Source organism: Prevotella sp. P3-122 (genome assembly GCF_002251365.1).
In the GTDB taxonomy this organism is placed as follows: domain Bacteria; phylum Bacteroidota; class Bacteroidia; order Bacteroidales; family Bacteroidaceae; genus Prevotella.
The window spans coordinates 115,344-173,014 of sequence record NZ_NPJH01000030.1 but is presented as its reverse complement, the minus strand read 5'-3'; the positions used below and the strand labels follow the sequence as shown (position 1 = coordinate 173,014).

The window sequence follows — 57,671 nt, the reverse complement described above, 5'->3', positions numbered from 1 at the left end:
TGGCAAGTGTGTATGGAATGGCCGTGAGTTCTCGGTCGTCGATACCGGTGGCTGGGTAGTAAAATCAGATGATATCTTTGAGGATGCCATCCGTCAGCAAGTGCTCGTAGCAACGGAGGAGGCCGATTTGGTATTGTTTCTTGTAGACAATGATACCGGCGTGACAGACTGGGACGAGGATGTCGCCCTGATACTCCGCCGTGCCAAGTTGCCTGTGATACTTGTAGCCAACAAGGTTGACAATCCAGGCAATGCCTACGAGGCTGCAGAGTTCTACAAGTTGGGCCTTGGTGACCCACAGTGTATTAGTGCCGCCACAGGTGGTGGTACTGGCGACTTGCTGGATCTTCTCGTATCTCGGTTGCCTGAGAACAGCGAAGACGTGACAGAGGACGATATTCCCCGCTTTGCCGTAGTAGGGCGTCCGAATGCAGGCAAGAGCAGCATCATCAATGCCTTTATCGGTGAGGAACGCAATATCGTGACCGAGATTGCCGGAACCACCCGCGACTCCATCTATACCCGTTTCAATAAGTTCGGTTTCGACTTCTACCTTGTTGATACAGCTGGTATCCGACGCAAGAACAAGGTGACTGAGGACTTGGAGTTCTATAGCGTCATGCGTTCCATCCGTGCCATAGAGAACAGCGATGTGTGCATACTCATGATTGATGCCACCCGTGGTATCGAGGCTCAGGATATGAACATTTTCCAGCTTATACAGAAGAACAACAAGTCGCTTGTTGTAGTAGTCAACAAGTGGGATCTGGTAGAGGATAAGACGCAGGCCGTGATAAGCACCTTCGAGAATGCCATCCGCAGCCGCATGGCTCCCTTTGTGGACTTCCCGATTATCTTTGCCTCAGCCCTGACCAAACAGCGTATCTTCAAGGTGTTGGAATTGGCTCAGCAGGTATATGCCAACCGCATGGCACGCATTGGAACGTCCAAGCTCAACGAGGTGCTGTTGCCGCTCATCGAGGCTTATCCACCACCATCAGTGAAGGGTAAGTATATCAAGATAAAGTATGTGTCTCAGCTTCCCAACACTCAGATACCATCGTTCGTGTTCTACGCAAATTTACCCCAGTATGTCAAGGAGCCTTACAAGCGTTTCCTTGAGAACAAGATACGCGAGAACTGGTCTCTCCATGGTTGTCCGATAAACATCTTCATCCGTCAGAAGTAGTATGCGGTGTCTGTTGGCAGTAATATTCTCTGCGTTGCTGCTCCTTGTAGTGGCATGTGGTAGCGAACCAAAACCAGATGAAGTTGCCGGCAAGGCAGCGAAGCTATATTACGACTACCTTGTAGATGGCAAATATGAGATGTTTGTCGATGGCTATTATCAGCCCGACAGCATACCTGCTTCCTATCGCGAGCAGCTTGTCACTAATGCCAAGATGTTTGCTGGGCAACAGAAGGATATTCATGGCGGCATCCTTCGGGTCAGCGTAGTCCGCGTAGTGGCTGATACGGCTTGCCATGTTGCTGAAGCCTTCCTTTCTTTGGCTTATGGGGACAGTACGAACGAGGAAGTGGTTGTTCCGATGGTGGAGCGGGATAATGTATGGTATATGAAATAATTCTAAATATACAGGCCAGCGCTTTGATGGTGCTGGCCTGTATATTGTTGAATAATAGATGAGATAGAGAAGATAGAGAAGATAGATGAGATAGAGGAGATAGATGAGATAGAGCAGATAGATGGGGTAGAGAAGATAGATGTGATAGAGAAGATAGGGGGCTTATTACTCGTTTGATGCCTCCCTGTTTTCTACGGCTTTCACCTTCTTGAACAGCTCTGAGGCGAATACCAGGTCGTTGAGTTTCTCGTTAGTCGACCCCATCACGTCGTCCTTTGTGCCGTGCCATTCATTGCAACCCTTGTAGATGAAGAGGATGTTCTCTCCTATTCCCATAACAGAGTTCATGTCGTGAGTATTGATGATGGTTGTGATGTCATACTCTTTTGTGATACTGCTCAGCAGCTCGTCTATGACAAGCGAGGTCTTTGGATCGAGTCCGGAGTTTGGCTCGTCACAGAACAGATATTTCGGATTTAGCACAATGGCCCTTGCTATTGCCACACGCTTCTGCATGCCGCCGGATATCTCGCCTGGGAATTTGTGGTCGGCATCTACGAGGTTCACCCTTGCAAGACATTCCTGTGCTCTTTTCACCTTTTCCCTGTAGTTCATGTTAGAGAACATGTCGAGCGGGAACATTACGTTTTCCAGAACAGACAGCGAGTCGAAGAGAGCCGCACTCTGGAATATCATTCCCATCTCGCGTCTCATGGCCACCTTCTCCTTCTTGTTCATCTTCACGAAGTCGCGTCCGTCGTAGAGTACTTCTCCTGCGGTAGGGTCAAGTAGCCCGACGAGATTTTTCATCAGCACGGTTTTGCCCGAGCCGCTTTGTCCTATTATTAGGTTAGTCTTACCGTCCTCAAACTGGAAGTTTATGTTCTTGAGGACCTCTTTGTCGCCAAACGACTTATATAGATTTCTGACTTCAATCATGACAATATCTGTGTTAGGAAGACATCAGAGAATAGAATCAGTACGCTTGAGCACACCACGGCATCAGTAGATGCCTTGCCGACTTCCACGGAACCGCCCTCTACGGAATAGCCGTAGAACGACGACACGCTTGAGATGATGAATGCGAAGAAGAGGCTCTTGATGATACTCATGTACATAAACCATGGGTTGAAAGAGTGCTGCAGTCCGAGCGTCAGGTCTTCGGGAGTAAGTATGTGGCCTATATATGCCGTGCCGTATGCGCCCAAAATACCTGTTGCCGAGGAGAATATTACGAGGAACGGCATGATGGTCATCAGTCCCAGTATTTTCGGCAGAATGAGGTAGTTGGCAGAGTTGACGCCCATAATCTCCAAAGCGTCAATCTGTTGTGTTACCCTCATCGTTCCCAGCTCTGAGGCTATGTTCGAGCCGACCTTTCCCGACAATATCAGACACATTATTGAGCTTGAGAACTCCAGCAGCATAATCTCCCTGGTGGTATATCCCGATACCCATCTTGGCATCCATGGGCTCTGGATGTTGATTTTCATCTGTATGCATATTACTGCACCGATGAAGAACGAGATGAGCAGTACGATGAGTATTGAGTCAACACCCAGCTGCGACATCTCCTTGATATATCTTTTCATGAACATCCTCATACGCTCAGGGATACTGAAAGTTCTACCCATCAGCATGAAATAGCGTCCGAATGTTACCAGCGATTTGTATATGAACATACTGTTTTGATATTAGTCGACTGCAAAAGTAACCAAAATCATTTAAAAAACTGCAATAATAGTAAGAGTTTTTGCTTTTGTCAACGTTATTAGAGACATTTTTGCTAATTTTGCCGCATCAATCAGCAAACCATCACAGTAAATGGACGAAACGAGCAATATTTCATCTACATCTTCCCATCCCGTTATGGCACTCCGTGCCGAGGGCTTAGTAAAACGCTACGGCAAGCGTACTGTTGCCAATCAGGTGTCCTTCAACGTCCGCCAAGGAGAGATAGTAGGTCTTCTCGGTCCTAACGGAGCGGGTAAGACAACATCTTTCTACATGACGACGGGACTTGTCGTTCCGAATGAGGGACATGTGTTCATCAACGACCAGGAAATAACCGATTACCCCGTGTACAAGCGTGCCCGTGCCGGTATTGGCTATTTGCCTCAGGAGGCGAGCGTGTTCCGCAAGATGACTGTAGAGGACAATGTCATGTCTGTACTTGAAATGACCGACCTCAACAAGGAGCAGCGCCAGGAGCGGCTTGAGAGCCTGCTTGCCGAGTTCCGTCTGAACAAGGTTCGCAAGAACAAGGGTGACCAGCTCTCTGGTGGCGAGCGCCGCCGTACAGAGATTGCGCGTTGCCTGGCCATAGACCCGAAGTTCATAATGCTCGACGAGCCTTTCGCTGGTGTTGACCCTATTGCTGTAGAGGATATCCAGCATATTGTATGGCGGCTCAAGTACCGCAACATCGGCATATTGATAACCGACCACAACGTGCAGGAGACCCTCACCATCACTGACCGTGCCTACCTGCTCTTCGAGGGAAAGATACTGTTCCAGGGCAATCCTGAGCAGCTGGCCGAGAATCAGATAGTAAAAGAGAAGTATCTTGGAACGTCGTTCGTGCTGAGGAAAAAGGATTTCCAGCTCATCGACGAGCAAAAGCGCGCAAGGGAGACAGCTGAGAATATGTGAAGGCCAAAGGGTGAAAACGGTTAAAAAATCAAATTTTTCACATATATATTAGGTGGAACCAATAATATTGAGTAATTTTGCAACTCATTTGGAGAAATACAGAAAAATAATAATAAATTAAGAAACAAAAGATGAATATTTTATTTGAGAACCCCGATAAGGTTAATGGCAAGCTGACATTGACAATCGAGGAAGCTGACTACACGCAGGAGGTTGAGAAAACCCTCAAGGATTACCGCAAGAAGGCAAACATTCCCGGTTTCCGTCCGGGACAGGCTCCTATGGGAATGATAAAGCGCCAGTTTGGCCCATCCGTAAAGGTAGACGTTATCAACCGCGTCCTTGGCGAGCAGTTGCAGAAGTACATCACAGACAATAATATCCATATGCTCGGCGAGCCTCTGGCCAACGAGGGACAGGAACCTGTCGATCTTGACAAGGAAGCTCCATATACATTCGTGTTCGACATCGCCGTTGCACCGGAATTCAACGCTCAGCTGGGTGCTGATGATGCCGTAGACTATTACAACATTACTGTTGACGATGCCCTCATCGACCGTCAGGTAGACATGTTCGCATCACGCTCCGGCAGCTACGAGAAGGCTGAGGAGTATCAGGACAACGACATGCTAAAGGGCGACCTTCGTGAGCTTGACGAGAATGGCAATACTAAGGAGGGTGGTCTTGTTGTCGAGTCTGCCGTCCTGATGCCAAACTACATCAAGGTTGACGAGCAGAAGAAACTTTTCGATGGTGCCAAGCTTGGTGACATCATCACCTTCAATCCTCGCAAGGCTTATCCCGAGAGCGATGTAGAGCTGTCTTCTTTCCTGAAGATTGGCAAGGAGGATGTTGCTAACCATACAGGCGACTTCAGCTATCAGATAACCGAAATCAGCCGTTACCAGAAGGCTGCAGTAGACCAGCAGCTCTTCGACAGCGTATTCGGTGAGGGCGCAGTAAGCAGCGAGGAGGAGTTCCGCAACAAGATTGCTGACGGCCTTGCAGCACAGCTTACCGTTGATGCAGACTACAAGTTCCTGCTCGATGTGCGTGCCTACGTTGAGAACAAGGTCGGCGAGCTTACCTTCCCCGACGCCCTTCTGAAGCGTATCATGCTCAAGAACAACGAGGACAAGGGCGAGGAGTTCGTAGAGAAGAACTATGCTGCCAGCATCAAGGAACTTGCCTGGAGCCTTATCAAGAACCAGCTCGTAGAGGCTGCCGGCATCAAGCTTGAGCAGGATGACGTGCTTCAGGCCGCAAAGGAGACCGCACGCATACAGTTCGCACAGTATGGTATGAACAATGTGCCAGATGAGTACGTCGAGAACTACGCCAAGGAAATCCTCAAGAAGCAGGAGAACGTGCAGGGTTGCGTAGACCGTGCTCTCGACATCAAGCTCGTAGCAGCTCTGAAGAGCGTTGTGAAGCTCAACGAGAAGTCTATCTCTCTCGACGACTTCAACGCTATGATGTCAAAGAAGGAGGCTTAATGGCCTGCTTGGGTTGAAACTCTATAACAACCAATAACTAATCCCTTCATCAGAGATGTCTGGTTACGGCCAGACATCTTTTTTTTGTCCTCCCCGCATGCAGACTTGTTTTGTTTTGAGCAGACACTGGCCCAACAGAAATTACCTTGGGGCAACAGTGCCCCGTATGGTGAGTCTACCCTCCCTTTTCTCTTATCCAGAATAGGACTGACGATTTCTGTGCCAGTCTTGCCCATCTCAGACGCAAAGCTTTGCATCTGCCAACGCAAAGCATTGCATCTGCCAACGCAAAGCTTTGCAATCGCCCACGCAAAGCATTGCATCTGCCAACGCAAAGCTTTGCATTGACCCTCCCTCAAATTCGCTTGGAAAAGGTGTCTTCATTTTGAAATCCCTTTCCCATGTTTTCCAGACACTTGGTTCAGCTTGGTGTGCTTTGCTTTCCCTTTCAGCTGGCGACCAGTGCTGCAGATGAATGGCAGAATATATGCGCAACATATATTATCTCTGAAATCTTCAAACATTACATATGTGCTTAGCCATGTCAAGGAATCCGCCAGAAAAACTTTTTTTCAAAAAAAAACTCATAATTCTTATCGTTATCGAGTTTTTTTATTAACTTTGTCATAGAAACAAGATAACGAGAGGTTACAACAAAGCTTTTACTAACAAAATGGTGGTGCCCCTGTATAGGCTCCGCCCTTTATAAATGACGAAACATGAATAGCGATTTTAGAAAATTTGCCACAAAGCACCTTGGTATCAACGGTATGGTGTTAGATGATGTAGTAAGTTGCCAGAACCAGTACCTCAACCCATATATTCTGGAGGAGCGCCAGCTCAACGTTACACAGATGGATGTGTTCTCCCGACTCATGATGGACCGCATCATTTTCCTGGGAACAGAAATCAATGACTACACCGCTAACACCCTTCAGGCTCAGTTGCTCTATCTGGACTCCGTCGACAACGGCAAGGACATATCCATATACATCAACAGCCCTGGCGGTAGTGTCACGGCTGGACTTGGTATCTACGACACCATGCAGTTCATCTCCAGCGATGTAGCCACCATCTGTACAGGCATGGCAGCCTCCATGGGAGCAGTCCTGCTGGTGGCAGGTACTGAGGGAAAACGTTCCGCTCTCACCCACAGCCGCGTCATGATACACCAGCCACTTGGCGGCGTGCAGGGTCAGGCTTCCGACATAGAGATTGAGGCTAAGGAGATACAAAAATTCAAGAAGGAGCTTTACAATATTATCTCCGAGCACTCCCATACTCCGTTTGAGAAAGTATGGCAGGACTCTGACCGCAACTACTGGATGACTGCCGAGGAGGCAAGAGAGTATGGAATGATTGATACAGTATTAAAACGTAAGAAATAATAATGCCAAGAAAAGTTTGTAATTTTTGTGGTAGAGGTGAGCGTGAGGTAGAACTGCTTATCACCGGCATTAACGGTTTCATCTGCGAGACATGCGCCCGGCAGGCTTATGAGATAGCCGTTATGCAGGGTGCCGGCAAAGAAAGCTCGAACAAGCAGAAGGAAAGCACGTTCAAGCTAAAGAAGGTGCCAAAGCCGCGCGAGATAAAAGCCTACCTCGACGAGTACATCATCGGGCAGGATGAGGCCAAGCGCCATCTGGCAGTATCGGTGTACAATCATTACAAGCGTCTGCAGCAGCCCGATAGCGAGGATGGTGTGGAGATAGAGAAGAGCAATATCATAATGGTTGGCTCTACAGGAACAGGCAAGACACTTCTTGCACGCACCATAGCCAAGCTTCTTGACGTTCCCTTCACCATCGTTGACGCCACCGTGTTCACGGAGGCCGGCTATGTTGGCGAGGATGTCGAGAGCATCCTCAGCCGTCTGTTGCAGGTCGCTGACTTCGATGTGCCGGCTGCCGAGAGGGGAATAGTGTTCATCGATGAGATTGACAAGATTGCCCGTAAGAGCGACAATCCCTCCATAACGCGCGACGTCAGCGGAGAGGGTGTGCAGCAGGGACTGCTCAAGCTGCTCGAGGGAACAATGGTCAACGTGCCACCAAAAGGCGGACGTAAGCATCCCGATCAGGACTACATACATGTAGATACCAAGAACATACTTTTTATCTGCGGAGGTGCCTTCGACGGAATAGAGCGCAAGATAGCCCAGAGGCTCAATACACATACCGTTGGCTACAACTCAGTACAGAACGTACGCAATATCGACAAGGAAGACCTTATGCAGTATGTCCTTCCGCAAGACCTCAAGTCGTTCGGGCTTATACCCGAGATTATTGGCCGTCTGCCTGGACTCACCTATCTCAAGCCACTCGACCGCGAGGCACTGAGACGCATCCTTGTGGAGCCCAAGAACTCCATTGTCAAGCAGTATGTCAAGCTCTTCGAGATGGATGGCATAAAGCTTACGTTCACTGACGAGACTCTAGACTTCATCGTTGACAAGGCCGTAGAGTACAAGCTTGGCGCACGTGGCCTCCGCTCTATCGTGGAGTCTGTGATGATGGATGCCATGTTCGAGATTCCGTCGCGCAGGATAAAGAAGTTCGATGTTACCATCGACTATGCCAAGGAGCAGCTTGACAAGGCTCACCTGCATAAGTTGGAAACTGCATAACAAAACAACACTACCTGACCTATGACTAAAAACGATAGCCTGACAAAACAGCTGAAACATTTTTTCGGCTTCGACAACTTCAAGGGTGACCAGGAGGCAATCATACGCAACCTCCTTGCTGGCAACGACACATTTGTACTCATGCCTACGGGCGGAGGCAAGAGCCTATGCTATCAGCTGCCCTCACTAATCATGGATGGCACGGCCATTGTGGTGTCGCCGCTCATCGCCCTTATGAAGAACCAGGTTGACGTAATCAACGGAATGTCAGAGGAGGGTGGTGTGGCCCACTATTTGAACTCCTCGCTCAACAAGGCTGCCATAACACAGGTTATGGATGACATCCGTAGCGGCAAGACCAAACTGCTATACGTAGCACCGGAGTCGCTCAACAAAGAGGAGAACGTGGAGTTCTTCAAGTCTGTCAAGATATCGTTCTATGCCATAGACGAGGCTCATTGCATCTCGGAGTGGGGACATGATTTCCGTCCGGAATACCGCAACATCAGACCCACTATCAACAAGATTGGTGAGGCTCCTGTAATAGCACTCACGGCAACGGCCACCGACAAGGTGCGCACCGATATCAAGAAATGCCTCGGCATCGTAGATGCCAAGGAGTTCAAAAGCTCGTTCAACCGTCCCAACCTCTATTACGAGGTAAGGTCAAAGCGCAACGACGACGATACCAACAAGCAGATTATAATGTTCATCCGCCAGAATCCAGGTAAGAGTGGCATTATATATTGTCTGTCGCGCAAGAAGGTAGAGGAGCTGGCAGAGATTTTGCGTGCAAACGAGATTAAGGCCGCCCCATATCATGCCGGACTCGACTCGGCGACACGCTCGCAGACGCAGGATGACTTCCTGATGGAGCGCATCGATGTCATAGTGGCTACCATTGCTTTCGGTATGGGCATCGACAAGCCCGATGTCCGCTTCGTCATACACTACGACATCCCCAAGAGCCTTGAGGGATATTATCAGGAGACGGGCCGTGCAGGAAGGGACGGTGGCGAGGGACAGTGCATAGTGTTCTACTCGCCCAAGGATCTGCAGAAACTTGAGAAATTCATGGAGGGCAAGCCTATTGCCGAACAGGACATTGGCAAGCAACTGCTGCAGGAGACTGAGGCATATGCTGAAAGCTCCGTGTGCCGTCGCAAGCTGCTGCTCCACTATTTTGGCGAGACCTATACCGAGGACAACTGCAACAACTGCGACAATTGCCTGCATCCCAAGCAGAAGCGTGAGGCCAAGGATGCGCTTGTCGTTATACTGAAGGCTATCAAGGCCCTTAAGGAGAACTTTATGCAGGACTATGTCATAGACTTTGTGAAGGGACGTGGAACAGACGATATCGTCTCTCATCACCACGACGAGCTTGAGGAGTTTGGCGAGGGCGAGGATATAGAGCCACGTATTTGGAATCCCGTCATCCGTCAGGCTATGATTATGGGGTATATCAAGAAAGATGTAGAGAACTACGGCCTCCTCAAGCTAACTGCAGCGGGAAAGAGATTTATTAAGTCACCATCCTCGTTCATGATTGTAGAAGACCGTGACTTTAAGGACGAATTCGAGGCAGACGAACATGAGATGACAGGCTCTGCCCTCGATCCACAGCTGTTCTCACTGCTAAGCAATCTCCGCAAGAAAGTCGCCAAGACCAACAATCTCCCAGGATATGTCATCTTCCAGGACGTGTCGCTTGAACAGATGGCAACTATGTATCCTGTCACCATGTCCGAACTTCAGAATATCCAGGGTGTTGGAGCAGGCAAGGCCAAACGCTACGGGCAACCGTTCATTGAACTTATAAGCCAATACTGCAAGGAGAACAGCATAGAGCGTCCAGAAGAACTGCGGGTCAGGACTGTGGCAAAGAAGAGCATGCTGAAGGTGAAGATTATACAGAGCATCGACAGGCAGATAGCTCTCGACGACCTCGCACAGGCACAGGGACTCGACTTCGAAGAGCTGCTCGACGAGGTTGAGGCAATCGTATATAGCGGAACAAAGATAAATATCGACTACTTCCTGGAGGAGGTCATGGACGATGACCATGTCGATGACATCTACGACTACTTCATGGATAGCGAGACAGACAGCATTGATGCCGCTCTTGATGAGCTTGGCTCCGACTACAGCGAGGACGAAATCAGGCTTGTGCGTATAAAATTCCTGTCTGAGCAGGCCAACTGACAGCTATGCTACATTATGACTTCTCTGGCTATGATGGCTGTTATCGGGACCTTACCCGTCTTGGGCTTCCCATCATAATCGGCCAGTTGGGAACTATCGTGATGTCTTTTGCCGACACGCTTATGATAGGTCACCATTCCACTCCAGAGCTTGCAGCCGCATCTTTCGTCAACAACATGTTTGTCCTCGTCATCATCGTGGCGTTGGGCTATTCCTATTCCATCACTCCCACTGTTGGCAACCTCTTTGGCCGTGGCTTGCATACACGCATAGGCAAGGTGCTCCTCGATGGTGTTGCCTCCAACTTGCTCGTGGCTGCCATCCTTGTTGCAGCCATGCTGTTGCTCTATGCCAACATCGGCAGGCTCGGACAGCCTGAAGAACTGTTGCCGCTCATGCGTCCCTACTTCATTGTACAGCTCGTATCCCTGCCTTTTGTCTGTGTTGCAAACGCCTTCAAGCAGTTCTACGACGGTATCACAGATACCCGCACCCCTATGTGGATACTTCTCTCTGGTAATCTGCTAAACATCCTTGGCAACTGGCTGCTCATATATGGTCATCTTGGACTGCCTGAGATGGGACTTCTTGGAGCAGGCCTGTCCACAGCCTTTTCGCGTCTGTTCGTAGCCGTAGCATTCGTGGGGCTGTTCTGCATGTCCCGTTCCACTTCAGTCTATCGTGCCGGATTGCGCTCCAGTCGTGTGTCTTGGTCGGGCATAGTCGCTCTAAGCGCCCTTGGCATACCGCTTGCCATGCAGATGGGCATGGAGACGGCAGCCTTCTCGCTATCCAGCATTATGGTAGGCTGGCTGGGAGCCGATGCCCTTGCTGCCCATCAGATAATGCTTACCGTGTCGCAGCTTGGCTTCATGGTATACTATGGTTTCGGAGCCGCTGTCGCCATCAAGGTCAGTCTTCAGTCCGGGCTGCGTGACTATGTGGCAGCAGGACGCACGGCCCATGCAGGCTTCCATCTGTCCCTGATGGTGGCGGCATTGGTGTCGGTACCAATCTTTGTGTTCCGTCATAGCCTCGGCTTCCTTTTCACAGACGCAGCCTCTGTAGCCCATCTCGTTGCACTAACGGTCGTGCCCTTTATGCTCTATCAGATTGGCGACTGCCTGCAATGCGCATACGCCAACGCCCTTCGTGGCATAGCCGTTGTGCGTCCGTTAGTGAGTGTGGCCTTCCTTGCCTATTTCGTGATATCCCTTCCGCTTGGCTATCTTCTCGGCATCGTTCTCGGTATGGGTATCGAGGGAGTGTGGCTTGCTTTTCCTGCTGGACTCACCACGGCAGGCCTGCTTTATTTTCTCCTTTTCGTCCGAAATCTGCGCCGTTTAGACAAGGGTTTGAAGGGAATAGAGTGATTTTGTATCCGCTTTGCTGGCTGTAAGCTCATCCTGCCTGTTACACCTTATTATATATACACGCAAGTTAGCTTACGTTGCATAGGGGTAATATTCGCAGTTAAGTAACATATGGCATCCTGCCTGTTAAATTGATTTAAAGATTTGAGAAAAAACATGTTTGCGGTCGATATGTGGGAAATAATTGCTAAATTTGCACGCAACAAATTTTTAGGTAATATATGTCATCATTTGTTGCAGATAAAATTGTAATGGACGGTCTGACGTTTGACGATGTCCTGTTAATCCCTGCTTATTCAGAGGTGTTACCGAAAACGGTAGAGTTGAAAACCAAGTTCTCACGCCACATTGACTTGAATGTGCCCTTCGTGACAGCTGCTATGGACACCGTGACGGAGTCGTCAATGGCCATAGCCATTGCCCGTGAGGGAGGTATCGGCGTGATTCATAAGAACATGACCATTGAGGAACAGGCGCGCAATGTTGCCATTGTCAAGAGGGCCGAGAACGGAATGATTTACGACCCTGTGACAATAAGGCTCGGACGTACTGTGCAGGATGCTTTGGACATGATGCACGACTATCACATTGGTGGTATTCCAGTTGTTGATGACGACAATCACCTCGTAGGTATTGTCACCAACCGCGACCTGCGTTTCGAGCGCAGGCTGGACAAAAAGATTGATGAGGTTATGACATCGGAGAACCTTGTCACAACTCATCAGCAGACAGACTTGGTAGCGGCTGCGCAGATACTGCAGGAGAACAAGATTGAGAAACTTCCTGTGGTTGATGCCTCCAATCGCCTTGTCGGACTCATCACCTACAAGGACATAACAAAGGCCAAGGATAAGCCAATGGCCTGCAAGGACAGCAAGGGCAGACTGCGTGTTGCTGCCGGTGTAGGCGTAACCGTAGACACTCTTGACAGGGCACAGGCGCTTGTTGATGCTGGCGCTGACGCTATCGTTATAGATACTGCTCACGGACATTCGCTTGGCGTTATCCAGAAGTTGCGCGACGTGAAGGCTGCTTTCCCCAATATTGATGTCGTAGTAGGTAATGTCGCAACAGGCGAGGCCGCAAAGATGCTCGTAGACAATGGTGCGGATGCTGTAAAGGTTGGTATCGGCCCTGGCTCTATCTGTACGACACGTGTCGTGGCTGGCGTTGGCGTTCCGCAGCTTAGCGCTGTCTATGACGTGTTCTCTGCCCTGAGGGGTACGGGCGTACCATTGATAGCCGATGGTGGTCTGCGTTATTCAGGCGACATCGTTAAGGCTTTGGCTGCAGGTGGCAGCTGTGTCATGATAGGCTCGCTGGTAGCAGGTACTGAGGAAAGTCCTGGTGAGACGATAATCTTCAACGGACGTAAGTTCAAGAGCTACCGTGGCATGGGATCGCTTGAGGCCATGGAGCAGAAGAACGGATCTAAGGACCGCTATTTCCAGGGAGATACCGTGGATGCAAAGAAGCTGGTTCCGGAAGGAATAGCAGGACGTGTTCCTTATAAGGGAACTGTTCAGGAGGTTATCTACCAGCTTATTGGCGGCCTGCGCTCAGGAATGGGATATTGTGGAGCTCCAACCATAGAGGCCCTGCATAATGCCAAGTTCACACGCATAACCAACGCGGGAGTGCAGGAGAGCCATCCGCATGACATCACTATCACCAGCGAGGCTCCAAACTATTCAAGACACGATTAGGAACTACGTTCCAAACTCCTAATAACATATATTTATATATAGAAAAAATGAAATCAAAACTCCTCATCGGTGCCATGCTGCTGTGTGGCAATATCGTTTTCGCACAAGTTGACGACCCTGTCGTCATGAAAATTAACGGTCAGCCTGTAAGCCGCTCTGAATTTGAGTATTCTTTCAATAAGAACAACTCTGAGGGCGTCATTGACAAGAAGTCTGTAGATGAGTATGTGGACCTTTTCGTAAACTACAAGTTGAAGGTAGAGGCGGCCAAGGAGGCACGCCTCGACACTCTGAAGTCGTTCCTTAATGAGTTTGCCGGATATCGTGACCAGCAGATTCGCCCGGCAATGATTACAGATGCAGACATAGAAGCAGAGGCACGAAGGATATACGAGGAGACACGCTCGCGCATCGATGGCAATGGAGGCATGACAAAGCCTGCACACATTCTCGTAATGGTAAAACAGAAGGCTGACGAGGCGCAGCAGAAAGCTGCCAAGGAGCGTATAGACTCTATATATAATGCCCTGCAGAATGGAGCCGACTTTGCTGAGCTGGCTAAGAAGTGCTCTGACGACAAGGGTACGGCCGCCAATGGCGGAGAACTGCAGTGGATTGCAAAGGGTATGACACTGAAGGAGTTTGAGGATGCTGCATGGGCACTGGAGAAAGGCCAGATGAGCAAGCCTGTACTCTCGCCGGCAGGATGGCATATCATACTGCTTAAGGACAAGGGCAATTTCTTCGACTATGACAGCCAGAGAGCTGATATCGTAAGGTATATCGAGCAGAGAGGCCTGAGAGAGAAGATTATTGACAACAAGCTCGACTCCATAGGCAAGGCTCAGAACACTACCGCCGAGAAGGTGCTTGAGGCTAAACGCCTGGAACTTGAGGCTAATGACTCTGATCTGAGGAACCTCATAAAGGAGTATTACGACGGACTGTTGCTTTACGAGATAAGTAACCGCACGGTATGGGAGAAGGCTGCGGCCGACGAGGCAGGACTGGTAGCATACTTCAAGAAAAACAAGAAGAACTACAAGTGGGACGCTCCCCGTTTCAAGGGCATTGCATACCACGTTAAGGACCAGGCCGACGTGAAGGCTGTCAAGGACGCTGTCAAGGGCTTGCCCTTCGACCAGTGGGCAGACAAACTTCGTAAGACATTCAACAATGACAGCATCCTTCGCATCAGGGTAGAGAAGGGCATCTTCAAGCAGGGCGACAACGCACTTGTTGACCGCGAGGTGTTTGGCGTTGATACCATTGCCAAGGGGCTGAAGGACTATCCTATCGACGCTGTATACGGACAGAAGTTGAAAGCTCCAAAGGAAATGACCGATGTCAAGGCTCAGGTGCTGGCAGACTATCAGGACACTCTTGAGAAGGAGTGGGTAGAAGGCCTGCGACGCAAGTATGCCGTAGAAATTGATGAGGAGGTTTTGAAGACTGTGAACAAGCACTAATGAAAACGTCGTAGGAACAAGACGGTGGGAATGGCTGGCACAGTAGCTATATACAGAAACATTATATGAGAAGGAATACAAATAGATTTGGAGGGTGTGTCCTGTTGGGACTGTTCTGTCTCACGGCAGCTGTTGCCGGGTGGGCAGGCGGAATGTCTCCTCAGCCATTTGCCGCAGCCAATGACAGCACGGCAAAAAAGGAGGCTCCTATACCAGAGGAGTGCATCGTAGACGAGGTTATATGGGTAGTAGGTAACGAACCCATATTGAAATCGGATGTAGAGATGATGAGGCTGCAGGGACAGAGTGAGGGCATGACATGGAATGGTGACCCGGACTGCCTGATACCAGAGCAGCTGGCCGTTCAGAAACTGTTCCTCCATCAGGCCGCCCTTGACAGTATAGAGGTGTCGGAAAGCGAGATTGCTGCAGGAGTCGAGAAGCAGATTGACTACTGGGTGCAGCTGATGGGCTCGCGTGAGAAACTGGAGGAGTACCGCAACCAGACCATCACGGAGATGAGGCAGAGCATGCACGATGAGTACAAGAATACCCTGTTGATACAGAAGATGAGGGAAAAGCTTGTCGAGGACATCAAGGTGACTCCGGCTGATGTGAGAAACTACTTCCGTTCTTTGCCCGAGGACAGCCTGCCGTTTGTGCCAACAGAGGTGGAGGTGGAGATTATTGAGCGTGCTCCACGCATCAAGCCCGAGGAGGTGAACCGGGTAAAAGACCAGTTGCGTAACTTCACCGAGAGGGTTACCAATGGAGAGACTACGTTCGCTACATTGGCCCGACTATACTCCGACGACCCGGGCACAGCGCGCAATGGCGGTGAGTTAGACTATGTTGGTAGAGGAATGCTGGACCCGGCGTTTGCAGCTGTAGCCTTCAACCTTACAGACCCTAAGAAGATTTCGAAAATCGTAGAGAGTGAGTTTGGCTACCATATCATACAGCTTGTCGACAAACGTGGAGACAAGGTGAAGGTTAGGCACATTCTGATAAAGCCAAAGGTGGCACAGGATGAGATAGACCTGTCACTGGCGCAGCTCGACTCCATCGCCGACGATATCCGTAGTGGTAAGTTCTCGTTTGAGGAGGGTGCCACGTTTATCAGCGATGACAAGGATACACGCAACAACCATGGTCTGATGTCCAATCTCACCGAGGATGGTATGACGTCAAGGTTCCAAATGAAGGACCTCCCTACAGAGGTGGCGCGCGTTGTCGATACGCTGAAGGTCGGCGAGATATCAGCTCCTTTCACTCTGACAAAGAACAACGGCAAGACTTCCTGTGCCATAATAAAGCTCAAGAGCCGCATCGACGGGCATAGGGCCACCATCACGGAGGATTTCCAAGTTATGAAGAACGTCGTGCTGAGAAAACAGAGGCAGAAGGTTGTGCATGACTGGGTGACTGAGAAGATAAAGCATACCTACGTTAGAATGAATGAGAGGTATAGGAATTGCCAATACGAATATGAAGGATGGGTTAAATGACAAATAATACCTTGCAACGGAATATCAATGGGCATAGAATCGGCTTCCTGACGGTTCTATGCCTCTTTGGACTTGTACTGTTTGCCGCGTCTCGACCTGCAAGGAAGACGAGACCGAAGGTCGACGAGAGGGTGTATCTGATACATGCCGACGTTCTGAAGTATGACCTGTATGGCCCGGAGCCCGGTGCGCAGATTGTGACAGGAAAGGTGCAGTTCAGCCACAAAGGGTCTAAGCTCTGGTGTGACAGTGCGTATTTCTATGAGGCCTCGAATTCTGTCAAGGCATTTGGACATGTGAGGTTCAAGCAGGGTGATACGCTCTCGCTGACTTGCGACCGTGCCGACTACGACGGACAGGAACTTGTCATGCATGCGCGAATGAACGTGGTGCTCAAGCATAATAAGCAGACTCTCTATACCGACAGCCTCGACTACGACAGACTGTATGAGTTTGCATACTTCTTCGATGGGGGAAGGCTCGTTGACGGTGATGACAAGCTGTCGTCTGACTGGGGTGAGTATAGCACCAAGACACGTGAGGCTGTATTCTATTATGACGTGCGTATGAGGAGTCCGGACAGACTCATTGAGACCGACACCTTGCACTATGACACCAGAACATCGGTGGCGCATATCACGGGAAAGTCGAAAATCACATCAAATCAGGGAATTATATATACTGATGATGGCTTTTTTGACTCCAAGCAGGACAAGGCGAGGCTGTACAACCGCTCTACCGTCATCAACGAGGGAAAAACCATTGTTGGTGACAGCCTGTACTTTGACGACAATACCGGGGTGGCGGAGGGCTTTGGAAATGTCGTGTATATAGATACCCAGAACAAGAACGAACTTCGGTGTGGGCATCTTAACTATAACAAGATTACCGGTTATGGCTATGCTACGATAGATGCTCTCCTGAAGGACTTCTCGCAAGAGGACACCCTGTATCTGCATGGCGACTCCATAAAACTGTATACGTATGATATCAACACCGACAGCGTGTACAGGGTAGTGCATTGTTTCGACAAGGTGCGGGCATATCGTACGGACATGCAGGCTGTTTGCGACTCGTTGGTGTTCAGTTCTAAGGACTCCTGCTTGACGATGTATCGTGACCCGATAGTGTGGAATGCCGGAAGGCAGATGCTCGGAGAGAAAATCATGGTGTTCATGAACGACTCAACGGTACGTGAGGCTCACGTGCTCGGGCAGGCTTTCTCCATTGAGCAGCTACCGGACAGCATACACTACAACCAAGTGTCGTCAACAAATATGTTCTCTTATTTCGTTGATGGAAATCCCCGCAGGAGCGATGCCGTCGGCAATGTCAGGGCAATCTATTATCCTGTAGACGATAAGGACACTACTCTCATAGGACTCAACTATACAGAGACCGATACCATGCGCATGTTTATGAACGGGCAGAGGAAGATGGAGCGTATATGGATGCCAAGGGCTACGGGAACGCTATACCCTATGACACAGATACCACCATCGAAGTTGAAGCTGACTGGCTTTGCCTGGTTTGACTATATACGTCCTACAGGCCCGGACGATGTGTTTGTATGGAAGGGTAAGCCAGCTGGCACAGAACTGAAAAATGTTGAGAGAGTGGCGATGCCGCTTCAGAGGCTTGATGATGACAAGAAGGACGGTACGCCTGCTGATGACGAGAAGAAACAAGAACCTGCTGCTGAGGATAATAATGCAGAACCGCCAGCAAGCGATGAAAACAGCTGATGGTGAGAGGTATTTATAAAGAATAATAGAGAATCCATTCTTATGAGTGATATTATACAACTTTTGCCCGACTCTGTGGCTAACCAGATAGCGGCAGGTGAGGTCATACAACGGCCTGCCTCTGTCATCAAGGAGCTTGTCGAGAATGCCATTGATGCTGGAGCTACCCGCATAGATGTGCTTGTCGTTGATGCTGGACGAACGTCAATACAGGTCATTGACAATGGAAAGGGCATGTCGGAGACTGATGCCCGCCTGTCGTTTGAAAGGCACGCTACGTCAAAGATCAGGCAGGCTGGCGACCTGTTTGAGTTGCGCACAATGGGATTCCGTGGCGAGGCCCTGGCTTCCATTGCAGCCGTTGCCCAGGTCGACTTGAAGACCCGTATGGAAACAGACGATATAGGAACATCGCTGTCTATTTCGGGAAGCAGGTTTTCCGGTCAGGAGCCATGTTCCTGTCCTGTGGGCAGCAATTTCCTTGTGAGCAACCTGTTCTATAATGTTCCTGCAAGACGTAAGTTCCTGAAGTCCAATTCTACGGAACTCAACAACATCGTGACGGCATTTGAGCGCATAGTACTTGTCTATCCCGACATACATTTCACCTTGTACAGTAATGGAGTGGAGATATTGAACCTCCGTGCCTGCGGCATGAAGCAGAGGATAGTCGATGTCTTCGGAAAGAAAATCAATCAGGATTTGCTTCCCGTGAATGTTGAGACAACGGTGTGCAAGATATCAGGTTTTGTAGGCAAGCCCCAGTCTTCACGCAAAAAAATGCCCAACCAGTATTTCTTCGTCAACGGACGCTACATGCGGCATCCATATTTCAACAAGGCTGTTGCTGCTGCATTTGAGAGGCTCGTTCCTCAGGGCGAGCAGGTGCCTTACTTCCTGTTCTTTACCGTCGATCCGCACGATATTGATGTCAACATCCATCCCACCAAGACCGAGATAAAATTTGAGAATGAGCAGGCTATATGGCAGATATTGTCGGCAGCTGTAAAGGAGAGCGTCGGGTACTATAATGACGTGCCAACGATTGATTTCGACACTCAGGGCAAGCCTGATATACCGGTATTCTCATCTGGGTTATCTGCAGAGATGCCAGACGTAGACTACAACCCTCAGTACAATCCTTTTGCCTCTACACCTTCTTCGCCAAAGAGACCTGCCGCAGGGATGACCATTGAGTCGAAGGCAAATAGCCGCGCCTCAATACCTGACCAGTGGGAAATGCTCTATCAGGGACTTGAAAAGGAAGAAACACCCACTCAGGGCAAGCTGTTCGGAGACACGATATCCGACGAGCCGGTAGCAGTCAACTCTCTGGTGGAAGATAAGTCGCCGTCTCATTATCAGTATAAAGGTAAATATATAATGACGGCCGTAAAGTCGGGGCTAATGATAATCGATCAGCATCGGGCACACGTCCGCATCCTTTACGAGCAGTATCTGCAGCAGGTCTCTGCGCGTACTGCAACAGTACAGAAAGTCCTGTTCCCAGAAACTGTCCAGCTTAGTCAGTCGCAACGTGTTGTCTATGAGAAGGTGGCTCCCGAGCTGCAGGCCATAGGCTTTGACTTGTCTGATCTTGGAAATGGGAATTTTGCCATCAACGGCATACCTGCCGGACTCGACGGCATCAACCCCGTCAATCTTATCCTCGACATGGTGGATGCTGCTGCCGAGGGCACATTGTCTGCTAAGGCCGACATCGACGCCTCTCTCGCCTTGGCTATGGCAAGGGCTTCTGCCATTACGCATGGTGAAGTGTTGGGCAATGACGAGATGGAGAATATCGTCAACTCGCTATTCATGTGCAGCAATGCTAATACCACTCCTGATGGCAAGACTGTGCTCTGCATATTGAAACAGTTGGAAATAGAGCGACTTTTTGCGTGAATAAGCAAAATAATGCCCTAAAGAAATGAAAAATAAGGCTCAATAGTATAAAAAAGGATATTTTTTTTAAAATAATGGGGCGAATTATAAAAAAAAATGCTAACTTTGCCCCCAAATAGCTACACGATAGTGTATCTTTGATGGATTTTTTTAAATTTAATTTTATAAGAGTATGAAAAAGTTATTGATTGCATTGGCTTTTGCCGGTGTTTCGCTTGGTGCTTCCGCACAAGACTCAGACCCTGTACTGAAGTACAGCGTAGCTACAAACTCTTTCTGGAGTAACTGGTTCGTTCAGGTCGGTGGTGATTTCAATTCTTGGATTTCTGACCAGGAGCATGGCCGTGGCCTTGATGGTGGTGACCACTATGGTCTCTTTGCTGGCGACCGTACCTCTTGGGGTGGCGCAATTGCTCTCGGTAAGTGGTTTACTCCTGGTATCGGTCTCCGTACCAAGCTGCAGGCTTGGAATGCCAAGCAGGTAGGTCCACAGAACCCAACATCTAAGTTCAACTATTGGACATTGAACGAGCAGGTAATGCTTAACCTCAGCAACTTGCTTTGCGGTTACAATCCAACCCGCGTATGGAATGTAATTCCTTTCTTCGGTGGTGGTATCTCTCGTAACTGCGATGATAATTTTTACGCAATGCAGCTGAGCGTTGGTCTCCAGTCTTCTTGGCGTCTTTGCAAGTATGCCAATATCTATGTTGAGGCTGGCTGGAACCGTCTTGAGGAGGACTTCGACGGCGCTTATGGCAACACTCTGAAGGACAGCCACGTTAACCGTGGATGGGAGGATAAGGACAACAACCTCTATGCAGAAGTTGGTCTGACCTTCAACCTTGGCAAGTCTACATGGGAGAAGACTCCAGATGTTGACGCTATCAAGGCTCTCGCACAGTCTCAGATCGATGCCCTCAACGCACAGCTCAACGATGCTAACGCTGAGAACGCACGCCTGAAGAACATGCTGGCTAACCAGAAGCCTGTTGAGACCCCGAAGGCTGTTAAGGAGTTTATCACTACTCCGGTATCTGTATTCTTCAACATCAACAGAACAAACATCGCTTCTCAGAAGGATCTCGTAAACGTACAGGCTCTTGCTAAGTACGCTAAGGAGAACAACTGCAAGCTCTCTGTTACTGGTTATGCTGATAGCGCTACTGGTACTCCTGCAATCAACCAGAAGCTCTCTGAGGGTCGTGCTGCTACCGTTACAGAGGAACTTGTTAAGATGGGCGTAGGCCGCGACAAGATCACATCTGTTGGTAAGGGTGGTGTTGATGAGCTTTCTCCAATCTCATTCAACCGTCGTGCAACTGTTCAGATTACAGACTAATATCTGCTAATACTGATAAGCATATTTGGGTGCGCAGAGATGCGCACCCTTTTTGTTTGCATATTCTTCTGTCGCCATGTGTAAAATATCTGCTCAGTGGAAAAATATTGGGAAGGGGATTCATAAATGAAGTCACCTGTTCCAGCAGATCTTTTTGCGGGAGCGATTGCAAAGCTTTGCGTTGGCGGATGCAAAGCTTTGCGTGGAGGGTTGCAAAGCTTTGCGTTGGCAGTTGCAAAGCTTTGCGTTGGCACTTGCAAAGCTTTGCGTCTGAGATGGGCAAAACAGGTACTGTAATTTTCAGTCATATTCTGGATAAGAGAAAAGGGAGGACAGACTCTTCATACGGATCACTGTAGCCCTCAGCAAATTTCTACTGAACCGTAAAATTAACTAAGCCAGTCGGGAAGTATGGCTCTCTTGCCTGTAAGGTTATTTATGTTCGTCAATCAATAACCAGTTGTCAACTGCACGATTTTTCCACAAAGGCGTTTTTTTTGCTACAAATGTGAAAAAAGTCTTTGGAAAATTTGGAGGAACAGAATAATATGCGTACCTTTGCACACGCAATACGGAACAAAGGGCGTTTAGCTCAGCTGGTTTAGAGCATCTGCCTTACAAGCAGAGGGTCGGCGGTTCGAATCCGTCAACGCCCACAGGGGTGTTCCCCCGTGATTCTTCGGAGTCCGGGGGATTTTTTTATGCCTCCGTTTTTCTGCAAAATTCAGCATTCCTAAGAATTCTTTTATTCCTTCAGACAATATCCTTATCCGTTATGGCTTTGATAAAACCTATAAGAGGTCTTACTCCGAAATGGGGTAGGGACTGTTATTTCAGCGAGAATGCCACTATAGTTGGCGATGTGACAATGGGTGAAGAGTGCTCAGTTTGGTTCAATGCCGTTGTCCGTGGTGACGTAGCTCCAATTACGATTGGCAACAGGACAAATATTCAGGATGGTGCCTGCGTACATGTTACCAATACCACAGGCCCAACCATCATTGGCAGCGATGTGACCATTGGACATAATGCCACCGTCCATGCCTGTACCATACGCGATGGAGCGCTGGTAGGCATGGGGGCAACGTTGCTCGACAATTGTGAGGTTGGCGAGGGAGCCATTGTGGCGGCAGGAGCACTGGTGTTGCAGAATACAAGAATTGGTTCCCACGAGTTGTGGGGAGGCGTTCCGGCCAGGTATATCAAGCATGCCAAGCCCAATCAGGCAGAGAATTTCGCCCGCCATTACGTGGAGTATTCCAAGTGGTATATGGAAGAGGATCAGTCCTCCCTTAGCCTGTAGATGAGCGTGTGCTCAAGGACCAGCGGGCTGTTTGTGACGAAGAATATCGTACCGTCAACGGGTGCTTTTACTTCCTCTTTCACTCCGCAGTCGAAAGGATCGATAATTCTTGCCAGTATTTCTCCGGCTTTTATCTTCGCCTTTTTGAGAAAATCGACTTCTGGCTTCAATTATCATCTTGGGGCAGGAACTACAAGCTAAAATTTTACAGTCTCTATACCCCTTTATTAATTCAGTGAACACTATTTAAATCACTTACTAAAATATATGAAAATAGATAAGAAATATAGAAATTTGTTAGGTGATATTGCGATCATTCTTAGTTTGGTCTCTTCATGCATCCCTATATGTGATTCAAGGACTATCGCCATTTTCACGAATCGTACGAATGACACCTTATTTATAGGTGCCTCCCACTACGATACGATTGATAGTGTGGATTGTCTATTGCAACCTGCATATTTGCCTATTGATAGTGACCTCTATCCTTCTAAGGTGACGTTGTGGAATGGTATTGATGTCCAAGGTGACATCGTATATCCAGACTCGTTGTTTACCATAGATGGCAATTATCTATTCAACAATACCGATACCTGCTATTTCTTCTTAATCAAATGGAAAGATGCTAAAAATCATTTATGGGATGAAATCCGCATGAAGAAGTTATATCGTCGAAAAATAGTTGTTCGAGATTGTAACGGTAAGTTTGATCAGACGATTCAATAGAAAGACCCTAACCATGTTCCCATACTCGTCGAAGGATACGCTATAGCATAAGGTCATAGATGATTTACAAGATGTGTTAACCCGCTGATAACTGTAGATATATAGACAGAACTTTCCCCTAAGGTATTTCTATGGAGAGTTTTTAAATGCCATCAAAATACAAATTTGGGTCACCCTGACAGCAAATTTCCTTCTCATGGTCATACAAAAGCGCATCAAACGCACATGGAGTTTCTCGGGATTGGCTACAATGATAAGAATAATGCTCATGTATTACGTAAACTGCTACACTTTCCTTGAAGAACCCGAAAAAGACTGGACGAAAATGGTTCAGGAGGCTAAGGAAAGACCTCCTGAACCGAGTCTGTTTGATAAGAGGGGCTTACTTTTTGGGTTCAAAACCGTTGACTCCCAAAATTGCTCGTAAAAGACGGTAATTCAATTATTTCAAAGACCGATTAGTCCACTTTAACGGGACAGTAGTGTTTTTTTCCCAATATTGTTGTTGAATTTGGAAAATTTGTTTAATTTTGCAGGGCAAATAATAACATTGCGAATTATTTAACGAAAAAACATTAAACAAACGTTTCTGAAATGAAAAACAAACATTATTGGCTTTTAGGACTTTCCACTGCTGTTCTTTTGGCAACATCATCATGTGTAGACAATGCCTATGACCTTAGCGACATCGACACAAATGTAAGGCTACAGGTGAAGGATCTTGTGATTCCAATGAACATTGAAGCTGCCAATCTTGACCAAGTGCTTGACCTCGACGATGACAGCGAGGTGAAAAAGATCCGGCTGCAAGACGGCTCTTTCATCTATGCTGTAGAGAAGGGAGGCTCATTCGACTCAAACCCTATCCACATCACTAAGTTTACTGCTATCGGGCCAGACGTTTCTCCTGTCACCAGCACGCTTGACCTCACAGACCTCAGAGAGATTGTGGGATATTTGCCAGAAGACGGAGGCGTTATAGCTTACTACAGCATCTCCAGCAAGCCTACGACAGTAACATCAGAGGCTTCCGGTATCGATGAGTCCATCGTTTCCATTGACAGGCTCGATGTGTCAACACGCATTGTCACCAAGCTTAAGGTGACAGGTTTGAATGCCGACGCTCTCGGTGGTATGAAGATAGAGGGACTGAAGATAAAGTACCCTGCCGGGCTTGTGGCTACTACAGACAAGGGAAAATATGACAGTGCCTCGGGAGTACTGGAATTCAGCGAGCCACTTGTGCCTAACAGTAACGGCGAGTTAACTGTGACAATGAATGTGACAGCCCTTGACGCAAGCTCTCCGAACATCGAATTCAACGGAACACAACACACGTTGAAGTTTGAGGATGAGATTTTTGTTAAGGAAGGACGTGTCAACATCTACGTCGACAAAAATCTGCCAAGTCAGGTGACTTTCAAGGTTACTCCATCCATGGATGACATCAAGGTAACCAAGTTCACGGGCTCAATAGTTTACAATGTGGGTGATATCAAGATCGACCCAATTGACATCAGCAACCTCCCTGACTTCATCAATCAGGAGGGTACATCCATCAGTATTGCTGACCCAAGACTCTACCTCACTCTGAGCAATCCTCTTGAAAAGTACATCCCACAGGGCCAGGTGATGAACCTTGGAGCAGGCATAAGCCTCAAGTCCGAGAGGGAGGGCGACTCAAAAGAGTTTGTACTTGATGGCGGCAGATTTGGCACAGAGGACACTAATACTGGTTATACCTACGTGCTCTCGCCGGAAAAGCCTTCTGACTCTTACGAGGGTTATGACAATCCACAATGGGTGAAGTTCTCCGCTCTCTCAGATGTTCTCGACGTAAATGGCAAGGGTCTGCCATCAAAGATCTATGTCAATGTCTCTGAGCCGCGAATTGACAAGACCGACATAGATGGTATCGAGCTTGGCACCGACCTTCCGCGTGTCGTTGGCAACTACACTTTCTACGCCCCTCTCCAGCTTAATGATGGCTCAGCCATCAAATATGTTGATACTATAGATGGTTGGGGCGATGAGGAACTCGACAAGATGACTGTCAGCAAACTTGACCTGAGTTTCCTGGGCTCTACAGAGGTTCCATTTGAGGTCGAGCTCAAGGTGTTGCCAATCAACAAGACTGGCAAGCCAATAGCTGGCGTGACATCAAACACAGTGAAGATTCCCGCAAAGGCTCAAAACGCTCCCGTCAGCCTAACGGTCGAGGGTGAGATAAAGGAGCTTGATGGCATACAGATTGAAGCGCGCCTCGTCAACAAGGGAAGTGACACTATACTTGCTCCGTCTATGAAGCTAATCATCAATGACCTCAAGGCCAAAGTCAGCGGATACTACGATGACGAATTGTAAGCTACCACCAAGTCAGTCAATTAAAAACAAGGAAACATTATGAAAAACTATAGAATATTTCTTGCGGTGGCAGCACTCGGCATGGCATCTGCCGCAACAGCCCAGAACCTCAAGTCAGGTTATTTCACTGATGGATATCAATACCGTCACGACCTTAACCCTGCATTTGCCAACGAGCAAAACTACGTGGCAGTGCCGGCATTGGGTAACCTCAACGTTGGACTCAATTCCAACATCGGTGTTGACAACATCCTTTTCAACGTGGATGGCCGTACGGCTCTGTTCCTCAATCCCAATGTGAGTGCGGATGAGTTTCTGAGCGGCATCAATGACAAGAACAAGATAAGCGAGGACCTCAAGGTTCAGATATTAGGAGCTGGTTTTAAGGGTTTCGGAGGCTATAACACCATTGAGATCAATGCGCGCCAGTCACTTGGAATCCAGTTGCCTGGTTCCATACTGCGCCTTGCCAAGGAGGGTGTGCAAAATCAGACATACGACATCAGTGACCTCAATGCCTCTGCTGTTGGCTATGCGGAAATAGCCTTGGGCCACAGCCGTCAGATAACTGATAAGCTGCGTGTGGGTGCCAAGCTGAAGGTCTTGCTTGGTATAGCCAACATTGACGCCGAGGTGACAAAGGGACAGATTACTCTTGGTGAGAACTCATGGACTGGTGTCACTAACGCCAATCTCCAGGCAAGCATCAAGGACCTAACGTTTGAGATGGAAAAGAAAATGCGTGGTCCAGAGGGTGAGGAGACAGAGCACGAATATGTTAGTGGTATAGACGACAGCTCATGGGGTGTCAATGGTTTTGGTTTCGCCGTAGACCTCGGTGCTGAGTACGAATATGATAACAACTGGAAATTCTCAGCTGCGCTCCTCGATCTTGGATTCATCGGGTGGAAGACCAATTTCATGGCGTCTACAAATGGTGACCGCACCATTGATACAGACACTTACATCTTCAACATTGATGACGATGAGGCTCACTCTTTTGAAAATGAGATGGACCGTTTCACGGAAGGACTCGCAGCCCTCTACGAGCTCCAGGATAATGGAGACCAGGGCGGCCGCACAAAGGCTCTCGCCGCTACAATGAATCTCGGCGTAGAGTACACACCGGACTTCTACAATAAGATGTCGTTCGGCTTGCTGAACAGTACTCGCTTCGCCGGAAAGTATTCTTGGACAGACTTCCGCCTGTCGGCCAATGTGGCTCCATGCAAGATTTTCTCTGCATCAGCCAACTTCTCTGTCAACACCTATGGTACGAGCATGGGATGGCTGCTCAACTTCCATCCTAATGGATGCAGCCTCTTCCTCGGCATGGACCATACGCTTGGCAAACTGGCTAAACAGGGCTTGCCGCTCTCTGGCAAGGCTAACATCAGCATGGGTATAAACATCCCGTTCAAATGATAATAAAAAAAGGATGATTAGGACATAACCTGATCATCCTTTTTTCTTTAAACTGATTTTCATGTATCTCAAGTAGTTGCTTCTTTTTCCACTGAGCCGTCATAAGCGGTATGAGGATATTTACTATTGTCCTGTATTCTGGTAAACCTTCAAACTGACATTTTTATTGTCCCCTGTATTGCGTATTTATGTTATGGGAAACGTATTTATTGTTAGTATGAAGCATTTGTTACTGAGACTACGATTTAGCAAATATACACTTTTTGAACGATGAGAATTCCGTTTTCTTTCATCCTTATGTGGATGTTCATGCCACTTTTCTCTGTGGCGCAAGAGGTAACGTCGCCCGACGGACGCTATGTTGTCAAAGTCGAGGGTATGACCTATTCCGTGACCTACAACAGTAAAGTTATTATTCAGAAGAGCCGTTTGGGAGTCGACATCGACAACCGCCTGTTCGAGTCTGCGCTGGGCGTGCCGCGTGGAGAACACAAGGACTGGAGTGGGGCGTTAAAGCTGAGTGGGGTCGACAGCATGAGGGTAGACACCATTTGGACACCCCTCTATGGCGAGAACAGCCAGATACGTGACCGCTACCACCAGATTGTGCTGCACTACGAGAATGGCCATGGCGGGCAGGGCAGCGTCAGCAGCGGCTACGACAAGCGCAAGTACTACGCCATGGATATAGTAGTACGTGCCTACAATGAGGGCATAGCCTTCCGCTATCATTTCCCAGAGACTGCCAACAGCCTCTTCCTGCATGTCACGGGCGAACAGACAAGTTTCACCATGCCCGAGGGAACAGTGGCATGGTACGAGGAGTGGGCGCAGGGACACTACGAGAAACGCCCGCTCAAGGGAGATTGGTTCGAGAGTGAGCGTCCGCTGCTCCTCCAGCAGCCCGATGGCACATACGTTGCCCTGCTTGAGGCTGCCATGAGGGACTATACGCGAGGGAAATTCCGGCTGAAGAAGGACAACGAGCTGCAGGTCTCTATGTACAGTTGTGCCGACATCATCTCTCCCTACGACACACCCTGGCGTGTTGTCATGGCAGGCGAGAAGGCCGTCGACCTCATCAACAACAAGGACATAGTGCTCTGCCTCAATAAGGAACGTGCCCAGGGCGACTGGTCGTGGGTGCGCCCGGCCAAGGGGTTCCGTTGTTGCCGGCTTGACAAGGCTTCCATTATGAAGAGCGTAGACTTCTGTGCAGATTTCGGCATTCCATACGTAGAGCTGGATGCCGGATGGTATGGCCCTGAGGGAAAAGTTGGCAGCGACGCGCGCAGAGTGAGCGCACAGCGCGACTTCACCATGCCCGAGATATGCCAGTATGCCCGGAGCAAGGGCATCGGAGTGTGGGTATACGTCAACCAGCGTGCGCTCTACCATCAACTCGACGACCTCCTGCCTTTGTATCAGCAGTGGGGCATCAAGGGCATCAAGTTCGGTTTCGTGCAGATAGGCAACCAGCAATGGTCAACATGGCTTCATGATGCTGTTGAGAAATGCGCCCGCTATCACATCATGGTGGACATCCATGACGAATACCGTCCCACGGGACTCTCACGTACTTATCCGCACCTGCTCACACAGGAGGGCATAGCAGGCAACGAGGAAATGCCTGATGCGACACATAATGTCACCCTGCCATTCACCCGCTACCTGTGTGGAGCAGCCGACTACACGCTGTGTTACTTCAACTCCAGGGTGAAGAACACACCTGGGCACCAGCTGGCTATGATGGCGGTATACTACTCGCCCTTGCAGTTCATCTTCTGGTATGACAATCCCTATCCCACGGGATGGGAGTCGGCGGAGCTGAAATTCTGGAAAGACTGTCCGACGGTGTTCGACCAGAGCATTGCCCTTGATGGCCAGCCCGGTGAGTACATCGTTCAGGCCAGGCGCTCGGGCAGCGACTGGTTCGTGGGTGCGATGACCAATACCAAGGAACGTATCGTCAGCATCCCCACCAACTTCCTTCCCAAGGGTAAGTACATTGTGGAAATATATAATGACGCCCCCGCAGCCGAAGGAAAGAAACGGGTGGTATGTGACAGTAAGACCGTAAGGAGCGGCAAACCGATAGTGCTGACGCTCCAGCCCTCTGGTGGAGCGGCCCTACATTTCAAACCCGTCAAATAGACAGGTTGGTCCAGATCTATAAAACGCCGTTTTGCACTCGCAAAACGGCGTTTTATATGAGAGGTATCAGAACATACCAAGTGTCATGATAAACATATTGCTACTTTGAAATCCTTAGCACGGGCATGATATCGTTGCATTTCTGTGCCGGCAGAGTAATGGTGAGGGCATCAGTCGTACGGTCGAAGTTCACCTTGCCGTAGCCAAGAAGCTCTACCTTCTTGATTTTCCCGTCGTAGAGCTGGCTACCTTCGGCAAGGGCCTTTACGCTGATGGTGCCGTTGTCTGGCCAAGCGAGTGCTGTGACATACAGGTGCTTGTCGGTCTGTGTGAACCTTATTTCCTTGGCTCCAGCCTTGGAGTATTGTCCGTCGTTGAAACCCTGGGCGTTGATTTTGATGTCGCTGTCGGCAATCGGTCCCTCACCGAATATCTTCCACGGGCGTGTGCCGACGATGCTTTCCTTGTTCACCTTCATCCACTTGCCAAACTCCTTTAGTATCGCAATCTCCTTCTCGTCGGGTGTGCCGTCAGCCCTCAGCGGTATGGAGAGCAGCATGTTGCCGTTTTTTGATACTATGTCTACGAGCAGCTTCGCCACCGTGGCCGCGCTCTTGTATCTGTTGCTGTTGTATATGCCGTTGTTGTAGTGCCAGTCACCGATGCAGTTGCAGCATTGCCATGGTCTGTCCATGATTTTGTTTGGTGCTCCACGCTCCACGTCCCAGACGAGAGCCTCCTTCATTTCCTCAGTCAGTATTTTTCCAAACACCACTGCGTTGTTGTTGCCCTTGTGCGTGCTGATGCTGCGGTTGTACATGTGTGCCGCTATTTTCAGTCCGGCGTCGCTGAGAGGGTAGAATGGCAGAACCGTTACGTCGAAGTATATAAGGTCGGGGTTGTACCTGTTGATGGCGTCGAGTGTACGGTTGTAGAAGTTTGACACATACTCCCTTGTGGGTGTGCATGCTCCGTTCCCCCATCCCCACTGGCCGTGTATGCTGTTGTTGTCCCATGTGCCGTCGCTAAGGTCGTGGTTCTGTGCGTACAGTTTTTGAGGGTCAAGCCCCTTCCACCATTTCTCCGTGCCGTCGGCATTGGGCTTGTATCCGTCTTCCTTGGTCAGCCATCCGTCGTATTTCACACCGCGTTTCTCGCCCTTGAGGTCGAAGCGCCTGCTTGGCTCGTACCATGTCCATGCGTGGTCGGCATGGAAGGAAATTCCGAATGGCAACCCTGCCTTGCGTGCCGCTTTTGCCCATCCGTCGAGTATGTCCTTGTGTGGTCCTATGGCCATGGAGTTCCATTCGTGGTACTTGCTGTCCCAGAGGTCGAAGTTGTCATGATGGTTGCCCAGTGCGAAGAAATATTGTGCTCCGCATTCCTCGGCATAGAAGCGTACCAGCTCCTCGGGGTTCCAGTTCTCAGCCTTGAATAGCGGCAGTATGTCCTTGAACCCCACTTCCGAAGGATGTCCGTAGTGCTGGCGGTGGTAGTTGGACTTGTTGGTGCCTTCCATGTACATCTCCCTGGCCATCCAGTCGCCAGACCCTTCCACGCATTGCGGTCCCCAGTGTGCCCAGATGCCGAACTTCGCATCACGGAACCATTGTGGTGTTTCATACTTCCGAAGCGACTCCCACGTAGGTTCGAAGTCTCCCTTCTGCATTGGTTCGCAGTCTTCTGATACCGGAACCTTGAACTCTTGCGCGCATACCGCTGATACCGTAGCGGCTGCAATTAACAATGTTTTAATTCTCATAGGTTATATAGTTGCTAAAATAGACCTGCCCGGCCCGCCTCAAACCAGCTTGATGATATCGCTCCATCTCGTTGTGGGGTTAGGGCTCCTGAAGTCATGCTTTATTGCATTGGCGAAGACATCAGCTTTGCCAATGCCGTCTTGTTTGGTGTATTGCTGGGCACCGAGCACTATGGTCTCGCTGCCGTAAATCCTGTTGATGCGGTCAAGAGCCTCGTCGAGTGCTTTCAGCTTCTGGTATTTGTCGGGACCTATGTCGAAGAGGTTCTGCTGGACAGGACTGTCTGGGGCAATCCCCATCACGATGACCCCGGCTTTCTTGTATTGGAACCCTTGTCTGAAGATGGCGCAGAGTGCCTCGTTGGCTGCGTGTACAATGGTTTGCGTGGAGCTCGATGGTGTTAGAAGCCTCACCTCGCGGAAATTCCAGTATTGTGCCAGGTCCTCGCGGAAGGCATTGGTGTTGATGAATACTCCAACAGTAGACGCAACGGTGCGCTGCGCACGCAGTTTCTCCGCGCAGCGTGAGGCGTAGTTGGCAACATGCGTGCTTAGAACGCTTATGTCGGAGACCATACCGTTGAAGCTCCTGCTTGTGCAGATGCTCTTCTTCTTGGCATATTCCTCGTCGGGCACTCTGTCCTTGCCGTTCAGCTCCTCCCACGTACGGTAGATGACGATGTTGTTGAATGTCGCCTTCACCCATTCGCCTGGCGCTGCGGCAAAATCGTATGCCGATGCTATGCCGAGTGCATTCAGTCTTGCGGCATATTTCCTGCCTATGCCCCACACCTCGTCCACAGGGTATAGCTGTAGGGCCTTTGTGCGGCGCGCGTCATTGTCTATGATGCAGCAGTGGTTATATCCCGCCACTTTCTTGGCGAAGTGGCTTGCCACCTTGGCGAGGGTTTTGTTCGGTGCTATGCCTATGCTTACGGGCATGCCCACCCACTTCCTGATTTTCTTGTGCAGGCTCTCTCCCCATGCCTTCAGCCCTGCGGTCTCCATGCCGTGAAGCCTTACGAAGCACTCGTCGATGCTGTATCGGAAATAGGCTGGTGCCTCCTCGCGTATGATGTCCACCACGCGGCCAGTCATCTCGCCATACAGCTCGTAGTTGGAGGAGAAGACTGCAATCTTCTGGTTGGGAAACAGCTGTGCAAGCTGGTAATATGGTGTTCCGGCCTTTATCCCCATAGCCTTGGCCTCGTTTGAGCGTGCCACCACGCAGCCGTCGTTGTTTGACAGTACGACAACTGGCTTTCCCTCCAGGTCTGGACGGAAAACGCGCTCGCAGCTAACGTAGCAGTTGTCGCAGTCGATGATGGCGTACATAATGGTTGTATAGAATGTTGTAAGTGGTGGAAATCAATGGCCTTCAGGGTGTCCCTATATTTTCTCGAACGTGCGGATAAGATGTATCACTACTCCCCACACCTCGAAGTTGTCTCCAGCCTCCACGCGGAATGTCGGGTAGTTGGCGTTGGCAGGCCTGAGCTCTATGTAACCGTCCTTCTTGTGTGTAAGGTCGAGGTATTTCATTGTGAACTCGCCGTTCCAGAATGCTACGACAATAGAGCCGTCGTGAGCCTCCACCGCCCTGTCGATAATTACCCTGTCGCCGTCGAATATGCCGGCATCTTTCATCGAGTCTCCGTCCACGTCGCCGTAGAACGAAGCTTCGGGATGTCTGATATAGTCCCTGTTGAAGTCGAGCCTGTCGTGCTTGTAGTCATCGGCTGGCGACGGGAAGCCTGCCACCACGGCGGCATGTTCCAGTTCCAGCTTTGTCTCGAACGTTCCCGATAGTATCTTGATGTTGCCCATGTTCTCGTTTGTCTTTATGCTTGCCCGTATTCCCTGTCTTGGCGTTTCGCAAGCCATTCACATGGCAAAGGTACAACGTTTTCCTGAATTTGTTGCACGACATGTTGTATAAATCATGGTCACAGTCTGAAAAAACTGCAATAAAAAGAAATACCTTCATAGGCCCGCGTATGTATAATGAAAATGGTAGGATCTGTCAGCCGATAACTACTGAAGCTGTAATGATGGCTGGGTAGTTGCATTTTGTTTGTGCAATTGTTAAAGAAAACAAATTTTCCAGATGTTTTCTTTGTGGATTGAAAAAATAATTCTACCTTTGCACCCGCAAATCAAACGACGGGCGTTTAGCTCAGCTGGTTTAGAGCATCTGCCTTACAAGCAGAGGGTCGGCGGTTCGAATCCGTCAACGCCCACATTCAAATCCCTGCATTCATACCGGATGCAGGGATTATATTTTCACACCTTACTGGTTAAGACTGGTGCTGGCGTGACCATATATATAAATATTTAGGTGTCTTGTACACGTGAGAGCCGTCGTGATGACGTGCGTGATATGCTTTTTAGATATTTTATATGTTTACGAATGTCATGTTTCGCACAAAATGTTTAACTTTGCAGCCACAATAATACGTATTATAATATGAATCTTGATTTGCTGACAGCCATCTCGCCGATAGATGGGCGTTACAGGAGTAAGACAGAGCCTTTGGCAGGCTATTTTTCTGAATTTGCACTTATCCGCTATCGTATCAGGGTAGAAATAGAGTATTTTATCACTTTATGCGAGTTGCCATTGCCGCAGCTTGCATCTTTCGACAAAGGTCTTTTCGAGAGCCTTCGTGACATTTACCGTAGCTTTGACGAGACGTCAGCCCAAAGGGTAAAGGACATAGAGAAGGTGACCAACCATGATGTTAAGGCCGTGGAATACTTCATCAAGGAGGAGTTTGACAAGATTGGCGGCCTTGACGCATACAAGGAGTTCATACACTTTGGCCTTACGTCACAGGACATCAACAACACCAGCGTCCCCTTGTCTGTAAAGGAGGCTTTGGAGGAAGTGTATGTGCCGGCGGTAGAAGAGCTTATAGCGCAGCTTCGTGAGTATGCTGAGCAGTGGGCTGACGTGCCTATGCTGGCAAAGACACACGGACAGCCTGCATCGCCCACTCGGCTTGGCAAGGAGGTGATGGTGTTTGTGTATCGCTTGTCCGAGCAGCTGGATGCCCTGAAGGCATGCAAGATGACAGCCAAGTTTGGAGGTGCTACGGGCAACTACAACGCACACCATGTCGCTTATCCCGAATACGACTGGAAGGCTTTCGGCAACAGGTTCGTAAGCGAGAAGCTCGGACTGCAAAGGGAGCAGTATACCACACAAATCAGCAACTACGACCATCTGGGTGGTGTGTTTGATGCCATCAGACGCATCAACACCATCATCATCGACCTTGACCGCGACTTCTGGATGTATATCTCCATGGAGTATTTCAAGCAGAAGATTAAGGCCGGGGAGGTAGGCTCGAGCGCCATGCCCCACAAGGTGAACCCCATCGACTTCGAGAACAGCGAGGGCAACCTCGGCATAGCAAACGCCATACTGCAGTTCCTCGCACAGAAGCTGCCCGTAAGCCGCTTGCAGAGAGACCTTACCGACTCCACGGTGCTCAGGAATGTTGGCGTGCCACTCGGACACGGGCTCATAGCTATACAGAGCACCCTGAAGGGACTTCGCAAGCTCATCCTCAACGAGGAGAAGCTGCAGGAAGACCTCGACAATACATGGGCAGTTGTAGCCGAGGCCATACAGACAATCCTCAGAAGGGAAGCCTACCCGCACCCATACGAGGCCCTGAAGGCTCTTACGCGTACCAATGCCAAGATGACAGAACAGACCATCCATGAGTTTGTGAGAACTCTCAATGTCAGCGATAGCGTCAAAGCAGAAATAATGGCCATCACACCAAGCAACTATACAGGAATATAATTATGGTGTGAGGTTTTGACTATAACACTACAAATATTTTTTTACTAACCCCTGGCCGTGAGGCTAATAAATTAAAAGATTTATGGATTCAGAAATGGAGAACAAATCGTTGGACACCTCTGCACAGCAGGGTGACAACAGCCGTGAAGGCTACAGACCCGCAAATTATCAGAGAGATTACCGTGCAGGAGGAAGACCACAGCGTCCACGCATTCACACGCAACGTGCTTACACAACAGACAAGAGCCGCACACAGGATGAAGGCGGCTTCAGACCAGAGGGCTTCGGAGCTGCTCTGCAAGGTGCTGGAGGACAGCAACAGCAGCGCCCATATCAGCCACGTCCCTACCAGCAGCGTCAGGGTGGTTATGGGCAGCAGCATGGCTATCAGCGCAACGAAGGCTATCAGCCACGTCCGAGAACAAACGGCTATCAGCCCAGGTATAACAATAACGGAGAACAGGATGGAGGTTATCAGTCGCGTCAGGGCGGCTTCCAGCCACGTCAGGGCGGCTATGGACAGCCACGTCAGGGTGGATACGGACAGCCACGTCAGGGTGGATACGGACAACCACGTCAGGGTGGCTACGGACAGCCACGTCAGGGCGGCTATGGACAGCCACGTCAGGGCGGCTATGGACAGCCACGTCAGGGCGGCTATGGACAGCAGCGTCAGGGTGGCTACCAGCAGCGTGGCGGCTACCAGCAGCGCACACCGGGCTACGATCCTAACGCCAAGTACAGCATGAAGAAGCGTATCGAGTACAAGGAGACACACATAGACCCGAACGAGCCGATTCGTCTTAATAAGTTCCTGGCCAATGCAGGAGTATGCTCGCGCCGTGAGGCTGACGAGTTCATACAGGCAGGAGTGGTCCTCGTTAACGGCCAGGTAGTAACAGAACTTGGTACAAAAGTGCTGCGTAGTGACGAGGTGAAGTTCCACGACCAGCCAGTATCACTGGAGAAGAAGGTGTACGTACTGCTCAACAAGCCAAAGGACTATGTGACAACTGTCGATGATCCACAGCAGCGCAAGACAGTCATGGACCTCGTAAAGGATGCCTGCCCAGAGAGAATATATCCTGTAGGCCGTCTTGACCGCAACACCACCGGTGTGCTCCTGCTCACCAACGACGGTGAAATGGCAAGCAAGCTCACACACCCTAAATTTCTGAAGAAAAAGGTTTATCACGTATATCTCGACAAGAATGTCACCCTGCACGACATGCAGCAGATTTCCGAGGGCATTGAGCTTGAGGATGGCGAGGTACGCGCAGATTCCGTAGAGTATGCTGACGAGAGAGACAAGAGCCAGGTGGGCATTGAGATACACAGCGGAAAGAACCGTATCGTCCGCCGTATATTCGAGAGCCTCGGCTACCGCGTTGTCAAGCTCGACCGCGTACAGTTTGCTGGACTTACCAAGAAGAACCTGCGACGCGGTGACTGGCGCTTCCTCACAGAGCAGGAAGTAGACATGCTACGCATGGGCGCATTCGAATAATCGATAACATCACATTCCCCTTCTCCCACACCGATGGTGGGAAGGGGAATTATAATAAATAATTATCTACAGTATGAAAAGAACTAAGGTTGTCGATGTCCTGCAACTCAGGGACTTCGGCGCAATCGTGAATGTCAAGGGATGGGTGAGAACCCATCGCAGTAGCAAAGCGGTAGATTTTATCGCCCTCAACGATGGTTCTACTATTAATAATGTACAGATAGTAGTCGACCCATCGAAGGTCGATGACAATTTGCTCAAGCAGATTACTACGGGCTCCTGCATCAGCGTCGTAGGAGCGTTGGTGGAAAGCCAGGGACAAGGACAGACCGTGGAGATACAGGCTGACGAGATTGAAATCTACGGCCTGTGTGGAAACGACTATCCTATGCAGAAGAAGGGACAGTCGTTCGAGTACATGCGACAGTTCGCACATCTGCGCCTGCGCACTAACACCTTCGGAGCCGTCATGCGCATTCGCCACAACATGGCGATGGCTATCCACACCTATTTCCATGAGCATGGATATTTCTACTTCCACACACCCCTCATCACGGCAAGCGACTGTGAGGGAGCAGGACAGATGTTCCAGGTTACTACCAAGAACCTCTACGACCTGAAGAAGAATGAGGACGGAAAGATTGACTATTCTGACGACTTCTTCGGAAAGCAGACCTCCCTTACCGTATCAGGACAGCTCGAGGGCGAATTAGGTGCAACGGCACTGGGAGCAATCTATACTTTCGGACCAACCTTCCGCGCAGAGAACTCAAATACCCCAAGGCATCTCGCCGAGTTCTGGATGATTGAGCCAGAGGTGGCGTTCATGAACCTCGAAGAGCTGATGGACCTTGAGGAAGACTTTATCAAGTACTGCGTGAAATGGGCTCTCGACAATTGCAAGGACGACTTGGCGTTCCTTAACAAGATGATAGACAAGGGGCTAATAGAGCGCCTGGAGGGAATCCTAAAGTCGGAATTCGTGCGCCTGCCATATACAGAGGGCATAAGGATACTTCAGGAAGCCATACAGAAAGGCAAGAAATTCGAGTTCCCATGCCAGTGGGGCGATGACCTTGCTTCTGAGCATGAGCGCTATCTTGTGGAGGAGTACTTCAAGAAGCCTGTCATCATGACCAACTATCCTAAGGCCATCAAGGCATTCTACATGAAGATAGACGAGGAGGAGTCTGGCTACAACGGCAAGAGCGGACAGACAGTGCAAGGCACGGACGTGCTGTTCCCGCAGATAGGAGAGATTATCGGAGGCTCTGTGCGTGAGGAGAACTACGACAAGCTCATGGGCGAGATACAGGCTCGCAACATCCCTATGAAGGACATGTCATGGTATCTGGACACCCGCAAATACGGCTCGTGTCCTCATGCCGGTTTCGGTCTTGGATTTGAGCGTCTCATACTCTTCGTAACGGGAATGCAGAACATCCGCGACGTCATTCCGTTCCCACGCACCCCAAACAATGCAGAATTCTAAAAGGGAAAAGAATTAGGCCAGCTCACCTTCGTAGGTGTCTGGCCTTTTTCTTGTGTGTTTTTGTACTTTTTTATATCCTGAAAAGCTATGTTACCTAAGGAACTAAAAGGTCCGTGGTAACACGGCTTTGCTTTTCAGGAAGAAACAATAGTTGGCACGCATTAAAGAGACTAATATTTATATGCTATTTTTCTGATCTCTGCCCAAGAAATGTAAATTCGGTGCAAATATAGAGATATTTTTTAAGGCGAGCAAATAATTTCCGCTTTTTTTTGTTTCTTTTAACCGATTTTCTTCAAATACCGCAGTTTTTCATCCAAATACCGTCAAAAAGTCTTTATCCGTCAAAATAAAATCTCCACAACATAGAGAGTCGATAAACGTTATATTAGACAGCATGAAATGCATAGCGTCTCTATCTCCCAAGAAGTATCGGTTTACTATAATATAAATATGTATATCAATATGGGACAGTTCAAAATTATTGTATCTCCAGAAGTTGAACAAGCTTTTAAGGGCACTATTGTTATTAGGATTGAACAGGATGAGGTGCGGTTCCTATCATCGGACAATCAGGCACAATACCGCTCCGGTACAGACATCCTTAGATTTATGGACCAAATGGCTGACAGGAAAGAGCAATTGGGCAGCATGCGCACGGCTGACACCTACCGTTCTGCAAGCCGACGCCTTGCAAGCTTCCTCGGTGGGAAACAGCTGATGGTTGATGAGGTTACCAGCTCATTGGCAGAGGAGTATGAGGGGTATCTCAAAAGAGAGGGCATGACCTTGAATTCCGTATCGTTTTATCTTCGCATACTTCGTGCCGCATACAACGAGGCTGTAAGGGAAGGACTTGCCGTCGACACGAAACCCTTTGCCAAGGTTTATACAGGAGTGGCAAGAACTTCTAAGCGCGCTCTAAGTATTGATTCCATCAGGAAAATTTTCTCTGCAAAAGTCAAGAATGACAGGCAACGGTTTGCACGTGATTTGTTCATGTTCAGCTTTCTTACCCGCGGAATGTCTTTTGTGGACATGGCACATCTTACAAAAGAGAATCTTAAGGGCAACATTCTTACTTATCGCAGAAGAAAGACCGGGCAGACAATAAGTGTTCTGTGGCTGTCGTGCATGCAGGATATCGTAGACCGTTATCCCTCACTTGACGGTCGTCATCTTCTTGGAATTCTTGATGAAAATAGTGAACCACTGGAGACGCAATACCGCAAATGCCAGATGTCCGTTAACTACATGTTGAAGAACCTGTGCCGTGAGATAGGAGCAGGCAACAATGTCACAATGTATTCTGCCCGTCATTCATGGGCAAGCATAGCCAAGGAACTTGACATTCCCGTTGCTGTCATAAGCGACGGCATGGGACACGATTCCGTTGTGACCACTCAGATATACCTGAATACAATAAGTAGCAGGATTGACATCGCCAACGACAAAGTTATAAGTAGTATCGGGATTGATACCTCTGTTTGTAAAGGGTATTGACAGCAGCTTTTTCTTGGTTCATCAGAAATATGGAGTGACGCATAATAATATATTATTCCTGAAGTATATTATTAAATGAAGTGGGTGAAACCGTTTGCCATAGGATATGAATACGTTTGCATCCCTGATAAGGTTAATAACCTTACGGCTGAAAGGTTAATAACCTTACGGCCTTAAGGTTATTAACCTTATCGGCAATGATATATATATGCATAGACCACGCAACAATATATTGTCACTCGAGATATAGCATGAACCGCCAATATGAATACGCCACAGACAAGATTTATAACCTTATCGGCAATGAAGGTGACATATACAGAGCACACTGCTATAAATGGTAATCACTCGAAATGTCGGATGACCCATATATTAAGCTTTCGTAAGCTGCGTAATGAGCCTAATATTTAACCTGATGTCCGAGTGTTAATGACGAATACCAGCAGCGTGCATGTTACAGGATATGCTTATCCGAATATAGTAGCTACTATCCTGCGAGGACCTCCGTAGTTGCGGAACTCACAAAGATAAATGCCCTGCCAAGTGCCAAGATTAAGCCGGCTATCAGTAATGGGGATAGTGATGCTGACTCCGAACAGTGAGCTCTTTGCATGCGCAGGCATGTCATCGGCTCCTTCAAGCACATGGTCGTAGAAAGGTTCGTTCTCACGTACTATGTGGTTCATTATCTTCTCCATGTCCGCACGCACGTCAGGGTCGGCGTTTTCGTTTATGCTCAGAGCACACGATGTATGTTTAACGAAGAGATTCAGAATACCAGTCTTGGGCAATGGCCGAGGCAAGTTGGTCATTATCTCCTGAGTTACGAGATGGCAACCCCTACATTTGGCTGATAGAGTAAATTCTGTTTGCTGTATCATAAGCTCTCGTCCTCCGGACGTTCTATGTGGTTCTTGCCTGCAGTAATGCCGCGCTTTTTCCTTAGCCATGCAGCCTTGCGCTCCTCATAGTCACGGCGTTGTCTCTCAAGGAAGTTGTCAGCCATGTTCAATATAGATTTTTTACTTAAAGCGACTATATATTACTTCGAGCTTTATGGGCTCGTTGGGGTTATCGGGGCCTCCGATAAGCTTGGTGCTTGTAAGTGACATGTCGTGAACAACCTTGGTGAGCGTACCGGAACTATTATATGAAACAGTTACCGGAATAAGGACAACCTTGTTCCAATCGGGGGAGCGCCTGTCGGAACTGTTCATGGCTGAAACCATGTTAGCTATGTTGTTGTATACATATGTATTGTCGTAGTTACCGCTTGTTGTCGAATAGCTCCAACTGGCAATGAAAGAGTTTTTGTAGTTGGCAATCTGTTGGTTCTCGAAGAAACTGTATAGCGAGTCCTTCGGTATCATCAGCAGGGTAGAGGGGACGTTGAGCGAATACTTGCTCTGTACGTTGTTGTTGATTCTGGTTAACGTCAGCTTTGCAGAGTTGATAGTATCTTTCTCATGTCCTCTGATTATTTCGTCAACAGGAATGGTCAGTTCTGTGAACAGTCCAGCTGGCGACTTGATATATGTACATGTCCTGTCGGATGCAAGCTTCTCTATGACAGCTTTGTCATTAGAAATATTGGATGTCTGCAACACCTCTTCCGTACCGGAAAACTTTGTCATACCCGCTACCACGCTGTCGCCATCGAGGTATGAGAAGTAAAGCAAGAGCATGCTGTTGTTGATATTGGCAATACTGCCAAGTCCACTCTTTGACTTAAAGTAGAAACCCGGCACCACGTTGTGTGCGAAGGTTATGGAGTTCTTGTAATTCTCGGGGTCATCATAGTATTTCTGCATGATGTAAGTACCGTAGTTGTTGTACTTTTTCCCGTCCTTATCTGTGTATTCGTCGTTGAGAAGTATTCGAATATTATTGGTATAGTCGTCCTCACCACGATCATCCTCGCTTACGCTGAGGTCTACAAGCGAGTAGGACTTGTCCTTGCATATGCCCTCTTCCCTGATATAGCCGTTGGCTATAGGGTCGAAATTGGAGTAGTAGTTCCTGTTCTCCAGCATGGGCTTGCTCATCTCATAGGCTGTAAGCTTCATCGGAGCAAGGGAGTCACCGTAGAAAGTGTCATAGAACAATCTCAACTCGCAAGAGTCGGCCTTGATGATGCCACGGTGCAGCACGCTGTCAGCATCGTAGTAGGCAAGCGAGTCCTGCTCAGGGAATGAGAAATATTCCAGAGCCTGAAACTGTGTCATGAAGTCGCTTGTTACGTAACTTCCGGTCTCCGGGTCCTTGACTTTGCCGAGATATCCTGTGGTGTTTCTGCTCAATACTGAGTCAGAGATGATGGAGCGGCTGGTAATATTGTAGACAGCGGTCTGGATGTCTACGTTGTCCATGTTTCCAGATATCGAGCCTCCAATAGTATCTGTTGTATCGTCACATGAAGTTATTGCAATGGCAATCATTGCAATAACAGCCAATAGTTTTGATTTCATATTGTTAATCCTGTGGTATATAAGTAGCTAAATGATTTTGTCAGCCTATAATTTTTTCATAGAATTCCTGGTAAGCCTCCGTAAAGCTGTCTCCGCAATAGTTGAGTATCGGGGTACCCTTGCCGGAAGCGTAATTGAGGAGGTCTGGGTTTACATTTTGACCAGCCTCAATAATACCGTCGCTATAGTCTATGGCCATCTTGCAAAGTTCCATGAAGTCGAAATCATCGTTGTATGCGCTGAGCAGGTCGCTATTTGCATCCTTGAACTCCACGCATCTCTTGAACTCGCTTCCAAAGTTGCTCTTCATCTGGTCTTCAAATATCGATGTGATAACTTTAGTATTGGCAAACGATGGTTCCTCATGATATGCCGTCTTGATGTACAAAGGAATGACAGAGCTCATCCATCCTTGGCAATGAATGATGTCTGGTGCCCATCTCAGTTTCTTTACTGTCTCAAGGACACCTCTTGCAAAGAATATGGCCCTTTCTCCATTGTCGGAATATTCTGTTCCAGTCTCGTCAGCCGTCATACCAGCTCGTCTGAGGAAGTAGTCCTCATTGTCGATGAAGTAAACCTGTAGTCTGGATGTGGGGATAGAAGCCACTTTGATGATTAGTGGATGGTCGGTATCATCGATAATTAGATTCATGCCCGACAGCCGGATAACCTCGTGCAGTTGTCCGCGTCTTTCGTTGATGTTTCCCCATTTAGGCATGAAGGTGCGTATCTCGTACCCGTTCTCCTGCATCTTCTGAGGAACGTCACGTCCCAGCAGCGACATGTTTGTTTCAGGAACGTAAGGTGTAATTTCCTGATTGATAAACAGAATTTTCTTGGCCATTTTCCTTATAGTAAGTTTAAACTTCTTGCAAATGTACGAAAAAATATTGAAAAAATAGCCCGTTTTTGTTTCTTTATAACAAAAACGGGCTTTATTTGTGAAATTTTAAGGTGATTTCAATACCTATATAGTTTGCAATTACTTATATACAAGTTTATTCAATAACCACGAGTGGTGAGTCTTCCATCACGCTCTCGCCAGTCTTCACGCAGATGGCCGTAACCTTGCCGTCCTTCTCAGCCTCGATGTTGTTTGCCATCTTCATTGCCTCGAGAATAAGTACTGTATCGCCAGCCTTTACCATGTCGCCGACAGCAACCTTGATTTCTGTCACTACTCCTGGCAGCGGGGCCTTTACTGCATTGGCGGTATTGACGTTGGCTGAGCTTGTTGTCTGCTCGTCGCTCTCTGGTGCGTCTGTAGGCTTGCCGAGGACTACTTTCTTCTTCTCGGGTTCCTTCTCCGGCTCAAGCTCAACCTTGAAAGACTCGCCATTGACTGTCACGTCGGCGATGTTCTCAACGATTTCGCCTATTTCGACTTTGTATTCCTTTCCGTCGATAGTATATTTGTATTCTTTCATTGTCTTGTTTTCTTTAAAAAATGTTCGTTTCTTCTTCGTCTTGTTTCCGTGATACCTTAGGTACACACGACGGTTTCTGTCTTAGGGCTTCTGTGTGAATGACAGGAACTTAGCATCCCACATAGTCTGCTTGGGCTTGATGGTGATGATTCCTGGCTCCTTGTCGTGAACGTTGTTGCCCTGATGCTCGAAGAGAGCCATGGCGATGGCCGCATAAATGTTCTTGTCCATGTCAGAGATGTTTATATTGTGTTGTGGTTATAAAATCCAATTACATAATACATGCCATTCCATTACATAGGCATACATCCATGCTTCTTTGCGGGCAGGCTCTGACGCTTGTGTGCAAGCTGGGCGAGTCCGCGGCAGATACGGAAGCGGGTGTTGCGTGGTTCTATGACATCATCGATATAGCCATAGCTTGCGGCCTGATATGGGTTGGCGAACAGCTCTGTATACTCTTCCTCCTTCTGTGCCAAGAACGCCTTCACGTCCTCGCCAGCCTCCTTCTTTGCCTTAGCCTCTTTTGCAGAGAGTACTGCCACGGCGCCGCTGGCACCCATTACGGCAATCTCGGCTGTTGGCCATGCGAAGTTGAGGTCGGCACGGAGCTGCTTGCATCCCATCACGATATGCGATCCGCCGTAGCTCTTGCGGAGGGTGATGGTAATCTTTGGAACTGTTGCCTCGCCGTAAGCGTAGAGAAGCTGTGCGCCATGGAGAATGACTGCATTGTACTCCTGTCCAGTACCTGGCAGGAAGCCGGGCACGTCAACGAGGCTGACGATAGGAATATTGAAGGCATCGCAGAAACGGACGAAGCGGGCACCCTTGCGGCTTGCGTTGGTGTCGAGCACTCCGGCGTATGCTGATGGCTGGTTGGCCACGATACCTACGCTTTGACCGTTGAAGCGCGCAAAGCCTGTGATGATGTTCTTTGCGAACTTAGGCTGAACCTCGAAGAACTCGCCGTTGTCGGTTATTGCTGTGATGACCTTGTACATGTCGTATGCCTTGTTGGGGTCATCGGGCAGTATGTCGTTAAGGGAGTCCTCCATACGGTTGATTGGATCTGTGCACTCTACGCGCGGAGCTTCCTCTGTATTGTTTGACGGGATGTAGCTCAGGAGTGTCTTTATCATCTCCATAGCCTCCTCCTCGGTCTTTGCCGTGAATGATGTCACACCGCTCTTTGAGGCATGTACCGATGCGCCACCGAGGTGCTCGGCATCAATGTCCTCACCAGTTACGGTTTTCACAACCTTTGGTCCTGTAAGGAACATGTAGGATGTGTTCTCCATCATGAGGATGAAGTCTGTCAGGGCAGGGGAGTAAACGGCTCCACCGGCACAAGGACCGAAAATACCCGATATTTGTGGTATCACGCCAGATGCCAGGATGTTGCGCTCGAATATCTCGCCATATCCTGCCAACGAGCAGATACCTTCCTGAATACGTGCGCCACCCGAGTCGTTCATACAAATCATTGGTGCTCCGTTCTGAACGGCCATATCCATGACCTTGCATATCTTCTGAGCCATTGTCTCGGAAAGCGAGCCACCATTAACGGTGAAGTCCTGTGCTGAAACATATACCAGACGGCCATCGATAGTAGCGCTTCCGCATACTACGCCGTCGCCGGGATATTGCTTCTTCTCCATTCCGAAATTGTGGCATCTGTGGAGCTTGAACATGTCGTACTCCTCGAAAGAACCCTCATCAACAAGCATGTCGATACGCTCACGGGCTGTATACTTGCCACGCTGGTGTTGTTTCTCGATGGCCTTCTCGCCACCTCCGAGACGAGCCTGCTCACGCTTTGCCACAAGCTCCTTAATCTTCTCTGTCTGTTTGCTCATAATTATATAAATGTACTTAATTCACAAAATTTTGTGCAAAGTTAATCAATAATATTCAGAAAAAAGAATGTAACGTGATTAATTTAATCTTTTTAGAACTCCAGCAGTATTCTTGCATTTATCTGTCTGCCTGTTAGATAGTTTGGAACTGCATATTGCTGGTTTGTCACATCAGTAATCCAGTAGAAGGAGTTGACGTTGTTTATGCCGAACAGGTTCAGGCAGTCCAAACCGAGCCATATGTTGCGCAGTTTACCTGTTCCCTTGGTACCCTCGTTGTTTAGCACTCTGTAGCTCATACCTATGTCGGCACGCTTATATGCAGGCGCACGGAAGGAGTTGCGTTCCAGTTCCTTGTGAGGGGCAGAGAAGGGTAGGCCGTCGGCATAGGCCAGCTTCAGCGACATCTTCCATCTGTCTGTTCCAGGGAAATAGTCTGTGAAGAACATGTTTATGCCATATCGTTGGTCTGTAGGCAGTGGTATGTTGCGTCCATTGAGCTTCATCTTGGTGTCCATTATCGAAAACGATATCCAGGAGTCTGTACCGGGCACGAACTCTCCGAACAGTTTCAAGTCGAGTCCTGCCGCATGGCCAGTACATTCGTTGTCGCCGTAGTACACCACCTTTACGTTGTTCACGGAGTAGGGGACGAGATTTCCGAGAGCCTTGTAATATGCTTCTGCTGTAAACTTAAATGGACGGTTATTAAGCTTGAAGCGGTAGTCGAATGCCGTTATGAAATGTATTGACCTTTGGCTCTTAATCTTTCGGTTTAGCTTTGCCATGGTAACGCCGTTGACCGTCGATGTGTCCCTGAGTTCTTTGTAGAATGGAGCCTGATAATAGAGTCCTGTGGCGAAGCGCAGGGTAACGTCGTGGCTGAAGGCCGGTATGACGGCCAGCGATATTCGCGGCGAGACAATGGTTTCCTTGTTGAAACTCCAGTTGCTGAACCTAATACCGTAGTTGAGAGTGAACATGGTGTGCTCGCCAGAGCTCCTAAAACGGTAGGAGTCCTGAATGTAGCCTTCCACTCGCGTGGCTTTGAGTCTGTTGTTGGCTCTCAGGCTGTATATCATGTACAGGTCGTTGCCTGTATGCGGTATGCTGTATCCTGCCGAGTCCCTCATCTCGTACTCCGTTGAGTTCTCCCTTATACGCTCGCTTTTTATAGTCATTCCTCCCTCTATGTTATGCCTCTTGGTCTTGTGTCTGAGCATGAGTTTCAGGCTTGCCACGTCGGCCTTCAGATAGTTTCGCGTGTGCTCGAAGTACGTGCCTACGCCAAGGTTCTCGCTGGTTTCTGTCTGATTTAGCCAGTATTGTCCCTGAATGTCGTATTTCTCTTGTTCTTTTGTTGAGAATGCCGACCCGATAAGCGAGACACTTGTGGAGTCACCGAAATGCCTTGTTATGCTCAGTGTACCAAAATATGTACGGAACAGGTCTTTCTCGTTGCCGTCAAAGTATACTTTGAATGACTTGACGTTTTCCATTGTACCGAATTTCGTTTCACGGTTTTCGGGATAGAAGTCGTAATGGTTGTCGGAAATGTTTCCTATAAAATCTATTGTCCATCGCTTGTTCGGACGATAGCTAAGGTATGTCTGATAGTCAAGGAATGTAGGTTCATATTCGCCATCAGTATCGAGCGATCCGAGAAGGTATTTGTTGGTCTTGTATCTGATGCCGTTGCTCCATGCCACCTTCTTGTTGGCCAGACCAATGTATGCGCTCGCACCAAGAAGTGATGCTGAAAGTGTAGCCTCAAGATTCTTTGGTTTCTTGTAAGTTATGTCGAGTGCCGATGACATCTTGTCGCCATATTTTGCTTCGTAGCCGCCCGTTGAGAAACCTATCTTCTCCACCATGTCTGGATTGATGACAGACAGTCCTTCCTGCTGTCCTGAACGTACAAGGAATGGACGATAAACCTCCACATCGTTTATATATACGGAGTTCTCGTCGAAGCTTCCACCCCTTACGTTGTATTGTGACGACAGCTCACTATGAGTTGACACTCCTGCCTGACTCTGTATGAGTTCTTCAACGGCGTTGCCCGATGCCGACGGCATGGACTTCAGCTGCTCAGTCTTCAACTCCTGTGTCTGTCCCGTCTGTATTTTCTGCCCCGTCACGCTCACCTCGCTTAGCGTCCTGTTGTCCTCGTATAGGACTATTTGCAAAGTCTGTATGCCACGGGGATTTCGCAATACTCTTGTTTTCGTCTTGTAACCAATCATAGAGAACTGTACAGCCACAGAGTCAGCACTTTGCAGCGTTATACTGAACTCACCCTTTAGTGATGTCATGGCTACTTTTCCCTGTTTCAGACACGAGACAGTTGCAAGCTCAACGGGGTTCTGCTCCTCATCGGTCACTTTTCCCTTCAACGTAAAGGTCTGTGCTATGGCGTTGATGCTGAAAACCATAGTCGTCAGCAATAGAAGAAACTTCTTATTCATATACGTACAAACGTATTTTAAGCCAGATTATTGTATAAACAGTTTCCTTTCTGCCAATATATGCGTAAGCCGCATCTTCATCCACGTGTGTGAATAAAGATGCGGCTTATTAACAGATGCATATCGTATTATTTCTTCATGCGTCATTCTTCAGACAAACAACCCTCGTTGTCTTGTCGTCAAGATAGAATGTTTGCCTGATGGTCTTGTCGCCAATCCTGTATCTCACCATAATGAAGTTCAGCTTCTTCGTTTTGCCACCTTCAGAGTATTTTATGTCACGAAAGAGACCGCAAGCCTTAGTGTTTTTCCGCATCACCTCAACCAATGAGTCTGAAATGAGGAACGTGGAGTCAACCTTGGAGAAGTATTCCGTGTCGTAGCTCTCATCCTTCAGGTTGGTATCGAGAAATTCCTTGACGACTTTCTTTGCCTCCCTGTTTCCGGCACATGAGGCAAGAGCTGCCAGAGTGATGATGACGACAGCAAGACGGGCAACCGAACTTATAGCCCCGTGCAGGCTGTTGTGTCCGTTGGCATAATCTCTCATCAGGCGTTCTTGGCTGGTATGTTGTGCAGGATTTCCAACAAGTGGTCCCAAACCATCTGTACGGTCGGTATGTGGAGCCTCTCGTCGGGAGTATGTACAAACTGGAGCGTAGGACCGAACGACACCATGTCCATGTTTGGATAGCGCTCAGAGAATAATCCGCACTCCAGGCCAGCATGTATACCTCTTACTATAGGTTGCTTGCCGAAAAGCTTGACGTATGCGTCAACAACCAGCTTGGTAAGCTTGCTGTTGGCATTCATCTTCCATGCCGGGTATCCGTCGTTCTGTACTACCTCAGCACCAGCCAGCTCGAAGAGTGCCTTGATTGTGTTGCACTCGTTGTCGAGATTGCTCATCACGTTAGAGCGTTGTGAGGCCAGTATCTCTACCGAATTCTCCTTCGTGCTCACTACAGCCACGTTGCTTGATGTCTCTACCATATCAGCAAGAGCTGCATCCTGGCACATCGAGAATACTCCGTTGTCGACAGCCTGCAAAGCTCTGATAATGCGCGTGCCGCAGTCGGCAGGCAGAACGGGCTGTGCGTCAGCACTCTGCATATTGAATTCCATCTCCGTATCAGTTACATGGAACTCGTCCTCCACCCATGAAGCGAAGATGTTCCATGCAGCCCTAACGTTTTCCTTCTCCGATGCAGGAACGGCAAACACGACCTTTCCATCGCGTGGGATGGCGTTGTGTAGCTTGCCAGAGTTGAATGAGGCCAGCCTTACGTCGGTTGTCTGTAGAGTGTTGTAGAGGAAGCGTGACAATATCTTGATGGCGTTGGCACGTTTCTTGTTGATGTCATCGCCAGAGTGTCCACCCTTGAGTCCCTTGAGCGAGATTTCCATAAAGAAATATCCCTCTGGAGCGGCTTCTCTATCGAATGTGAACGTGGCCGACGTGCTCCTTCCTCCCGCGCATGACACGAAAATCTGCCCTTCGTCCTCGGAGTCGAGGTTTATGAGCATGTTGCCCGTCATGAAGCCTGCCTTCATTCCTGAGGCACCTGTAAGCTGTGTCTCCTCATCGCGTGTGAATACACACTCTATGGGACCGTGCTCTATGTCGTCAGCATCGAGGATGGCCAGCTCTATGGCGCAGCCAATGCCATCGTCGGCACCAAGGGTAGTGCCCTTTGCTGTCAGCCATTCGCCGTCAACGTATGTCTGTATGGCGTCCTTGTCGAAGTCGAACTCAACGTCAACAAGCTTGTCGCATACCATGTCCATATGGCTCTGCAGTATCACGGTCTCCCTGTTCTCGTAGCCAGGAGTAGCAGGCTTGCGGATTATCACGTTGCCTGTCTCGTCTACATTGGTCTCAAGTCTGTGGCTCTCGCCAAACTCCTTGAGATAGTCAATCATCTTTTCCTCACGCTTTGAGGGGCGTGGAATTTCGTTGATTTTGGCAAAATGTCCGAACACTCGGGCGGGTTTTAGTTCTGTGCTGTTCATTGTTTTAATATTATAGTTATAATGTTTCCTTGTTGTCAAAGTTGAATAAACTAAAAATAAATGTCGAATTATTTTGTGTTTTGCTCGGTTTGCACTACCTTTGCAGGCACAAAGTTAATAAAAATGATAGAAACTCTGCTCTTGGGCGTGTTAATAATTGCTATTTGCATGCTATTATTATGCGTAAAAGTAATTTTCAAGAAGGGAGGCTCGTTTTCTTCCCAACATATTCATGACAGTGAGGCGCTTCGCAAGAAGGGCATCCATTGCGTTCTCGACCAGGACAGGGAGGCACGCAAGTCTGGAAAGGCATATTGATTTATCGGAGCAGAACATAACGTTTGAATAATTATAACTAAACACATAAGTAAGTAATGAAAAAGAAGAACATTTTCCGCAATCTCGCCGTAGCTTTCGTTGCTACTGCAGCCCTTACCGCATGCGACAAGAGCAATCCTCAGATGGATCAGAAGCCTGAGAATGCAAACAAAACAGCCGTTGCAGGTGAATTAAAGATAGCCTACGTTGAGGTTGACTCCATAATGAGCCAGTACAAGTTCTGCAAAGAGTATAGCCTTATCCTCCAGAAGAAGGGTCAGAACATCCAGAACACCCTTGCCAAGAAGCAGGAGGCTCTTCAGGCTGCAGTGGCTAACTTCCAGCAGAAGGTACAGCAGAATGCCTACACTCGCGAACAGGCCGAAGCCATAAATGCAGGACTGCAGAAGCAAGGCAACGACCTTCAGGTTCTCAACCAGCGATTGAGCACGGAGTTCCAGAATGAGACCGATAAGTTCAACAAGGCTCTCCGCGACAGCATCCAGCACTATCTGGCCGTTTACAACAAGGACAAGAAGTACAGCATCATCTTCAGCAAGCAGGGTGACAACCTTCTCTATGCTGACAAAGCATATGACATCACTAACGAAATTATTGCTGGTCTGAACAAGGCATACAAGGGTAAACCTGCTGCAAAGGAGGCTGCTCAGACTGAAAAGGCAGATAAGGCTAAGAAGTAAGAAAACATTTTAGTCTCTACATAATAATATAGTCATTTTTATGAAGAGGCTTTGTTAGAAGTAACGATATCAGTATGGTCATCTGAATCGTTACTTCTTATTTTTTGTTTTGAAAGGTGGGTGAGGAATTTGCTTTAAGGCTATGATTTACTTGTGAGCAAAATTTAATTGTTGGGTATTTGGAATCCCCCTTAATACTTCAATGTCAATCTCCAATAACGCAGGAATGCCAATTCCACTTGTTTGTGGAATTGGCATTCTGTTGTTTGTTTGGAATAAGTTTGGATTTTAATATTTATGCCTCAGCTTTCTTCGTTTTCTCGGCATATACCTCTGGAGAGAGAACAGAGACAGTGCTCTTGTCGCGGCGTCCCTTGTGGAAGTAAACGATTCCGTCGGTAAGAGCATACAGAGTGTCGTCCTTGCCCTGTGCTACACCTTCTCCTGGGAAGTGCTTGTTACCACGCTGACGAACGATGATGTTGCCTGCGATGATAGACTGTCCACCCCAGATTTTCACGCCTAATCTTTGTGAAGCTGATTCACGGCCGTTCTTAGAACTACCTACACCTTTTTTATGTGCCATTCTGAATTCCTCCTTTTAAGCGATTACTTGTTTGATTTCTACTTCTGTGAACTGGCTGCGGTGTCCGTTCTTCTTACGATAGTCCTTGCGGCGCTTCATCTTGAAGACGATTACCTTGTCACCCTTTACCAGCGGGTTCACAACTTCAACTACTACCTTTGCTCCACTTACAGTAGGGGCACCAACTGTGACAGTTCCGTTGTTGTCAACGAGCAGAACCTTGTCAAATTCAACAGTCTTACCAGCCTCAGCATCTTTCAGGCGATTGATGAAGAGCTTCTTGCCCTCCTCAACTTTGAACTGTTGACCGTTAATTTCTACAATTGCGTACATTAATTAAATTATAAAAACGGGTTTTTCCGTAAGGCGGACAGCGTTTACTGTCACTTTTTCAAGCCTCCACGGACTAAATCGGACGCAAAGTTACAAAATTTCGCTGACTTGATGATATTGTATGTGTGCTGGTTTTGATAGTTTTAAGAATGTTTAACAGCTTATACCCTTGTTACTTGTTTTACTCCCTTAACTTGTTGCAGTTTCTTGATGATGGAGTTGAGTCTTGACACGTCTTCAAGCTGTATGACGAGGTTGCCCCTGAACAATCCATCGTTGCTGTCAATATTTATTGACCTCATGACGATTTTCTCCTCTTTCGAGATTATCGAGGTAATGTTGTTGACTATTCCTATGTCATCGTTGCCGATAACCCTGAGCGTTATGGCATATTGTCCGTTGCCCTTGCCGCTCCAGCGCGCTTTCACCACTCTGTAGCCGAAGCGCCGGTACAGTTCTGGTGCGTTGGGGCAGTCGGTGCGGTGTATCTTGATACCTCCCGATACTGTGACAAAGCCAAATATCGAGTCGCCGTAGATGGGACGGCAGCATTGTGCCAGAGAGTAGTCTATGCCCATGAGGTTGCGGTCGATGATGAGTGCGTCATCGTTTTGCCTTGCTATATCCTCAACTGGGTTCTCGTATTCAAACTCTTCGGCTGAGCGTGTGGGTTTCTGCTGTCCTGTATTTACCGTCTGGTCACGTATCTGCAGATACTTTTCTATCACGGCGTTGGGGTCGAGCTTCTCGTCAGCAATCTGCTTGTAGAAGTCACTCTGCTCCTTGAAGCCCATCTTGGTAATGAGCTGTCCCATGATGCTCTCTTCCGGCTCTATCTTCCTGTTCTTGAATCTCCGCTCAAGCAGTTCCTTGGCCATTAGGCCTTCTTTCTTCTGTGTTTCCTTCAGGGCGAGCCTTATTTTAGCCTTTGCCCTTGATGTCTTCACTATGTTCAGCCAGTCACGCTTGGGCTTCTGGTTGGTTTGGGTGATTATCTCCACGGTATCACCAGAGTTGAGTATTTGTCTGAAAGGAACGACCTTGCCGTTGATACGTCCTCCAACGCAGCTGTTTCCAACTCCTGTATGTATGTGGTATGCGAAATCGAGTACCGTTGCACCCTTGGGGAATTTTATGAGGTCGCCTTTTGGAGTAAAGATGAACACCTCGTCATCGTAGAGGTCCATCTTGAACTGGTCCATAACCTCCAGGTCGTCGCCGGCCTCAAGAGCCGAGCGTATATTGGCCAGCCATTGGTCTATGTTGCTCTCGCTCTTTACCCCCTTGTATCTCCAGTGTGCGGCAAGACCATGTTCAGCTATGTCGTCCATACGCTCTGTCCTGATCTGTACCTCCACCCATTTCTTCTCGGGGCCGAGAACTGTTATGTGCAGGCTCTCGTAACCGTTGGATTTAGGAACAGACAGCCAGTCGCGCAGACGTTTCGGGTTTGGCTGATACATGTCGGTAACTATTGAGAATGCCTGCCAGCATTGCATTTTCTCCAGTTTAAGCGGAGCATCGATGATTATTCGTATGGCGAAGAGGTCGTATATGCCCTCGAAGCCGCATTTCTGCTTCTTCATCTTTTGCCATATTGAGTGTATGCTCTTGGTTCTGCCCTTCATGTGGAAGTGCAGTCCTGCCTCCTCAAGTTTTTGCTGAATGGGTTTTATGAATTTATCGATGTAGGCGTCCCTTGAGCGTTTTGTGGCATTGAGTTTCTCCTTTATCATATAGTATGCGTCGCGCTCAAGGTATTTGAGCGACAAGTCCTCAAGCTCGCTCTTCAGCTTGTACAGTCCCAGCTTGTGGGCCAGGGGCGCATAAAGGTAGCTTGCCTCCTCGCTGACCTGCCTCTGAGCCTCGGTGTTGGTAGTGTGCTTTATCTGCCTCATCAAGTTCACCCTGTCGGCAATCATTATGAGGATAACCCTCATGTCCTCGGCGAAGGACAGCAGCAGGTTGCGGAAATTCTCGCTTTCCACAACGGGATTTTTGCGGTAAAGGCTTTGTACCTTTATTAGTCCGTTTATGATATTAGCGACGCTCTGGCCGAAATCATTTTTTATGTTGTCGAGCCCCAGCATGTCATGCTGTACGCAGTTGTATAGTAATACCGCTATGGCTCCATCGCGTTTCAGTCCTATCTCGTGAGTTGCTATCTCGGCAGTCTGCAGGGCGTGCAGTATGGGGTTCAGCCCGAATATGTCCCTCTGTATCTTGTTTTCTGATATCGCATCTATGATATGCTCGTGCAGTTTTCGCTCGTCACCGGGCTTCAGGGTGTCACCGATGTCCTCTTTTAATCTTGCGAGAATGGCAAGTGCTTCGTTCTTCTCGTTCTGCGTAAATTCGAATGTCTGCTCCATAATCATATAATTTTGTCCACAAAGTTAGTGTTTTTCGGTGAAATATTTCTGCTTTTCAGAAAAAGTAACTATATTTGTTGCACATTTACCATAAATATGCTATGAATATTATGTTTACAGAAAGTGATTTGAAGCAAATTGCCGCTCGCGGTATCACCGAGGAGCAGGTTAGACAACAGCTGGAGCAGATTGCCGAGGGATTTCCTTTCCTGAAGCTTGAGGCTGCGGCAAGTGTGGAGAAAGGAATTGTCGCTCCCGACAGCGAGGAGAGAGAGGCATATGTAAAGGCATGGCAGGATTACAAGGATGAGGGTCACACTATCGTGAAGTTCGTTCCGGCATCTGGAGCTGCCAGCCGTATGTTCAAGAATATGTTTGCATTCGTAGATGCAGACTATGACGTGCCTACAACAGACTTCGAGAAATGCTATTTCGAGCGTATTCGCGACTTCGCCTTCCGCGAGGAATTGTGTGACAAGTGCAAGCAGAATGAGGGTAAGAACATCAAGACTCTTCTTGCCGAGGGCAACTATAAGGCAATAGCACGAAACATGCTTGCTGCCGAAGGTCTCAACTACGGTCAGCTGCCGAAGGGATTGCTGCTTTTCCACAACTATGAGGACGGCCCGCGCACACCAATGGAGGAGCATCTCGTAGAGGCTGCCATGTATGCGAGCTCCAATGGTAAGGCCAACGTTCACTTCACCGTCTCGCACGAGCATCTTGAGCTGTTCAAGAACAAGGTGGCAGAGAAGCTGGAGAAATATGCCAACCAGTTCGGAGTAACATATAATGTGTCATTCTCCGAGCAGAAACCATCGACAGACACTATTGCCGCAAATACCGACAACACTCCATTCCGCAATGCCGACGGCTCACTGCTCTTCAGGCCAGGAGGACATGGCGCACTCATCGAGAACCTCAACGAGATAGATGCCGACATAGTATTCATCAAGAATATCGACAACGTTGTTCCCGACAGGCTAAAGCCAGCAACGGTAGAGTGGAAGCAGGTGATAGCAGGTGTGCTCGTCACCCTACAGGCAAAGGCGTTTGACTATCTGCGCCTGTTAGATTCTGGCCGTTACACTCACGAGCAGCTTGAGGAAATCATACGTTTCGTACAGCGTGACCTGTGCTGCCGCAAGACCGACATTAAGGAACTGGAGGATGCCGACCTCGTCATCTACCTGCGCAAGAAGCTCAACCGCCCGATGAGGGTTTGTGGAGTTGTGAAGAATGTCGGCGAGCCGGGAGGAGGACCGTTCCTCACATATAATCAGGACGGCACCGTTAGCCTGCAGATACTGGAGAGCAGCCAGATTGATACCGCCAACGAGGAATATGTAAAGATGTTCAAAAATGGTACCCACTTCAATCCTGTTGACCTGGTATGCGCGACAAAGGACTACAAGGGCAACCGTTTCAATCTTCCTGATTATGTTGACCGCTCCACAGGCTTCATAAGTTCTAAGAGCAAGAACGGCAAGGAACTGAAGGCCCTCGAGCTTCCAGGATTGTGGAATGGTGCCATGAGCGACTGGAATACCATATTCGTGGAGGTTCCACTTGAGACCTTCAATCCTGTGAAGACTGTCAACGACCTGCTGCGAGAACAGCATCAATGATTTTTTTAGGTTATGAGGCTCTGATACAGAAACAGATGTTTGTGCTGTGCATGTCAGAATGACCGGACAATAACCCCATTCAAGTGACTGTGATAATCTTCAAGTTTTCGCAAAGAAAATAGAAGATTATCACAGTTCTTTATATATATAATGGTTCATCAGACGTTTAGAGTGATTATCACTTAGTGTTGCATGGTCCGTTCGTATTATATTGCATTGCCGATAAGGTTAATAACCTTTCGCCCGTAAGGTTATTAACCTTGCGCCCGTAAGGTTATTAACCTTATCAGTGATGCAAACGTATTCGTAGATAATGCCAAATATATCCGGCTCTCTTTAAGATAGTAATCTACAAGACATCATTCCATTATTCGGATAAGCCATAATACTTTACCTCTGCTAATAACAATTATATCCCGAATATGAACGAGGGCGTGTCAACATGAAGTGACACGCCCTCGTGATAATTGCTGTATTGCGGGAAAGCGTTTGTATTGCGGGAACGCTCTATTTATGAAAAGCAATGGGGTTATTTCCGAATATAAGACTTGCTTACTTTATTCCCTTTCTTTACGATGTAAATTCCGGAGGTGGCGGGCTGCGTGATGCGTACACCTTGGAGGTTGAGGTATTCGGTAGCAGCATTCGCATCGTCTGCCGGGATGTTGATGTTTATTCCTGTTGAACCCTCGCCTTCTACCGGTCTGATGGTCCAGGTGTCGTCAGGCATGGTTTCGTCAGGCCATGCCGCCCAAGGTTGATCTACTGATGCATCATCATACAGGTATTTGCCGTCGTCGCCTATCTTGCCCGGACCGTTGAGCACATATACGCGCATATTTCCCTTTCCAGAGCATTCTGCCGTAAGAGTATTGTTTGCCACATTTTTTATATCGCCTGTAACGGCATCCACGTACGTTCCGTTCAGGATATTTGTGAAAGTGGAGTTCCCGGAGATGGTGACAAGAACGTATGAATCAACATTGCCATCTTTATAGCGCCGCTTGAAGGAAAGGTTGCCCGAGCATCCCTCTGTAGAATATTGTCCCTTACGCAGAGCAGGCACTGCCGCACGTATCTTGTTCAGACGCTGGATGTGGCGCGCCAGAGGATAAGTCAGTGTCGAAGCCATGTTACCTGTAGCATCGCTGTATTCCGCAAAGTCCATAACATTCACGTTTCCTTCGATATAACCGCCAAAATAGGCACGGCCGGTGTCCTTGAGCGGTAACATAGCACCTTTATCTATATCTTTTCCTTTCTGGAATTCCACTTCTGATCCATAAAACAGACACGGTATGCCGCGGAAGGTGAACATGAGCGAGAGGTTTTCAGCCCATGTCGCCTGGTCCTTATTGAAGCGGCAATTGCTATCGGGGGCATAGTCGTGCGAATCCACATAAACCACATTGTAGGTGGCGTCGTTGTAGAGATAGTCTTGTGTATGCACGCCAAAAGCACCAGAGGCGGAGTTGAAATTCCAGTGCATGGCAAAGTCTATGACGCTCATACCGGAAAAGTCGGAGTGGTCAGGAGTATGGTAATCGTTACCATTGAGCAGAGCGTTGTCGCTGCGGCGCAAGATTTCATCTGAATGACCAAGATCGTCTTCTCCTTGCCGGAGTGCGAATTCCCAGTTGGTGTGTCCACTGACGGTCTCATAGTCATGTGAGCCTTCGTTGGGTGTCGGGATAGCCACCACATTGTCCCATGAGGCAGGGTCATAGTCCCACGGATAGTCTTTTGACTCCTTCCATGTATAGTAGCAAGGCGAGCAGTTGTAGTTTGCGCCACGATAAATCACTTCCATAGAGCGAGCGCATACT

At 48.6% G+C, this 57,671-nt stretch carries 46 protein-coding genes, 2 tRNA genes and 1 pseudogene (2 of these 49 cut by a window edge); 29 read left to right on the top strand and 20 right to left on the bottom strand.

The genetic code is table 11. From position 1 onward, the window contains the following. Together der and CIL02_RS06300 are read left to right on the top strand one after the other, a co-directional pair. On the top strand, positions 1 to 1,189 hold the 3' portion of the coding sequence (gene der / locus CIL02_RS06305) for a ribosome biogenesis GTPase Der (protein WP_094400017.1). 125 nt of this gene lie to the left of the window's left edge; the window shows 1,189 of its 1,314 coding nt (coding positions 126-1,314); the start codon falls outside the window, past its left edge; its stop codon occupies positions 1,187 to 1,189. A gap of 1 nt (position 1,190) precedes the next feature. Then, complete coding sequence (locus CIL02_RS06300) at positions 1,191 to 1,586, top strand: hypothetical protein (RefSeq protein WP_094400015.1); 396 nt, start codon at positions 1,191 to 1,193, stop codon at positions 1,584 to 1,586. Between the two features lie 165 nt (positions 1,587 to 1,751). On the opposite strand, the gene CIL02_RS06295 is transcribed toward CIL02_RS06300, so the two are convergent. Beyond that, positions 1,752 to 2,525 (bottom strand): ABC transporter ATP-binding protein, encoded by a 774-nt coding sequence (locus tag CIL02_RS06295; protein ID WP_094400013.1) that lies wholly within the window; start codon positions 2,523 to 2,525, stop codon positions 1,752 to 1,754. Then, a complete protein-coding gene (locus CIL02_RS06290; RefSeq protein WP_094400011.1) occupies positions 2,522 to 3,268 on the bottom strand; it encodes an ABC transporter permease in 747 nt (248 codons plus the stop codon). The genes CIL02_RS06295 and CIL02_RS06290 overlap by 4 nt, the downstream gene beginning before the upstream one ends. Positions 3,269 to 3,410: 142 nt before the next feature. Between CIL02_RS06290 and lptB the strand changes: the two genes are divergently transcribed. From lptB to CIL02_RS06205, 14 genes are all read left to right on the top strand, one after another. Beyond that, the gene (gene lptB, locus CIL02_RS06285) at positions 3,411 to 4,238 is read left to right on the top strand and encodes an LPS export ABC transporter ATP-binding protein (RefSeq protein ID WP_094400009.1); all 828 of its coding nucleotides are present in this window, start codon (positions 3,411 to 3,413) and stop codon (positions 4,236 to 4,238) included. A gap of 131 nt (positions 4,239 to 4,369) precedes the next feature. After that, positions 4,370 to 5,734: a trigger factor gene (tig, locus tag CIL02_RS06280; protein ID WP_094400007.1), complete on the top strand. Its 1,365-nt coding sequence runs from the start codon at positions 4,370 to 4,372 to the stop codon at positions 5,732 to 5,734. Between the two features lie 719 nt (positions 5,735 to 6,453). Continuing rightward, positions 6,454 to 7,122: an ATP-dependent Clp endopeptidase proteolytic subunit ClpP gene (gene clpP / locus CIL02_RS06265; RefSeq protein WP_094400002.1), complete on the top strand. Its 669-nt coding sequence runs from the start codon at positions 6,454 to 6,456 to the stop codon at positions 7,120 to 7,122. Positions 7,123 to 7,124: 2 nt separating this feature from the next. Further along, a complete protein-coding gene (gene clpX / locus CIL02_RS06260) occupies positions 7,125 to 8,363 on the top strand; it encodes an ATP-dependent Clp protease ATP-binding subunit ClpX (protein ID WP_094400000.1) in 1,239 nt (412 codons plus the stop codon). Positions 8,364 to 8,384: 21 nt separating this feature from the next. Next, the gene (recQ, locus tag CIL02_RS06255) at positions 8,385 to 10,568 is read left to right on the top strand and encodes a DNA helicase RecQ (protein ID WP_094399998.1); all 2,184 of its coding nucleotides are present in this window, start codon (positions 8,385 to 8,387) and stop codon (positions 10,566 to 10,568) included. A 5-nt stretch (positions 10,569 to 10,573) separates the two neighbouring features. Continuing rightward, complete coding sequence (locus CIL02_RS06250; protein WP_094399996.1) at positions 10,574 to 11,941, top strand: MATE family efflux transporter; 1,368 nt, start codon at positions 10,574 to 10,576, stop codon at positions 11,939 to 11,941. A 221-nt stretch (positions 11,942 to 12,162) separates the two neighbouring features. Continuing rightward, entirely contained in the window at positions 12,163 to 13,647 is a 1,485-nt protein-coding gene (guaB, locus tag CIL02_RS06245) for an IMP dehydrogenase (RefSeq protein ID WP_094399994.1), read from the top strand. A 47-nt stretch (positions 13,648 to 13,694) separates the two neighbouring features. Further along, positions 13,695 to 15,116 (top strand): peptidylprolyl isomerase, encoded by a 1,422-nt coding sequence (locus CIL02_RS06240; RefSeq protein WP_094399992.1) that lies wholly within the window; start codon positions 13,695 to 13,697, stop codon positions 15,114 to 15,116. Positions 15,117 to 15,181: 65 nt separating this feature from the next. Further along, positions 15,182 to 16,624 (top strand): peptidylprolyl isomerase, encoded by a 1,443-nt coding sequence (locus tag CIL02_RS06235; RefSeq protein ID WP_371589074.1) that lies wholly within the window; start codon positions 15,182 to 15,184, stop codon positions 16,622 to 16,624. Beyond that, a complete protein-coding gene (locus tag CIL02_RS06230; RefSeq protein WP_094399990.1) occupies positions 16,621 to 18,369 on the top strand; it encodes an OstA-like protein in 1,749 nt (582 codons plus the stop codon). Before CIL02_RS06235 ends, CIL02_RS06230 begins: the two co-directional genes overlap by 4 nt. A 42-nt stretch (positions 18,370 to 18,411) precedes the next feature. Next, a complete protein-coding gene (gene mutL, locus CIL02_RS06225; RefSeq protein ID WP_094399988.1) occupies positions 18,412 to 20,277 on the top strand; it encodes a DNA mismatch repair endonuclease MutL in 1,866 nt (621 codons plus the stop codon). A 172-nt stretch (positions 20,278 to 20,449) separates the two neighbouring features. Beyond that, positions 20,450 to 21,619 carry an OmpA family protein gene (locus CIL02_RS06220; RefSeq protein ID WP_094399986.1) on the top strand — a complete coding sequence of 390 codons (1,170 nt, stop codon included), beginning with the start codon at positions 20,450 to 20,452 and terminating at the stop codon, positions 21,617 to 21,619. A gap of 581 nt (positions 21,620 to 22,200) precedes the next feature. Further along, positions 22,201 to 22,275, top strand: a tRNA-Val gene (locus CIL02_RS06210). Between the two features lie 119 nt (positions 22,276 to 22,394). After that, on the top strand, positions 22,395 to 22,922 hold the full coding sequence (locus CIL02_RS06205; protein ID WP_094399981.1) for a gamma carbonic anhydrase family protein: 528 nt from the start codon (positions 22,395 to 22,397) through the stop codon (positions 22,920 to 22,922). Here the strand turns inward: CIL02_RS06205 and CIL02_RS06200 are convergent. Continuing rightward, on the bottom strand, positions 22,901 to 23,092 hold the full coding sequence (locus CIL02_RS06200; protein WP_094399979.1) for a hypothetical protein: 192 nt from the start codon (positions 23,090 to 23,092) through the stop codon (positions 22,901 to 22,903). The two genes, CIL02_RS06205 and CIL02_RS06200, sit on opposite strands and share 22 nt — an antisense overlap. Before the next feature lie 97 nt (positions 23,093 to 23,189). Between CIL02_RS06200 and CIL02_RS06195 the strand changes: the two genes are divergently transcribed. From CIL02_RS06195 to CIL02_RS06175, 5 genes and pseudogenes are all read left to right on the top strand, one after another. Further along, entirely contained in the window at positions 23,190 to 23,648 is a 459-nt protein-coding gene (locus CIL02_RS06195) for a hypothetical protein (protein WP_094399977.1), read from the top strand. Between the two features lie 103 nt (positions 23,649 to 23,751). Next, positions 23,752 to 24,075: pseudogene (locus tag CIL02_RS16675) on the top strand (hypothetical protein); the annotation flags it as partial. Positions 24,076 to 24,242: 167 nt separating this feature from the next. Beyond that, positions 24,243 to 26,012, top strand: coding sequence for a hypothetical protein (locus CIL02_RS06185; RefSeq protein WP_094399975.1), 1,770 nt, complete (start codon positions 24,243 to 24,245; stop codon positions 26,010 to 26,012). 39 nt (positions 26,013 to 26,051) lie between these two features. After that, positions 26,052 to 27,437, top strand: coding sequence for a DUF5723 family protein (locus tag CIL02_RS06180; RefSeq protein ID WP_094399973.1), 1,386 nt, complete (start codon positions 26,052 to 26,054; stop codon positions 27,435 to 27,437). Positions 27,438 to 27,707: 270 nt separating this feature from the next. After that, on the top strand, positions 27,708 to 29,591 hold the full coding sequence (locus tag CIL02_RS06175) for a glycoside hydrolase family 97 protein (protein ID WP_094399969.1): 1,884 nt from the start codon (positions 27,708 to 27,710) through the stop codon (positions 29,589 to 29,591). 100 nt (positions 29,592 to 29,691) lie between these two features. On the opposite strand, the gene CIL02_RS06170 is transcribed toward CIL02_RS06175, so the two are convergent. From CIL02_RS06170 to CIL02_RS06160, 3 genes are read right to left on the bottom strand one after another with little or no spacing between them, the layout of a single operon-like run. Continuing rightward, on the bottom strand, positions 29,692 to 31,353 hold the full coding sequence (locus tag CIL02_RS06170) for an alpha-L-fucosidase (protein ID WP_094399965.1): 1,662 nt from the start codon (positions 31,351 to 31,353) through the stop codon (positions 29,692 to 29,694). Positions 31,354 to 31,392: 39 nt separating this feature from the next. Continuing rightward, positions 31,393 to 32,688: a Y-family DNA polymerase gene (locus CIL02_RS06165; RefSeq protein ID WP_094399962.1), complete on the bottom strand. Its 1,296-nt coding sequence runs from the start codon at positions 32,686 to 32,688 to the stop codon at positions 31,393 to 31,395. A 54-nt stretch (positions 32,689 to 32,742) separates the two neighbouring features. Then, the gene (locus CIL02_RS06160; protein WP_371589068.1) at positions 32,743 to 33,237 is read right to left on the bottom strand and encodes a LexA family protein; all 495 of its coding nucleotides are present in this window, start codon (positions 33,235 to 33,237) and stop codon (positions 32,743 to 32,745) included. A gap of 281 nt (positions 33,238 to 33,518) precedes the next feature. Here CIL02_RS06160 and CIL02_RS06155 point away from each other — a divergent pair. The 5 genes from CIL02_RS06155 (at position 33,519) to CIL02_RS06135 (ending at position 39,669) form a co-directional block, all read left to right on the top strand. Continuing rightward, positions 33,519 to 33,593: transfer RNA gene (locus CIL02_RS06155), tRNA-Val, on the top strand. Between the two features lie 227 nt (positions 33,594 to 33,820). After that, the gene (purB, locus tag CIL02_RS06150) at positions 33,821 to 35,167 is read left to right on the top strand and encodes an adenylosuccinate lyase (protein WP_094399960.1); all 1,347 of its coding nucleotides are present in this window, start codon (positions 33,821 to 33,823) and stop codon (positions 35,165 to 35,167) included. Between the two features lie 82 nt (positions 35,168 to 35,249). After that, positions 35,250 to 36,674, top strand: coding sequence for a pseudouridine synthase (locus tag CIL02_RS06145; protein WP_094399958.1), 1,425 nt, complete (start codon positions 35,250 to 35,252; stop codon positions 36,672 to 36,674). Between the two features lie 73 nt (positions 36,675 to 36,747). Next, entirely contained in the window at positions 36,748 to 38,166 is a 1,419-nt protein-coding gene (gene asnS / locus CIL02_RS06140) for an asparagine--tRNA ligase (RefSeq protein ID WP_094399956.1), read from the top strand. Positions 38,167 to 38,631: 465 nt separating this feature from the next. Next, complete coding sequence (locus tag CIL02_RS06135; RefSeq protein WP_170935028.1) at positions 38,632 to 39,669, top strand: site-specific integrase; 1,038 nt, start codon at positions 38,632 to 38,634, stop codon at positions 39,667 to 39,669. A 467-nt stretch (positions 39,670 to 40,136) separates the two neighbouring features. On the opposite strand, the gene CIL02_RS06130 is transcribed toward CIL02_RS06135, so the two are convergent. The 10 genes from CIL02_RS06130 to CIL02_RS06090 form a co-directional block, all read right to left on the bottom strand. Continuing rightward, positions 40,137 to 40,550 (bottom strand): secondary thiamine-phosphate synthase enzyme YjbQ, encoded by a 414-nt coding sequence (locus CIL02_RS06130; RefSeq protein ID WP_094399952.1) that lies wholly within the window; start codon positions 40,548 to 40,550, stop codon positions 40,137 to 40,139. Continuing rightward, positions 40,547 to 40,675: a dehydrogenase gene (locus CIL02_RS06125; RefSeq protein WP_094399950.1), complete on the bottom strand. Its 129-nt coding sequence runs from the start codon at positions 40,673 to 40,675 to the stop codon at positions 40,547 to 40,549. Before CIL02_RS06125 ends, CIL02_RS06130 begins: the two co-directional genes overlap by 4 nt. Positions 40,676 to 40,691: 16 nt before the next feature. After that, positions 40,692 to 42,137, bottom strand: a complete 1,446-nt coding sequence (locus CIL02_RS06120; protein WP_094399948.1) for a DUF4270 domain-containing protein — start codon at positions 42,135 to 42,137, stop codon at positions 40,692 to 40,694. Positions 42,138 to 42,177: 40 nt separating this feature from the next. Continuing rightward, a complete protein-coding gene (locus CIL02_RS06115) occupies positions 42,178 to 42,984 on the bottom strand; it encodes a glycogen/starch synthase (RefSeq protein ID WP_094399946.1) in 807 nt (268 codons plus the stop codon). A gap of 154 nt (positions 42,985 to 43,138) precedes the next feature. Then, the gene (locus tag CIL02_RS06110; protein ID WP_094399944.1) at positions 43,139 to 43,567 is read right to left on the bottom strand and encodes a biotin/lipoyl-containing protein; all 429 of its coding nucleotides are present in this window, start codon (positions 43,565 to 43,567) and stop codon (positions 43,139 to 43,141) included. 81 nt (positions 43,568 to 43,648) lie between these two features. Beyond that, complete coding sequence (locus CIL02_RS16295) at positions 43,649 to 43,798, bottom strand: hypothetical protein (RefSeq protein WP_170935027.1); 150 nt, start codon at positions 43,796 to 43,798, stop codon at positions 43,649 to 43,651. Positions 43,799 to 43,860: 62 nt separating this feature from the next. Next, complete coding sequence (locus CIL02_RS06105) at positions 43,861 to 45,426, bottom strand: acyl-CoA carboxylase subunit beta (RefSeq protein WP_094399941.1); 1,566 nt, start codon at positions 45,424 to 45,426, stop codon at positions 43,861 to 43,863. A 92-nt stretch (positions 45,427 to 45,518) separates the two neighbouring features. Continuing rightward, positions 45,519 to 47,894: a carboxypeptidase-like regulatory domain-containing protein gene (locus tag CIL02_RS06100; RefSeq protein ID WP_094399939.1), complete on the bottom strand. Its 2,376-nt coding sequence runs from the start codon at positions 47,892 to 47,894 to the stop codon at positions 45,519 to 45,521. A 136-nt stretch (positions 47,895 to 48,030) separates the two neighbouring features. After that, positions 48,031 to 48,444: a hypothetical protein gene (locus CIL02_RS06095; protein WP_094399937.1), complete on the bottom strand. Its 414-nt coding sequence runs from the start codon at positions 48,442 to 48,444 to the stop codon at positions 48,031 to 48,033. Continuing rightward, a complete protein-coding gene (locus CIL02_RS06090; protein WP_094399935.1) occupies positions 48,444 to 49,907 on the bottom strand; it encodes an aminoacyl-histidine dipeptidase in 1,464 nt (487 codons plus the stop codon). Before CIL02_RS06090 ends, CIL02_RS06095 begins: the two co-directional genes overlap by 1 nt. Before the next feature lie 123 nt (positions 49,908 to 50,030). Here CIL02_RS06090 and CIL02_RS16670 point away from each other — a divergent pair, with 123 nt between their 5' ends. Continuing rightward, entirely contained in the window at positions 50,031 to 50,225 is a 195-nt protein-coding gene (locus tag CIL02_RS16670; RefSeq protein ID WP_094400055.1) for a hypothetical protein, read from the top strand. 56 nt (positions 50,226 to 50,281) lie between these two features. Continuing rightward, on the top strand, positions 50,282 to 50,926 hold the full coding sequence (locus tag CIL02_RS06080; protein WP_094399933.1) for an OmpH family outer membrane protein: 645 nt from the start codon (positions 50,282 to 50,284) through the stop codon (positions 50,924 to 50,926). Between the two features lie 295 nt (positions 50,927 to 51,221). Here CIL02_RS06080 and rpmA read toward each other — a convergent pair whose 3' ends face one another. The 3 genes from rpmA to CIL02_RS06065 all read right to left on the bottom strand — a co-directional run bounded on the left by rpmA (position 51,222) and on the right by CIL02_RS06065 (position 54,217). Next, on the bottom strand, positions 51,222 to 51,512 hold the full coding sequence (gene rpmA, locus CIL02_RS06075) for a 50S ribosomal protein L27 (protein WP_094399930.1): 291 nt from the start codon (positions 51,510 to 51,512) through the stop codon (positions 51,222 to 51,224). 15 nt (positions 51,513 to 51,527) lie between these two features. Continuing rightward, positions 51,528 to 51,845, bottom strand: a complete 318-nt coding sequence (gene rplU / locus CIL02_RS06070) for a 50S ribosomal protein L21 (protein WP_094399928.1) — start codon at positions 51,843 to 51,845, stop codon at positions 51,528 to 51,530. A gap of 161 nt (positions 51,846 to 52,006) precedes the next feature. Beyond that, positions 52,007 to 54,217: a bifunctional (p)ppGpp synthetase/guanosine-3',5'-bis(diphosphate) 3'-pyrophosphohydrolase gene (locus tag CIL02_RS06065; RefSeq protein ID WP_094400053.1), complete on the bottom strand. Its 2,211-nt coding sequence runs from the start codon at positions 54,215 to 54,217 to the stop codon at positions 52,007 to 52,009. A gap of 110 nt (positions 54,218 to 54,327) precedes the next feature. Here CIL02_RS06065 and CIL02_RS06060 point away from each other — a divergent pair, with 110 nt between their 5' ends. After that, positions 54,328 to 55,845, top strand: a complete 1,518-nt coding sequence (locus tag CIL02_RS06060) for a DUF4301 family protein (RefSeq protein WP_094400051.1) — start codon at positions 54,328 to 54,330, stop codon at positions 55,843 to 55,845. Between the two features lie 529 nt (positions 55,846 to 56,374). Here CIL02_RS06060 and CIL02_RS06055 read toward each other — a convergent pair. After that, on the bottom strand, positions 56,375 to 57,671 hold the 3' portion of the coding sequence (locus CIL02_RS06055) for an alpha-amylase family glycosyl hydrolase (protein ID WP_094399926.1). Its footprint extends 965 nt past the window's final position; 1,297 of the gene's 2,262 nt are visible here — the last part of the coding sequence; the start codon falls outside the window, past its right edge; the stop codon is at positions 56,375 to 56,377.

Bases quoted from the DNA above. Each gene is read 5' to 3' on its own strand.
- CIL02_RS06300 (WP_094400015.1), top strand. From the start codon at position 1,191: ATGCGGTGTCTGTTGGCAGTAATATTCTCTGCGTTGCTGCTCCTTGTA.
- CIL02_RS06295 (WP_094400013.1), bottom strand. From the start codon at position 2,525: ATGATTGAAGTCAGAAATCTATATAAGTCGTTTGGCGACAAAGAGGTC.
- CIL02_RS06290 (WP_094400011.1), bottom strand. From the start codon at position 3,268: ATGTTCATATACAAATCGCTGGTAACATTCGGACGCTATTTCATGCTG.
- lptB (WP_094400009.1), top strand. From the start codon at position 3,411: ATGGACGAAACGAGCAATATTTCATCTACATCTTCCCATCCCGTTATG.
- tig (WP_094400007.1), top strand. From the start codon at position 4,370: ATGAATATTTTATTTGAGAACCCCGATAAGGTTAATGGCAAGCTGACA.
- clpP (WP_094400002.1), top strand. From the start codon at position 6,454: ATGAATAGCGATTTTAGAAAATTTGCCACAAAGCACCTTGGTATCAAC.
- clpX (WP_094400000.1), top strand. From the start codon at position 7,125: ATGCCAAGAAAAGTTTGTAATTTTTGTGGTAGAGGTGAGCGTGAGGTA.
- recQ (WP_094399998.1), top strand. From the start codon at position 8,385: ATGACTAAAAACGATAGCCTGACAAAACAGCTGAAACATTTTTTCGGC.
- CIL02_RS06250 (WP_094399996.1), top strand. From the start codon at position 10,574: ATGCTACATTATGACTTCTCTGGCTATGATGGCTGTTATCGGGACCTT.
- guaB (WP_094399994.1), top strand. From the start codon at position 12,163: ATGTCATCATTTGTTGCAGATAAAATTGTAATGGACGGTCTGACGTTT.
- CIL02_RS06240 (WP_094399992.1), top strand. From the start codon at position 13,695: ATGAAATCAAAACTCCTCATCGGTGCCATGCTGCTGTGTGGCAATATC.
- CIL02_RS06235 (WP_371589074.1), top strand. From the start codon at position 15,182: ATGAGAAGGAATACAAATAGATTTGGAGGGTGTGTCCTGTTGGGACTG.
- CIL02_RS06230 (WP_094399990.1), top strand. From the start codon at position 16,621: ATGACAAATAATACCTTGCAACGGAATATCAATGGGCATAGAATCGGC.
- mutL (WP_094399988.1), top strand. From the start codon at position 18,412: ATGAGTGATATTATACAACTTTTGCCCGACTCTGTGGCTAACCAGATA.
- CIL02_RS06220 (WP_094399986.1), top strand. From the start codon at position 20,450: ATGAAAAAGTTATTGATTGCATTGGCTTTTGCCGGTGTTTCGCTTGGT.
- CIL02_RS06205 (WP_094399981.1), top strand. From the start codon at position 22,395: ATGGCTTTGATAAAACCTATAAGAGGTCTTACTCCGAAATGGGGTAGG.
- CIL02_RS06195 (WP_094399977.1), top strand. From the start codon at position 23,190: ATGAAAATAGATAAGAAATATAGAAATTTGTTAGGTGATATTGCGATC.
- CIL02_RS06185 (WP_094399975.1), top strand. From the start codon at position 24,243: ATGAAAAACAAACATTATTGGCTTTTAGGACTTTCCACTGCTGTTCTT.
- CIL02_RS06180 (WP_094399973.1), top strand. From the start codon at position 26,052: ATGAAAAACTATAGAATATTTCTTGCGGTGGCAGCACTCGGCATGGCA.
- CIL02_RS06175 (WP_094399969.1), top strand. From the start codon at position 27,708: ATGAGAATTCCGTTTTCTTTCATCCTTATGTGGATGTTCATGCCACTT.
- CIL02_RS06170 (WP_094399965.1), bottom strand. From the start codon at position 31,353: ATGAGAATTAAAACATTGTTAATTGCAGCCGCTACGGTATCAGCGGTA.
- CIL02_RS06165 (WP_094399962.1), bottom strand. From the start codon at position 32,688: ATGTACGCCATCATCGACTGCGACAACTGCTACGTTAGCTGCGAGCGC.
- CIL02_RS06160 (WP_371589068.1), bottom strand. From the start codon at position 33,237: ATGGCTTGCGAAACGCCAAGACAGGGAATACGGGCAAGCATAAAGACA.
- purB (WP_094399960.1), top strand. From the start codon at position 33,821: ATGAATCTTGATTTGCTGACAGCCATCTCGCCGATAGATGGGCGTTAC.
- CIL02_RS06145 (WP_094399958.1), top strand. From the start codon at position 35,250: ATGGATTCAGAAATGGAGAACAAATCGTTGGACACCTCTGCACAGCAG.
- asnS (WP_094399956.1), top strand. From the start codon at position 36,748: ATGAAAAGAACTAAGGTTGTCGATGTCCTGCAACTCAGGGACTTCGGC.
- CIL02_RS06135 (WP_170935028.1), top strand. From the start codon at position 38,632: ATGGGACAGTTCAAAATTATTGTATCTCCAGAAGTTGAACAAGCTTTT.
- CIL02_RS06130 (WP_094399952.1), bottom strand. From the start codon at position 40,550: ATGATACAGCAAACAGAATTTACTCTATCAGCCAAATGTAGGGGTTGC.
- CIL02_RS06125 (WP_094399950.1), bottom strand. From the start codon at position 40,675: ATGGCTGACAACTTCCTTGAGAGACAACGCCGTGACTATGAGGAGCGC.
- CIL02_RS06120 (WP_094399948.1), bottom strand. From the start codon at position 42,137: ATGAAATCAAAACTATTGGCTGTTATTGCAATGATTGCCATTGCAATA.
- CIL02_RS06115 (WP_094399946.1), bottom strand. From the start codon at position 42,984: ATGGCCAAGAAAATTCTGTTTATCAATCAGGAAATTACACCTTACGTT.
- CIL02_RS06110 (WP_094399944.1), bottom strand. From the start codon at position 43,567: ATGAAAGAATACAAATATACTATCGACGGAAAGGAATACAAAGTCGAA.
- CIL02_RS16295 (WP_170935027.1), bottom strand. From the start codon at position 43,798: ATGGACAAGAACATTTATGCGGCCATCGCCATGGCTCTCTTCGAGCAT.
- CIL02_RS06105 (WP_094399941.1), bottom strand. From the start codon at position 45,426: ATGAGCAAACAGACAGAGAAGATTAAGGAGCTTGTGGCAAAGCGTGAG.
- CIL02_RS06100 (WP_094399939.1), bottom strand. From the start codon at position 47,894: ATGAATAAGAAGTTTCTTCTATTGCTGACGACTATGGTTTTCAGCATC.
- CIL02_RS06095 (WP_094399937.1), bottom strand. From the start codon at position 48,444: ATGAGAGATTATGCCAACGGACACAACAGCCTGCACGGGGCTATAAGT.
- CIL02_RS06090 (WP_094399935.1), bottom strand. From the start codon at position 49,907: ATGAACAGCACAGAACTAAAACCCGCCCGAGTGTTCGGACATTTTGCC.
- CIL02_RS16670 (WP_094400055.1), top strand. From the start codon at position 50,031: ATGATAGAAACTCTGCTCTTGGGCGTGTTAATAATTGCTATTTGCATG.
- CIL02_RS06080 (WP_094399933.1), top strand. From the start codon at position 50,282: ATGAAAAAGAAGAACATTTTCCGCAATCTCGCCGTAGCTTTCGTTGCT.
- rpmA (WP_094399930.1), bottom strand. From the start codon at position 51,512: ATGGCACATAAAAAAGGTGTAGGTAGTTCTAAGAACGGCCGTGAATCA.
- rplU (WP_094399928.1), bottom strand. From the start codon at position 51,845: ATGTACGCAATTGTAGAAATTAACGGTCAACAGTTCAAAGTTGAGGAG.
- CIL02_RS06065 (WP_094400053.1), bottom strand. From the start codon at position 54,217: ATGGAGCAGACATTCGAATTTACGCAGAACGAGAAGAACGAAGCACTT.
- CIL02_RS06060 (WP_094400051.1), top strand. From the start codon at position 54,328: ATGTTTACAGAAAGTGATTTGAAGCAAATTGCCGCTCGCGGTATCACC.